The sequence below is a fragment of the Blautia sp. MSK20_18 genome (genome assembly GCF_020553125.1).
Lineage (GTDB): Bacteria > Bacillota > Clostridia > Lachnospirales > Lachnospiraceae > Blautia_A > Blautia_A fusiformis.
The window spans coordinates 1-57671 of record NZ_JAJCGR010000005.1 but is presented as its reverse complement, the minus strand read 5'-3'; the positions used below and the strand labels follow the sequence as shown (position 1 = coordinate 57671).

At 46.0% G+C, this 57671-nt stretch carries 52 protein-coding genes and 1 tRNA gene (1 of these 53 running past the window's edge); 6 read left to right on the top strand and 47 right to left on the bottom strand.

From position 1 onward, the window contains the following. On the top strand, window positions 1-1061 hold the 3' portion of the coding sequence (locus LI091_RS04540; protein ID WP_244094823.1) for a DUF885 domain-containing protein. The gene continues 712 nt to the left of window position 1, outside the view; the window shows 1061 of its 1773 coding nt (coding positions 713-1773); the start codon falls outside the window, past its left edge; its stop codon occupies window positions 1059-1061. 10 nt (window positions 1062-1071) lie between these two features. On the opposite strand, the gene LI091_RS04535 is transcribed toward LI091_RS04540, so the two are convergent. From LI091_RS04535 to LI091_RS04510, 6 genes are all read right to left on the bottom strand, one after another. Continuing rightward, the gene (locus tag LI091_RS04535; RefSeq protein WP_021651190.1) at window positions 1072-1353 is read right to left on the bottom strand and encodes a hypothetical protein; all 282 of its coding nucleotides are present in this window, start codon (window positions 1351-1353) and stop codon (window positions 1072-1074) included. A gap of 5 nt (window positions 1354-1358) precedes the next feature. Continuing rightward, window positions 1359-1772, bottom strand: a complete 414-nt coding sequence (locus LI091_RS04530) for an acyl-CoA thioesterase (protein WP_244094824.1) — start codon at window positions 1770-1772, stop codon at window positions 1359-1361. Between the two features lie 66 nt (window positions 1773-1838). Continuing rightward, window positions 1839-2057 (bottom strand): hypothetical protein, encoded by a 219-nt coding sequence (locus LI091_RS04525; protein WP_110103713.1) that lies wholly within the window; start codon window positions 2055-2057, stop codon window positions 1839-1841. Window positions 2058-2337: 280 nt separating this feature from the next. Then, window positions 2338-3666, bottom strand: coding sequence for a transposase (locus tag LI091_RS04520; RefSeq protein WP_265190879.1), 1329 nt, complete (start codon window positions 3664-3666; stop codon window positions 2338-2340). Window positions 3667-3711: 45 nt separating this feature from the next. Then, window positions 3712-4143: an IS200/IS605 family transposase gene (gene tnpA, locus LI091_RS04515; protein ID WP_265190878.1), complete on the bottom strand. Its 432-nt coding sequence runs from the start codon at window positions 4141-4143 to the stop codon at window positions 3712-3714. 7 nt (window positions 4144-4150) lie between these two features. Continuing rightward, window positions 4151-4819: a hypothetical protein gene (locus LI091_RS04510; protein WP_265190877.1), complete on the bottom strand. Its 669-nt coding sequence runs from the start codon at window positions 4817-4819 to the stop codon at window positions 4151-4153. A 762-nt stretch (window positions 4820-5581) separates the two neighbouring features. Here LI091_RS04510 and LI091_RS04505 point away from each other — a divergent pair. After that, window positions 5582-7276, top strand: coding sequence for a CapA family protein (locus tag LI091_RS04505; RefSeq protein ID WP_265190875.1), 1695 nt, complete (start codon window positions 5582-5584; stop codon window positions 7274-7276). 149 nt (window positions 7277-7425) lie between these two features. On the opposite strand, the gene glgB is transcribed toward LI091_RS04505, so the two are convergent. The 6 genes from glgB to LI091_RS04475 form a co-directional block, all read right to left on the bottom strand. Continuing rightward, complete coding sequence (gene glgB, locus LI091_RS04500) at window positions 7426-9312, bottom strand: 1,4-alpha-glucan branching protein GlgB (RefSeq protein WP_110104071.1); 1887 nt, start codon at window positions 9310-9312, stop codon at window positions 7426-7428. A 211-nt stretch (window positions 9313-9523) separates the two neighbouring features. Continuing rightward, the gene (locus LI091_RS04495) at window positions 9524-10930 is read right to left on the bottom strand and encodes a polysaccharide deacetylase family protein (protein ID WP_059086289.1); all 1407 of its coding nucleotides are present in this window, start codon (window positions 10928-10930) and stop codon (window positions 9524-9526) included. Between the two features lie 227 nt (window positions 10931-11157). Next, window positions 11158-12513, bottom strand: coding sequence for a trigger factor (tig, locus tag LI091_RS04490; RefSeq protein WP_022427308.1), 1356 nt, complete (start codon window positions 12511-12513; stop codon window positions 11158-11160). Window positions 12514-12591: 78 nt separating this feature from the next. Then, on the bottom strand, window positions 12592-14091 hold the full coding sequence (locus LI091_RS04485) for a polysaccharide deacetylase family protein (protein ID WP_265190874.1): 1500 nt from the start codon (window positions 14089-14091) through the stop codon (window positions 12592-12594). A gap of 53 nt (window positions 14092-14144) precedes the next feature. Continuing rightward, entirely contained in the window at window positions 14145-15629 is a 1485-nt protein-coding gene (locus LI091_RS04480; protein WP_330622166.1) for a polysaccharide deacetylase family protein, read from the bottom strand. After that, window positions 15580-15783 carry a hypothetical protein gene (locus tag LI091_RS04475; protein ID WP_021653069.1) on the bottom strand — a complete coding sequence of 68 codons (204 nt, stop codon included), beginning with the start codon at window positions 15781-15783 and terminating at the stop codon, window positions 15580-15582. The genes LI091_RS04480 and LI091_RS04475 overlap by 50 nt, the downstream gene beginning before the upstream one ends. Window positions 15784-15877: 94 nt before the next feature. Between LI091_RS04475 and LI091_RS04470 the strand changes: the two genes are divergently transcribed. Beyond that, window positions 15878-16318, top strand: coding sequence for a type IV pilin (locus tag LI091_RS04470; RefSeq protein WP_021653070.1), 441 nt, complete (start codon window positions 15878-15880; stop codon window positions 16316-16318). A gap of 99 nt (window positions 16319-16417) precedes the next feature. Here the strand turns inward: LI091_RS04470 and LI091_RS04465 are convergent, their stop codons facing one another. From LI091_RS04465 to LI091_RS04425, 9 genes are all read right to left on the bottom strand, one after another. After that, complete coding sequence (locus tag LI091_RS04465; protein ID WP_265190873.1) at window positions 16418-16864, bottom strand: DUF1934 domain-containing protein; 447 nt, start codon at window positions 16862-16864, stop codon at window positions 16418-16420. Window positions 16865-16896: 32 nt separating this feature from the next. Next, on the bottom strand, window positions 16897-17718 hold the full coding sequence (gene murI, locus LI091_RS04460) for a glutamate racemase (RefSeq protein ID WP_021653072.1): 822 nt from the start codon (window positions 17716-17718) through the stop codon (window positions 16897-16899). A 56-nt stretch (window positions 17719-17774) separates the two neighbouring features. Beyond that, the gene (locus LI091_RS04455; RefSeq protein ID WP_021653073.1) at window positions 17775-18014 is read right to left on the bottom strand and encodes a hypothetical protein; all 240 of its coding nucleotides are present in this window, start codon (window positions 18012-18014) and stop codon (window positions 17775-17777) included. 105 nt (window positions 18015-18119) lie between these two features. Beyond that, window positions 18120-19805 carry a GerAB/ArcD/ProY family transporter gene (locus LI091_RS04450; protein ID WP_265190872.1) on the bottom strand — a complete coding sequence of 562 codons (1686 nt, stop codon included), beginning with the start codon at window positions 19803-19805 and terminating at the stop codon, window positions 18120-18122. A 5-nt stretch (window positions 19806-19810) separates the two neighbouring features. Beyond that, window positions 19811-21307, bottom strand: a complete 1497-nt coding sequence (locus tag LI091_RS04445) for a spore germination protein (protein ID WP_022427304.1) — start codon at window positions 21305-21307, stop codon at window positions 19811-19813. 135 nt (window positions 21308-21442) lie between these two features. After that, entirely contained in the window at window positions 21443-22144 is a 702-nt protein-coding gene (locus tag LI091_RS04440; protein ID WP_022427303.1) for a GntR family transcriptional regulator, read from the bottom strand. After that, window positions 22134-23015 carry a 4-(cytidine 5'-diphospho)-2-C-methyl-D-erythritol kinase gene (ispE, locus tag LI091_RS04435; RefSeq protein ID WP_110104074.1) on the bottom strand — a complete coding sequence of 294 codons (882 nt, stop codon included), beginning with the start codon at window positions 23013-23015 and terminating at the stop codon, window positions 22134-22136. Before ispE ends, LI091_RS04440 begins: the two co-directional genes overlap by 11 nt. Before the next feature lie 90 nt (window positions 23016-23105). Further along, window positions 23106-24674, bottom strand: coding sequence for a DUF3794 and LysM peptidoglycan-binding domain-containing protein (locus LI091_RS04430; protein ID WP_265190871.1), 1569 nt, complete (start codon window positions 24672-24674; stop codon window positions 23106-23108). Window positions 24675-24677: 3 nt separating this feature from the next. Further along, window positions 24678-25133: a protease complex subunit PrcB family protein gene (locus LI091_RS04425; RefSeq protein WP_227574310.1), complete on the bottom strand. Its 456-nt coding sequence runs from the start codon at window positions 25131-25133 to the stop codon at window positions 24678-24680. 215 nt (window positions 25134-25348) lie between these two features. Between LI091_RS04425 and LI091_RS04420 the strand changes: the two genes are divergently transcribed. Beyond that, on the top strand, window positions 25349-26089 hold the full coding sequence (locus LI091_RS04420; protein WP_015525341.1) for a lysophospholipid acyltransferase family protein: 741 nt from the start codon (window positions 25349-25351) through the stop codon (window positions 26087-26089). Window positions 26090-26144: 55 nt separating this feature from the next. Here LI091_RS04420 and pflA read toward each other — a convergent pair whose 3' ends face one another. The 6 genes from pflA to LI091_RS04390 all read right to left on the bottom strand — a co-directional run bounded on the left by pflA (window position 26145) and on the right by LI091_RS04390 (window position 34233). Further along, complete coding sequence (gene pflA, locus LI091_RS04415; protein ID WP_015525340.1) at window positions 26145-26894, bottom strand: pyruvate formate-lyase-activating protein; 750 nt, start codon at window positions 26892-26894, stop codon at window positions 26145-26147. An 8-nt stretch (window positions 26895-26902) separates the two neighbouring features. Continuing rightward, window positions 26903-29176, bottom strand: a complete 2274-nt coding sequence (pflB, locus tag LI091_RS04410) for a formate C-acetyltransferase (protein ID WP_021653081.1) — start codon at window positions 29174-29176, stop codon at window positions 26903-26905. A gap of 960 nt (window positions 29177-30136) precedes the next feature. After that, window positions 30137-30859 carry an amino acid ABC transporter ATP-binding protein gene (locus LI091_RS04405; protein ID WP_114001932.1) on the bottom strand — a complete coding sequence of 241 codons (723 nt, stop codon included), beginning with the start codon at window positions 30857-30859 and terminating at the stop codon, window positions 30137-30139. Then, window positions 30852-32354: an ABC transporter permease subunit gene (locus LI091_RS04400; RefSeq protein WP_022427099.1), complete on the bottom strand. Its 1503-nt coding sequence runs from the start codon at window positions 32352-32354 to the stop codon at window positions 30852-30854. Before LI091_RS04400 ends, LI091_RS04405 begins: the two co-directional genes overlap by 8 nt. 15 nt (window positions 32355-32369) lie before the next feature. Then, entirely contained in the window at window positions 32370-33227 is an 858-nt protein-coding gene (locus LI091_RS04395; protein ID WP_265190870.1) for a PfkB family carbohydrate kinase, read from the bottom strand. Window positions 33228-33264: 37 nt separating this feature from the next. Next, the gene (locus LI091_RS04390; RefSeq protein WP_195635253.1) at window positions 33265-34233 is read right to left on the bottom strand and encodes an SIS domain-containing protein; all 969 of its coding nucleotides are present in this window, start codon (window positions 34231-34233) and stop codon (window positions 33265-33267) included. Between the two features lie 292 nt (window positions 34234-34525). Here LI091_RS04390 and LI091_RS04385 point away from each other — a divergent pair, with 292 nt between their 5' ends. Further along, on the top strand, window positions 34526-35248 hold the full coding sequence (locus LI091_RS04385; protein WP_173759345.1) for a GntR family transcriptional regulator: 723 nt from the start codon (window positions 34526-34528) through the stop codon (window positions 35246-35248). Between the two features lie 146 nt (window positions 35249-35394). Here LI091_RS04385 and LI091_RS04380 read toward each other — a convergent pair whose 3' ends face one another. The 18 genes from LI091_RS04380 to LI091_RS04295 form a co-directional block, all read right to left on the bottom strand. After that, complete coding sequence (locus LI091_RS04380) at window positions 35395-36390, bottom strand: D-alanyl-D-alanine carboxypeptidase family protein (protein WP_330606094.1); 996 nt, start codon at window positions 36388-36390, stop codon at window positions 35395-35397. Between the two features lie 252 nt (window positions 36391-36642). After that, on the bottom strand, window positions 36643-37338 hold the full coding sequence (gene rplA, locus LI091_RS04375; RefSeq protein WP_015525334.1) for a 50S ribosomal protein L1: 696 nt from the start codon (window positions 37336-37338) through the stop codon (window positions 36643-36645). 95 nt (window positions 37339-37433) lie between these two features. Beyond that, window positions 37434-37859, bottom strand: coding sequence for a 50S ribosomal protein L11 (gene rplK / locus LI091_RS04370; protein WP_015525333.1), 426 nt, complete (start codon window positions 37857-37859; stop codon window positions 37434-37436). Between the two features lie 68 nt (window positions 37860-37927). Then, on the bottom strand, window positions 37928-38449 hold the full coding sequence (gene nusG, locus LI091_RS04365) for a transcription termination/antitermination protein NusG (protein WP_015525332.1): 522 nt from the start codon (window positions 38447-38449) through the stop codon (window positions 37928-37930). A gap of 15 nt (window positions 38450-38464) precedes the next feature. Beyond that, on the bottom strand, window positions 38465-38671 hold the full coding sequence (secE, locus tag LI091_RS04360; RefSeq protein WP_021651261.1) for a preprotein translocase subunit SecE: 207 nt from the start codon (window positions 38669-38671) through the stop codon (window positions 38465-38467). A gap of 25 nt (window positions 38672-38696) precedes the next feature. Continuing rightward, window positions 38697-38846, bottom strand: a complete 150-nt coding sequence (gene rpmG / locus LI091_RS04355) for a 50S ribosomal protein L33 (protein WP_044961412.1) — start codon at window positions 38844-38846, stop codon at window positions 38697-38699. 326 nt (window positions 38847-39172) lie between these two features. After that, window positions 39173-39910 carry an SDR family NAD(P)-dependent oxidoreductase gene (locus LI091_RS04350; RefSeq protein ID WP_118515827.1) on the bottom strand — a complete coding sequence of 246 codons (738 nt, stop codon included), beginning with the start codon at window positions 39908-39910 and terminating at the stop codon, window positions 39173-39175. Window position 39911: 1 nt separating this feature from the next. Then, complete coding sequence (locus LI091_RS04345; RefSeq protein WP_265190869.1) at window positions 39912-41729, bottom strand: thiamine pyrophosphate-binding protein; 1818 nt, start codon at window positions 41727-41729, stop codon at window positions 39912-39914. Beyond that, window positions 41722-42876: a LicD family protein gene (locus tag LI091_RS04340; protein WP_114001936.1), complete on the bottom strand. Its 1155-nt coding sequence runs from the start codon at window positions 42874-42876 to the stop codon at window positions 41722-41724. Before LI091_RS04340 ends, LI091_RS04345 begins: the two co-directional genes overlap by 8 nt. 31 nt (window positions 42877-42907) lie before the next feature. Then, window positions 42908-45187 carry a LicD family protein gene (locus tag LI091_RS04335; RefSeq protein WP_015525327.1) on the bottom strand — a complete coding sequence of 760 codons (2280 nt, stop codon included), beginning with the start codon at window positions 45185-45187 and terminating at the stop codon, window positions 42908-42910. 3 nt (window positions 45188-45190) lie between these two features. After that, window positions 45191-46492, bottom strand: a complete 1302-nt coding sequence (locus LI091_RS04330; protein WP_015525326.1) for an adenylyltransferase/cytidyltransferase family protein — start codon at window positions 46490-46492, stop codon at window positions 45191-45193. A gap of 7 nt (window positions 46493-46499) precedes the next feature. Continuing rightward, window positions 46500-47864 carry an acyltransferase family protein gene (locus tag LI091_RS04325; RefSeq protein WP_173761219.1) on the bottom strand — a complete coding sequence of 455 codons (1365 nt, stop codon included), beginning with the start codon at window positions 47862-47864 and terminating at the stop codon, window positions 46500-46502. Between the two features lie 114 nt (window positions 47865-47978). Then, window positions 47979-48722, bottom strand: a complete 744-nt coding sequence (locus LI091_RS04320; RefSeq protein WP_173759068.1) for a glycosyltransferase family 2 protein — start codon at window positions 48720-48722, stop codon at window positions 47979-47981. Window positions 48723-48804: 82 nt separating this feature from the next. Next, entirely contained in the window at window positions 48805-50181 is a 1377-nt protein-coding gene (locus LI091_RS04315; protein WP_022427091.1) for a sugar transferase, read from the bottom strand. A 212-nt stretch (window positions 50182-50393) separates the two neighbouring features. After that, window positions 50394-51755 (bottom strand): ABC transporter substrate-binding protein, encoded by a 1362-nt coding sequence (locus LI091_RS04310; protein ID WP_022427090.1) that lies wholly within the window; start codon window positions 51753-51755, stop codon window positions 50394-50396. A gap of 143 nt (window positions 51756-51898) precedes the next feature. Continuing rightward, window positions 51899-52816 (bottom strand): carbohydrate ABC transporter permease, encoded by a 918-nt coding sequence (locus tag LI091_RS04305; protein ID WP_022427089.1) that lies wholly within the window; start codon window positions 52814-52816, stop codon window positions 51899-51901. Then, on the bottom strand, window positions 52816-53679 hold the full coding sequence (locus LI091_RS04300) for a carbohydrate ABC transporter permease (RefSeq protein WP_173740325.1): 864 nt from the start codon (window positions 53677-53679) through the stop codon (window positions 52816-52818). The genes LI091_RS04305 and LI091_RS04300 overlap by 1 nt, the downstream gene beginning before the upstream one ends. A 79-nt stretch (window positions 53680-53758) precedes the next feature. Beyond that, entirely contained in the window at window positions 53759-54895 is a 1137-nt protein-coding gene (locus LI091_RS04295; RefSeq protein ID WP_021651250.1) for an ABC transporter ATP-binding protein, read from the bottom strand. Window positions 54896-55543: 648 nt separating this feature from the next. Here LI091_RS04295 and LI091_RS04290 point away from each other — a divergent pair. After that, window positions 55544-56137, top strand: a complete 594-nt coding sequence (locus tag LI091_RS04290; RefSeq protein ID WP_161209943.1) for a 50S ribosomal protein L25 — start codon at window positions 55544-55546, stop codon at window positions 56135-56137. A gap of 378 nt (window positions 56138-56515) precedes the next feature. Here the strand turns inward: LI091_RS04290 and LI091_RS04285 are convergent, their stop codons facing one another. Together LI091_RS04285 and LI091_RS04280 are read right to left on the bottom strand one after the other, a co-directional pair. Continuing rightward, window positions 56516-57277, bottom strand: coding sequence for a hypothetical protein (locus tag LI091_RS04285; RefSeq protein ID WP_147238621.1), 762 nt, complete (start codon window positions 57275-57277; stop codon window positions 56516-56518). 178 nt (window positions 57278-57455) lie between these two features. Next, window positions 57456-57526, bottom strand: a tRNA-Trp gene (locus tag LI091_RS04280). Between the last annotated feature and the right edge of the window lie 145 nt (window positions 57527-57671).

Here is a 57671-nt window from a genome sequence, read left to right as displayed (position 1 = left end):
AGCAGAACGCTCTGGTCCTGACCCACCAAAATCTTATGAAAACAGAAGTCATCCCAGCCTATCAGGAACTTATGACCGGTCTGGAAGCTTTGCGTGGCACAGGAAAAAACACTCGTGGCCTGACTTATTTCAAAGGAGGAAAAGCCTACTATCTCTATCTTCTTCAGAGTCAGACCGGCTCTTACGTTCCTGTAAAGCAAATGGAAAAACGACTCTCCGGACAGCTTTCCGACGAGATCGGCATCGCAGGAACCATACTTCGACAAAACCCGGAGCTTCTGACTACTCTCAGCCGGGGAATCACTTTCAGAGAAATAAAGCCTGCCCAGATGCTGAATGCCTTGCAGCAAAAGATCCAAACAGACTTCCCACCTCTCACAGATGTCACCTTTGAGCTCCGCACAGTCCACGATTCCATGAAAGAATATCTAAGCCCCGCCTTTTATCTCACCCCACCTATGGATACCGGAACCCCCAATGTGATCTACATAAATCCGGCTGCCGGCTACCAGGGCCTGGAGCTTTTTACCACACTGGCACATGAAGGATTCCCGGGGCATCTTTACCAGACTGTCACCTTCCAACGCCAAAAAACCTCCAACATCCGAAATCTTCTCTGCACCTCCGGCTTTGCAGAAGGATGGGCCACCTACATCGAACCCTATGCCTACCAGTACGCCGCCGATTATATTCAGGATCCTTCTGCCACAGAGCTTGCTAGGATCTCCTGGCTGAACCGAAGCATCAATTTATGCATGTACTCCCTTCTGGACATTGAGATCCATTACAACGGCTGGACTCAGGCCGAAGCCGCCAGCTTTCTGAAAGCCTTTGGTATCGAAGACAGCGCCGTTGTCTCCGAGATCTACCAGTATATCCTGGAAACCCCGGGAAATTATCTGAAATACTACTGGGGCTACTTAAGCCTTCTGGACTTACGCACTTCCGAACAGAACCGCCTTGGCCAGGACTTTGATCTGAAAGCTTTCCACAGCCAGGTACTGAAGATCGGTGGTGTACAGTTCCCGGTGCTGGAGAAGTATATTGATGCGGAATTTTGAAACTGTTTTTTCACTCCAACCCAGCAAAAAACAGTTCATAAAAATCATCCTCACCCTCAAGCATCGGAGAATTCTCTCCGCCGCCATTGGTACTCCTCTTCATCGCTGCATAAAATTCCTCACCAGCTGCAATCAGATCCATCTCATAAACCGGAACCCCAAGCTCCCGGCACTTCTTACAGAAAGCAGCCAGCGGCGCTTTCTCCCTGCGGGTAGCAAGCAACATCTCCCGAAGCGCCGGGTCCCTGCGGGCCTTTTCCTTCAGATTATCAAGCATCTCCACAACTTCCATCAGACTCAATCCCCCTTCACACAGCTTCTGAACAGCACATCCAGTTCCGGAATCTCTTTTTTCAGAGAAACCAGCTCCCCATTCCTGGTAAAACAATGCTTCGAGGAAGCCTCTGTACAAACCTCACTTCTGGTCACATTAAAAAACTCATAAGCCAGCTCCAGAACCACACCACTGTACTTCTTCACCGAAACCGAAATCCCAACTACATCATCAAAAAGCACCGGCTTCTTATAAGAAACCGAAATCCCTGCAACCGGAGAAACAATCCCCCGCTTCTCCACCTCACCATAACCAAAGCCCAACTCCTTCATGAAATCGATCCGGGCTTCTTCCATCCATTTCACATAATTGGAATGATGGATGATCCCCATCTGATCCGTCTCATGATACTGTGCCTTACGCCTGTAAACACCCATGTTTATATCCTCTCTTCTGTAAAAATCTGACATTTGTCACCAGTAACAAAACATCCTCTTTATTTCTCACAAACCATACTCTTTATACAACTCCCTGCAAGCCTCCGCACTGTCTATGATTTTCCCAATCTCATCCATTCGACCATCCGCGATCAAACGATTGATCAACATCCTCATCCTCGTTTCTCCAATAGCCTCGCCCTCTGCTTTTCCCTCTGCTTTTCCCTCTGCTTTTCCTTCTGCTTTTCCAATAATTTTCCCACGTGCTTCTCCCAGCTCAAACAAGCGTTCCGATTCCAGCTGTAAAACCTTTCCACCTATAATTTCATCTACTCCTTTCTACTTGATTTTTTCTTCTTTTCGGAAAATGTAATCTGATATCCTTACAATTAATCTAGTGGATCTCACACGACTAAAGTCACATGCTCCTCAGTCACTTTAAGCGACAAGGCTAAATATCGACGGATACGCCTGTAGCTTAGGATATGCACAGTCATGCGCTTTTTCCATGCCAGATATGGCAGGTTCCCACACTGCAGGTAATCCGCTGTATATCTGCCTGTGTTTATGCTGCTCTTAAGAGTTCCATTTCCGAAAATAGTTCTCTTAAGTCCGCATATACACATGAGATCCTACGCTTTACTGAAGGGACTTTTGCCTCCAGCAAAGACCTTTCCGTTGCCGGAAGGGGTTTTAAGAGTTCCCGGATAAAATATCTTGCTCCAATATTATAGGACGCCGAAAGATCACAGTTATATCTTTTTCCATTCTGGAATGTACATAAACTGTGATTGCCTGGATCACGGACAACTGTTCCCGACCCATCATAGGCAAGCCTGCTGGTATTCCACGCACAGATCCTGGATATCCGCATCCCTCTACGATGCGCCTGATGTTCACATCTTTTCTGGATATCCCTTTTTCTCCACAGATGCAGCTTCTGTTTCTTTCTTCCGGATATCTTTCCTTTTGTTTCCAGATACTCAAACACGATCACATCCGCATGGTTTTCTTCCGCATATCCTGTGACTGCTCCGGCGATCTTTCTTCCGAGTTCTGTGTTAAGACGCTTCGCATAAGCCCATCTGCTTTTCACCTGTGCAGAGCCATGCTCCCGCTGGAACCTGCGTATCCGTCCCAGCACACGGTACATCCGGTCTTTTTCACTGGGAAAATCAATAAATTTTCTTCCCAGGACAGTTCCATCTGACCGCATAATAGTGCAGACTGCATCCGTATTGATTCCTAAATCCACACTGCAGATAATCTGTTCTTTTACAGGTGCCTTTGTAAGCGGCACCTCTTCTGTATAAGAAAAACGCAGGAAGTATTTACGATGCCTTTTTTCCAGCACGGGAGCTGCTGTTCTTTTTCCCGCCCAGTATTTCCTCAGATATTCCATATCTGTATGGCTGAAACCGACACGGAACCATTTCCAGTCATGGCCGTCATAAAGTTTCAGGTACGCTCCATCTTTTTCCTCAGTATCTTCACGGTACATCACATCACGGTAAAATACCGGCATAGCATGATTACCACACACCAGCTTCGGCGTGCCGCCTTTCTTATCCATTTTTTTCCACAGTTCCAGCCTCGTCTTATATGAGGATACGCTTCCCAGGGCATGCTGGATAGCTGCCCTTCTGAGATAAGAAGGCATCTTTGGAAATCGCAGGTCAAAATCAAACCTTGCCTGATTCTTTTTTGTGGTATGCACCAGATGTTCTGCAGTATTGAAACGTTTTTTAGGTTCCGTGATCACTGCCAGTTCATCCCATGCCTGGGCATAGATCTCAATCAGACAGCTGACCGCAGAACGATAAATATCCAGTGTCTGGCGGATCGGGATATTCTGTTTTCGCAGTTCTACGCCATAACTGGATACTGTCCTCATCTTTTTTCCTCTTTCTTACAAATATAAAAAACGAGTTCTTTCAGATTACTGTTTTTCTTTTTGCCCTTCGATATAAGAACATACCTGTTCCCTGCTCCTGTCACTCACAGTTACTGCACAATAAGATGGATTCCACAGATGCCCTCCCCAAAGTTCCTTCTTCAGTTCCGGATGCGCAAGAAACATCTGCCTGGCAATGTTCCCCTTCATGATCTTGATCATATCCGAGATATAAAACTGTGGTCTGCAGTCTACAAGAAGATGGATATGATCCGGCATAACCTCCATTGCCAGGATCTGAAATTTATATTCTTCTGCAAGATCATAGAGCATTCTCTTGCATTCTGCATCAATACCATCTTTTAAAACTTTTTTCCGATATTTTGTACACCATACCAGATGGTACTGCAGTGAATACACATATCCTCTACCATATGAAAGTCCATTATTATTGATATTAAATATATTTTTCTCCATGTTTTTATTATACCATACGCAAGAAGAGTTTACAAACATTTGTTCTGTTCATTTTCAAAAATAGTGCGTCTAACTCATCACTACTGAAGTAACGAGAATGCGACGCACAGTTATTCAATAATCTTCGTAGTTTCTCAGAATCCTCACCTATTATATGCGCCGACTCCTCGTATCTCATTACATAAAACGGAAGTAACATCAGTAAATTCTTCTCAAAAATGCTATCCTTTGTATAACGCTCCACCTTCACCGTCGGAACACGATATACACACACCTGCCCATCCGGAAGCAGCAGCTCCACTTCCTCAACATCCGGCGTATTCTTCGTAGATCTTAAATAAATTACACATGATCTCGGAAACTCCACATAAAACTTCCGTCCTACTCTCCGCCTACTCTCCAAAGCAATCGCAAAATCATACTCAAACATTCGGATCGCCATCGTAGTATCATCCGTACTCTGACACTCAATATGATACACCTTATCCCCGATCAAAAGCTTGGCATCCGTGATCAGTTCCCCGTCCTCCAGCTGATGCTCATTCCGAAGATGCACGATCTTCACATCCTTCGGATATGAGGTATGAAACACCTCGTTGATAAGCGGAACGAGCAGGTAAGTCATCTTCTCCACCATTGTCCGGAAAACATCGTCAAATATAGTATTGTTATTCATTAACACTCTTACTGATATATAAATTATACCATACAAAGAAAACATAAAAACCCCATAAAACGGATTTTCAGAACCTTCACAGTAACAAAAAAATGGAAAACGCTTCAGAACCCGAAGCTCCAAGAATGTCCATACAGACAAAAGATCTTATAAGATATACCAACCATACCATACACCAGAGAAAAAATCACACAAAACCCATCCAAAAATTCCACCACAATTCGACACACTCCCAGTCGACAACGAAGCGCCTCGACACACTCCCAGCCGACAGCGAAGCGCCTCGGCCCACCCCCTTCCCATCAAGCCACAAGGAAACTCAGCCTTTCCTCCACGCCGTCCAGCGCAGCGCTGACGGCTCATCCAACTCCCGCCCAGCCACCCTAGCCCTACCGCCTTGAACCTCACAGCCCGAGCCGGGGAAGCTGTCTGGTCTGCCTCTGCAGGAGGGGAGCTGATTCTTGGCTGGCGGAAATCTGCGTTGTTTTTCAAAAGTCCGCTGTCTGAGCGGCTGCAAGACGCGAGTTCGGACTTTTGGAAAACGCTTTTAGCAGATTCCCGGCAGCCTAGAAGCCAGCCCCCGACGAAGCCGCAGACCAGACAGCATCCCCGGCTCGGGCGTACGTTCACCCCCACCACCCTCTTCCCACCAAAATAAAAATCTGCTATAATACAACCACACAACAAAAATCAAAAATAACAAAGCGAACAATCACCAATCAATCGCATTCAAAATCCAAAGAAAGACAAGGTAAAACATAAATGAAATTTCCACCCAACATCAAAATCCCCGACTCCCTCAAAGGAGTCTTCAAAAAAAGCTCCACCCCGGAGCCCCTCAGAGAACCCCGGCGCAATCCCAAGGACAACATCCCCCTGAACTTCCGCGAACGCAGCAATGCCCGCGTAAGTCTTATGGCATCCGTCATCGTCCTTGCGATCCTGGTCCTCTTCTTCAATCAGCTGGACTACCGCCTCATCCGCAAACCAGCCATAGACGCCCAGAAAAAAGCCGCGGCAGTCAAAGCCAAGGCCGAGCAGGAAGCAGCCGACACCACTGCCGAAACTACCACTGCCTCCGTCATCGCAGTAGGCGACAACCTCTATCACCAGAGTCTCATCGACGCAGGCGCATCCTCTGACAGCAACTGGAACTACGACAAGATCTACACCCACATCCAAGACGCCATCAAGGACGCAGACATCAAAATGATCGATCAGGAAACCGTCTTCACAACCGACCAGGACAGCGTAAGCTCCTACCCATCCTTTGCAACACCCACAGAAGTAGGAGACGCCATTATAAAAGCAGGATTCAACGTAGTAGAATCCGCCAACAACCACATCGATGACTTCGGAGAAGGCTTCCTCACAGACACACTGAACTTCTGGAAAACCAAATATCCGGATGTCACACTTCTGGGGATCCACGACTCCCAGGAAGATGCCGACACCGTCAAGATCCGTGAAGTAAACGGTATCAAGATCGCATTTCTGGATTACACCTACGGCACAAACGTAGGCGGCATTGAAGGAAAAGACTACATGATCGACATGATCCGCAAAGACAAGATCACAGCCATGATCCAGAAAGCAAAACAGCAGGCCGACTGCATCATCTTTGTAGCACACTGGGGTACCGAAGACGAAACCATGCCAAACGAATACGAAAAACAGTGGGCAGCCTACCTTATGGAGCAGGGCGTAAATGTCATCATCGGCGGACATCCACATGTACTCCAGCCATATGGCCGCCTTACTGATGACAAAGGCAATGAAACTGTAGTCTTCTACTCTCTGGGAAATTTCGTATCCACCCAGCAGAAGCTGGAAGAACTTCTCGGCGGAATGGCAAAATTCACCATTCAGAAAACCGTACAGGACGGCAAGACCTCAATTGAGATCCTGACCCCTACAGTGGAACCTCTGGTCATGCATTACAACAGCGATGCCGGTGAATTCGGACCATATATGCTTTCCGATTACACAGAAGAACTTGCATCTCAGAACGGTGTACAGTCATACATTGGCTCCGGTGTATTCACTCTTGACAACCTGAAAAAGAAGTTCAACGAGATCATGTCCATGAATGTCACTCCATCCACAGGAACCAACCTCCTGGATGTGACCATTGACACAGACCTGAACATGATCGATGCATCCGGAAATGTCGTAGAAGATACCGACTCCATCACAGCAGAAAAATATTACGCAGATAAAGGCATTGACATCACTTCCGAAGACTTTAACTCTGCTGATAATAACTCAGGCAGCACAGACGACTCCTCGGATGACGGTTCCTACGACGACAGTTACTCTGACGATGGTTCCTACGACGACGGTTCCTACGATGATGGTTCCTACGACGACGGTTCCTACGACGACGGTTCCTACGATGATGGTTCCTACGATGATGGTTCCTACGATGATGGTTCCTACGATGATAGCGAAGAATAGCGATAACTTTTCGTAACCAGTTTATACCCAGATCCATAAAATACCGGAGATCCGGCACCTCTGAAGCCAACACTTCAAAGGTACACAGATCTCCGGTATTTTTATTTTATCTTTTATATTTTCTTTCAAAGATTTCGCTATACAGAATATCAGTATGTAAATATACCAACTCCATAAGCTTCCAACGGATATGCAAAAGAAAATTCCCGGTTGTCACAATTTTTCTTTTCGGCTTTAAATACCTTGCCCTTCGGAAGAAGCCCCTGCTCATCCATGATCAGCTTGTACTGTTTTTTCTTCGGAACGCCTACACGGTAATCCGGACGTGCTACCGGTGTAAAGTTGCATACTATCAGGATATTATTACGTCTTGTAGGAGATTTTCTCACAAAGCTGAAGATACTTCTGTCGCCATCGTTGGCATTGATCCACTCAAATGCAGATGGATCATTATCTGCACCGTAAAGTGCCGGATATTTGCGGTAGATATGCAGAAGATCACTGACATACTGCTGCAGCTTCTGATGATTTTCCTCGCCAAGAAGATACCAGTCAAGCTCTCTGGCCTCACTCCACTCACGCAGCTGTCCGAAATCCTGTCCCATAAACAGAAGCTTCTTACCCGGATGCCCGAACATAAAAGTATATCCGGCCTTCAGGTTCTTGAATTTATCATCCAGCTCTCCTGGCATCTTCTCCAGCATAGAACACTTCAGATGTACTACCTCATCATGAGACAGAACCAGAACATATTTCTCACTGTATGCATAAGTCATAGAAAATGTCATCTTATTATGATTAAATTTACGGAAATATGGATCTAGCTTCATGTATTCCAGGAAGTCGTTCATCCAGCCCATATTCCACTTCAGAGAGAATCCAAGCCCGTCGTCTTCTGCCTTACCTGTTACCATCGGCCATGCGGTAGATTCCTCTGCGATCATGACAGTTCCATGATTTCTTCCGAGAACAACGGTATTCAGATGCTTAAAAAATTCAATAGCCTCCAGATTCTTGTTTCCGCCGTATTTATTGGCGATCCACTCACCGTCTTTCTTACCGTAATCCAGGTAGAGCATGGATGCAACCGCATCTACACGAAGACCATCAACGTGGCATTCCTCTACCCAGTAAAGAGCGTTTGCGATCAGGAAATTCTTCACCTCCGGACGTCCGTAATTGTAGATCTTGGTTCCCCAATCCGGATGCTCACCCTGTCTCGGATCTGCATGCTCATATACAGCAGTTCCGTCAAAGTTAACCAGTCCGTGTGCATCCTTCGGAAAATGTGCCGGTACCCAGTCAAGAATGATACCGATTTTCTGACGGTGAAGATAATCCACCAGATATTTGAAATCCTGCGGTGTTCCGTAGCGGGAAGTCGGTGCGTAATAGCCGGTTACCTGATAGCCCCAGGAACCGTCAAAAGGATGCTCTGCGATACCCATAAGCTCCACATGGGTGTATCCCATTTTTTTGACATACTGTGCAAGCTTCGGCGCCAGTTCTCTGTAGGAATAGAAACCATCCTCATCCTCTGCTGTCTGCGGATGCTTCATCCAGGAACCCGGATGCACCTCATAGATAGACATGGCACCTGTGTCCGGATCAAAGTTCTCGCGATTTTTCATCCAGGTATCATCTTTCCATTTATAGTTGGTGATATCTGTAATACGAGAAGCTGTTCCGGGACGCATTTCAGCGGCATTGGCATATGGATCTGCCTTGTAAAGCTCCTCACCATGTGCACCTGTAATGTAAAATTTATACAGCTGTCCGATCTTCGCTCCCGGTACAAATGTCTCATAAACGCCAATGGGTCCAACTTTTTTCATGGGATTCTTCTCCGTATCCCATTCGTTGAATTCACCTATAACAGAAACCGCCTGTGCATTAGGTGCCCACACTGCAAAATAAACCCCTTTTTTCCGGTTCTGCGTATCTGGATGTGCTCCCAGCTTCCTGTAAATATCATAATTCGTGCCCTGACCAAACAGATACTGGTCAAGCTCCGTAAATTGTAATTTCTTTCCCATTTTCAGGTACCTCCCTTTATAGTTCTGCCACCGTCCATTCCCCAATTTTAAGTGGAATTTTTTATTCTATAATTATACCAATCCCCATATTTTCAGTCAAGGAAAAACCCTCTCCGGCTAATATGTGTCTATTATCCGACAGTGTCAGATAAAGTCAAAAAAGAGACCTGAATGACACACATTTTGTCATTCAGGTCTCTCCTGTTATTTTTTAATATTCTTCGCTTCCATCGTCATAAGATTCGTCGTAGGAACCATCATCATAGCTTCCATCATCGGAAGATCCATCCGAAGAATCACTTTCGTCAGAACCATCGGAATAGTCCCCTTCATCGGAAGATCCGTCACTGACATCAGATCCGTCAGAAGAATCGCTTCCATCGGAGCCATCCTCTGAGGAATCCTCTGAATCGCTGGAATTTCCTGCATATCCTGCAACACGACCAGCCTGAAGAGAGCTGTCCCAGAAGTCAGAATAGGAAGCACTCTGTAACGTAACATCCTTTGCTTCTGCAAGCTCGCTGACTGTTACAAGCTTATATCCCTGGTCGATCAGTGCCGGGATCAGCTTCTCTGTGGCACACTTCACAGATGGTTCATGAATATCATGCATCAGGATGATAGAACCGTCTCCCAGTGAGGAATCATTCATGATCTGGTTATAATCTGCATCCGCATCCATCAGCTTCCAGTCCAGAGAATCCGTAGACCACATGAAGAAAGGCTTGCCAACTGCACTCATCTGCTCATCTGTGATCGCGCCATACGGTGCACGACATACCGTTGATGCCTGCCCACAGGCTTTTACCAGTGCATCATCCGTCTTCTGGAACTCCTGCATAACAGAATCCAGATCCATATTCGGCAGCGTCTGTTCCGGATGATCCCAGGTATGGTTACCGATCTCGCAGCCAAGCTTTACCATTCGCTGTATGGTAGATTCACGGCCCTCCACATTCTGTCCCAGCATAAAGAACGTAACATGGATATTGTATTTCTCAACAGTATCAAGAAGTGTCTCTGTATACTCTCCAGGACCATCATCAAAGGTCAGAGCGATCATCGGGCGCTTCTTGGAAGGATCATAAGAGCCATCCTCATTAAAATAATAGTCCTTCACACCTTTCTCCACCCATCCGGTCTGCATGTATCCCTTTTTATCAAAGCTGTATGTTGTTCCGTCAATATCCGCAAAACCATTTACATAATATGTACCATCCGGATTCTGATACCACTTTCCTGTAGAATCCTCATGCCATCCCGGAGTCATAACAGAAAGCCTTTCGCCTGCTGCACTGCCCTTTACCGGCATCACCGTTGCATCCGTACCGGAATCCGCGCTGTCTGTATCCGAAGCAGCCGTATCCGTCGATGCCGTACCGTCCTTCGTACTGCTGCCTGTGGAAGCTCCGGCGGTATTTGCCTGGACATTTACTGTCTCCGCATCCTTATTGCTTCCGCCGCCTGCATGGTTGACGATGGGAAGAATTACCCCTCGAACAACAAAAACCAGCAGAAGAATCGCCGCAACTACACAGGTTATCCGCTTCATCATCCGCCGCCGTCTTAACTGCTGCTGTTTTCTGCGCATCCTCTCACGCAAAACTCTTTTGTCCATTTTTTACATCCCCGTTTATATACTCATATCTTTCTTTGATATTTAATGTCTGTCTTTAATCATACCGCATTTAACGCTTAAATACAATGGAAATTCCCGAAAGAATCTCTTAATTTGTTACTGTTCACTCCGTTCTCAGTAACACACTTCGCGATGCACATGTAAAAAAAATGGTACCCGGAACACATTCCGGGCACCACACTTTTTTAGCTGCTGATACTGTCAGATCACTCCTGCCCCGCTGCATCCGATGTGCTGCTGTCTGCATCCTGATCCGCCTCGCCGTCTTCCGGCACCATATCTGTAGCCTCTGCCGCTTCCAGCTCTTCATCCACGGTACCTTCCGCACTGCTTCCGTCCGAGGAAGGATCATCTCCGTTTACTCCCTGGGTATCACCGGCAGAAACCTTCTCCTCAACCGTTGCATTGTCCAGGATAAAATCTTCCACTCTGAGAAGTCCGATGGATTCATCCACGGCTGCCTGTCCGTATTTATCTACCAGCGCAGCCAGATCCTTCACACTGTATGCTTTGATCAGTTCATCCTGGATACTGAGAGATTTTTTATCTTCAAGTGTCATATTCTCCGCATCCATGATCCCCTGTACGATCAGGTTCTGCTTTACTTTAAACTCCGCATACTGACCGCTCTGCTCCTCAAAATCATCCATGGAAATTCCCTGAGCTTTTACAAAATCCTCCAGCGTCATATCACCCTGTTTTGCATAATTCTCATACAGACTGCGAAACTCTGTCTTGGCTGTATCCAAATCCTCCTGTGGATATTCCTTCACTTCAGATGCTGAGAGCACTGTGTTCCATGCAGTTTCACGCAATGTGTTCTGTGCACTTGTCTTCGCTTCATCCTCCAGTGTAGTACGGATTTCCTTCTTGTAATCATCCACACTCTTACAGTCTGTATTCTTGGCTACCCAGGTATCGGTAAGCTCAGGTGCACGCTTAAAGCTCTGCAGAGTGACCTTAAATACCACTTCCTGTCCGGCCAGCTCTTCCGAAGAGTATTCCTTCGGGAAAGTCAGATCGAGATCCTTAGTCTCACCTTTTTTCATTCCGATGATCCCGTCCTCAAATCCGTCGATAAACGTTCCGGAGCCTATGGTCAGCTCATAATTATTTGCAGTACCGCCGTCAAAAGCCACTCCGTCCTTGGTTCCCACATAATTAATGGTAACCACATCTCCGTTCTGAACACTGCCTTCCGTTACTTCCTCAGCCTTGTTCTGAAGTTCTTCCTTGATCCTTCCGTCAACCATATCATCGGTTACGGCTTCTACTGTGTTATCAAGAGTCAGCCCCTTATATTCTCCGATGGTCACATATTTGCTCACATCATCCACGGAAACAAGCCTTGTGTCTCCGGAGGCTGCCTCTTCGCTGTCTTTATTAGAATCCGTTTCTTCTGACTCTTTGGAATCTGCAGATCCGGAATCTTCTTTATCTGTTGTATCCTGCGCTTCTGCTGCAGGTTTTTTGTCATCTTTCTGGTCTGTTGATGTGCCACATGCAGTGATCGCCAGTGCCGCACACAGTGCAAGAACCATGAGATATGCTTTTTTCTTCATAACCTACTCCCTTCATCAAGTACTGTCGGTTCGATTATAATCTTTTTTTATACAGATTTGTAAAGTGTGTTTGCTGTCTTACATTTCCGGTACCGGTGTCGGTCTGGAAGAATCCCACACCTCCGATACATCAAACAGGTCACTGAGCATATCCGGATTGTAATACATTCTGTATCCATCCAGATTCCGTCTTCCCTGACGGAAATATTCACTTGTGATCTGCACAAAATACTGACTGGAATCTACATTGCAGAAATAGCGGTAGCCACGGCTTTTGTAATACTCATACTTCTCATTATCCGAGGTGTATCCTTCCCAGTCGCCGATATCCGCACCAAAGGCAAAAATGATCATATCGGTTTTTCCGAGGATGGGTGCCACATATTTTTCCCATTTTTTATTATCGGTCTTCAACTCCGCTGCTGTGGAGCTTGTAGCGTTTCTGTGACCCCAGGTATGGCTTGCAAATTCCCACCCGTCCTTTTTCATGGCCTTCGCCACTTTTTTGGCTGCTTTTACTTCTTTATCATAGTCAAAATCCGGATTGGCCTTGAGAAAAGCCTTCTGGTCATCCTGAAGATTCTTCTTGGTCTTATATGCCCCATCTGTACGGTAGCCCAGAACACCATTATAACCGGTCATTGCCAGAATACCCTTTCTTCCATGATAGGAAAAATCCGGATGTTCTTTGATAAAGGAATCCAGGATCGGCACCACATCGTAATCTCCGGTCACAACTGTACCGTCTGCCTTCTTATACTCGCATTTGATATCTCCGTTGTCGTCGATCACCAGCTTTGTGGCAAATCCGTCTCCGTCCATATAATGATAGTAGCTGACGTCATCCTCTGAAAGAACAAAAGGAATCTTGCCTTCCGGCAGCATGATCTTTCCCCTGCTCATGGTTCCGTCATCATTGATCACAGCCATATCATGAGGACTCACCAGTACGTAACCCTTATCATACATGATCTGGAGCATTTTTTTGAACTCGCTGACTGTGGTCATCATCTGATTATATCCGGCCTCATCGGAATCTCCGTCAAAGGCCAGTGAGGTATTCACGATCAGGGAATGAAAAAATACATGGGTGATATTCTCAAGTGGATATTCCACACAGGCATCTCTTTTTTTCATGTAGGCTGCTGCTGCTTCCTGCATCTTGTCACTGGTAGCAAATTTCCAGTTGTTTTTCAGCACGGAGATCGCGCCGGTGTAATCATATTGCTGTGCCAGTTTTTTGGCTTTTTTGAGAAGTGTTTTTTCGTCTGAGGAAGTACTGTCGGAGCTGTTCTCGACAGCTTCCCTTTTCTGTGTTTCTTTTTCTGCCTTTTTTTCTTCCTTCGGTGTCTCGGTAGCTGCCGGCTGGTCCTCCGGATCCGCTGCTACTTTGGCTTCTTCGGACTGTTCTTCTTCGGCTTCTGCAGCTTCTGCTTCCGCTTCATCAGACTGTGTATCCTCGTCATCCTGTGTCCCGGAGATCATATTGTCCACCTGAACAGTGACCGGATGGTTTCCGCCCACAAGAAGTGACGCCGCAAGCACTGTTGTCAGTACACCTGCAATTTTTTTCTTCATAATAATATATATGCCCCTTTCTAAAAGTCCCCTCGTATCTCCGGATATGACCGTTACATCGGCGGTACCGGTGTCGGTCTTGCCGGATCAAAAACATCTTTTACGTCAAAAAGATCGGATAACAGTTCCGGGTTATAATACATACGGTATCCATCCAGATTCCGTCTTCCCTGACGGAAGTACCGATCCCGGATCTGTACATAATACTGGCTGGAATCCACGTTGCAGTAATAATTATATCCCTGCCCCTTCAGATATTCGAATTTATCCCCGGAATACTCCTGGTCATTGGTAATGTCGGTTCCAAAAGCAAAAATGATAACATCCGTTCCCCCAATCAGCGGATCTACATTTTTCTTGAAACGTTCGGTGTCTGCCTGAAGCTTCTCCAGTGTGACCTGTCCCACATTCTGATGTCCCCAGGTATGGCTCGCAAATTCCCAGCCTTCTGCCTTCATGGCATCGGCAACCTTTTTTGCGGCTGCCCGTTCTTTTTCCAGGCTGAAATCCGGATGTGCATCCAGCCACTGTACTTTATTTTCATCCAGATCTGCCGGACGGGTCTCATAGCTTTCGTCGGTCCGGTATCCCAGGATCCCGTTGTATCCGGTAAGTGCCAGGATTCCTTTTGCACCGCGGTATGAAAAATCCGGATGCTTTTCCACAAAACGGTCGATCAGCGGAACCATGTCGTAATCTCCCACGGAGACACTTCCGTCATCTTCCACATATTCATTGCGGATCTTTCCTTTATCATCCACGATCAGCTTCGTGGCATAGCCGTCACCGTCCATGTAATGATAATAGCATACATCATCCTGTGAGAGGACAAACGGCGTTTTCCCAGGCGGAAGAAGGATCTCTCCCTCTGTGATGTTCCCGTTGTCGTCTGCCTTTGCCATGTCCTTGATGCTTACCATCACATAGCCCTTGTCATACATGGTCTGCGTGATCTTGTTAAACTCATCAATGGTTGTCATGACCTGATTATAATCTGCTTCTTTGTAGTCTCCGTCAAACGCTTTGGATGGATCCTTGATCAGAATATGATAAAAGACATGTGTCACCTTTTCAAGGGGCCATGCCGTACAGGTTGCTTTTATGTCTTCGTATTTTTTTGCAGCTGCCTGCATCTTCTTATCCGAATCATAGGACGGAGCCTTTTTCAGAAGATCGATAGCTTTGTCATAGTTATACTGACTGGCCAGAAGCTCTGCCTCTGCGAGAGTATCTTTGGAAGCGGTCTCTATATTTTTAGTACCTGCTTCTAAAGCTTTTTCTCCGGAAACAGTCTGTTCTTTCTGTTTGTCAGAAGAAACCATCTTCTCTTTTGAAGCCTTCTCACTTCTGCCCTTCAGTGCACCGACTCCTACTGATGCCCCGACTGCGACGATCATTGCCGCTGTTATGATGGCCAGACGTTTTCTGCGTTCCTTCAGCTGGCGCTTTCTGCGGCGTTTCAATACCTCTTTCCGCCATTCTTCGTACTCAGGAGTCCCCATTTCCGGTCGGGTTCCCCCGGGCTTTTTCTCTTTCATATAATATTTCCTCCATCTCTGGTTTATCCATTACATATGTTAGCTCAAAGATAGTTATGTCCTGTATTCTCTGCAGCATACACAGATGAACTGCATCGTAATCATTATAACTGGTAACTGCTGAAATTTCCACCGTTCCACCTGTCTTTTTCACTTTTTTAATTGCCTTTTTGACGAAACAATGCTAAAATGTTGTTTGCGTAATGTAACCGATTGCGAAACAAATATATATACAGGGGGATTCTCAAATGAGTACAGTTACCATCGTTCTTCTGGTCATCCTCGTTATTCTGATCGCAGCAGTGATCGCACTCTATTTCTTCGGAAAAAAAGCTCAGAAAAAACAGGACGAACAGCAGGCTCAGATCCAGGCTAACAAACAGACAGTTTCCATGCTGGTCATCGATAAAAAACGGATGCCGCTGAAAGATTCCGGACTTCCACAGATGGTCATCGACCAGACACCTAAGCTTATGCGCCGGTCCAAGCTTCCGATCGTAAAAGCCAAAGTCGGTCCGAAGATCAACATCCTTATTGCAGATGAAAAAGTTTTTGATCTGATCCCGGTCAAAAAAGAGATCAAAGCTGAAGTCAGCGGTCTTTACATCGTTGGCGTAAAAGGAATCCGTGGTTCTCTCGAAGCACCACAGAAGAAGAAAAAAGGCTTCCTCGCAAGATTTCGTAAATGATCAGAATCCAAAACAGCCGCCATGCTTTCAGGAATTCCCCTGATACATGGCGGCTGTTCTTATGTAGTGTAATTATATATCTTTTATTTTCTGCAGGATCTATAAAACAAAATCCTTGCAGTCTCTTGGCTGTACCTGGATCGCCAGATAGCAGTCTGCCACATGTTCTTCATTCATATCCAGCGCATAATCTGCTTTGATCTGAAGGTTCTCTTCGCTTTCCGTCAGCTCCAGATTCGTAGCTGAGATTCCCATCTGAAGTGTTCCGTAAGGGGTAGTATAATAGGTCATGTTTTTTTTGCCCCGTTCAAATACCATGTGTACATTGACCAGTCCCTTCTTGCTGACTTCCAGACCCTTTCCGGATACTTTTATGTAATTGATGGTGGGTTCTGCTGTTTCATCCAGCAGTTCCTCATATCTGAGATAATGAGAACCATTGCGGAAATAATACTGTCCCGGAACAATGATCTCTATAGGTTCCTGATCCCCCTGTGCATCCATCATCTGAAGCCCTCTTACATGGATCAAAACTTCTTTCTGCATTCTTTTCTCCTATCATTTATGTACAGATCTGTTTAATATTTTTCGATATCGATCTTCTGTGTTTTTTCTACGTTATACGGCAGGATAGAATTGGCAAAATCCTTAAACTTCTCTGCAAGATCACTTACATAAAAGCGATACGGGAATTCCTCCTGTGCTACCTCATTGCTGGCAAGATCCAGTCTGGAGAGCAGCTTTTTAAGCTCCAGCGCCGTCTCATATGCAGGATTCACAAGGCAGACCTCCTCACCCATGATCTTGCGAATGGTAGATCTTAAAAGAGGATAGTGTGTACATCCGAGGATCAGTGTATCGATCTCCTGCTCCTGCAGCTCCTTCAGATATCTTCTGGCAACCTCCTCGGTGACCGGATCATGATACCAGCCCTCTTCTACCAGTGGAACAAACAGCGGGCACGCTTTTCCGATCACGGTGATCTCCGGATCCAGTTCCTTCAGATAAGAGGCATGGATACCACTTCCTACCGTGCCCACCGTTCCGATAATGCCCACCCGTTTATTTCTGGTTTCCTGGGCAGCAACTTTGGCACCGGCCTCGATCACTCCAAGGATCGGGATATCCAGTTCATCCTTCACCGCATCCAGAGCAAATGCACTGGCTGTATTACAGGCCACCACAATGGCCTTCACCTTCTGTTCCTGCAAAAAATGAATGATCTGGCGGGAATAACGGATCACCGTTTCTCTGGATTTGCTTCCATAGGGAACTCTGGCTGTGTCTCCGAAATATACGATTTTTTCCGATGGGAGATTGCGCATGATCTCCCGGGCTACTGTCAGTCCTCCGATACCGGAATCAAACACACCCACCGGTGCGTTTCTGTCTATATTCATTGATCTTATCTCCTGAAATAATTAATCGAACGTGATTGGTCCGTTGAAATATTGTATCACCAATCCAGGGCTTGCGCAAGCCAGAAGGATATCTTCACCGGCTTATTTTCCCCGTTGTCCTCTGCTTTTTCAAAGCAGAATTCCGGGTAGATCGTTCCCCACCAGGCATAAAACTGTGGCTGCCGATCACCGGCAGTTCTTCTCTCCCAGGTACTCCCTGCAAGGATCACTGCCGTGAGCAAAAGGAACCCTCCTGCTTTTTTTAATACATGCTTCTTCATTTTTATATGCTCCATGAGCAAGCCCTCCTGTCAAAAATCTTCTGATGATCTTATCCAGAGATATACTGTACGATTTATCGTACTGATCATCATCTGTATTATTAACAGTCCGGCTCCCATCTATTCATTACTGCCGTAATCCACTTCCAGAAGCTCACCTTCCACCCATATCTCCGGAAGCCAGGGCAGCGTTCCATCCTGACAGAACTGATGATATACCTCCCGCAGAGTCACACCCTTCTTCTGCTGCCCGGATGTGCGGTTCTCCTGGATTCCCTGAAGGTATTCCCCTATGGAGCTTTCCCGGGCTCCCTTCCAGTGAAAAACATCTCCCAGCATATCCGTCCGGAACACGTAGACATCCTCTCCGATATGCTCTTCCTGCTTCAGATATCCGATCAATGCTTCCCGGGATCCCTCTTCCAGGATCTGTTCATCCAGGATCAGCACTTCAAGATGACCCAGATCCAGAAATTTTTCCTGAGACCGGTTGTAAACTGCCTCGATCTCCTGAAAGTCCCGGCCGGAAAGAGTCAGCACAGAAATCGGATCTTCGTCCGGTTTTTCCTGTCCGGTAGCTGTACTCATATCCGGCATTGCATATTTCAGCACAAAGCCATTCTCTGAAACACCGGCCCCCAGTGCCAGCGGATAAGCTCTTTTTTCCGGTTCTACTGCCGCACAGCCTGATCCCGTCAAAGTGATGACCAGGACAAGTCCTGCCACAGTTACTTTTTTCTTCCGTCTTCCCCGGTTTTCCGTACTGAGAAAAAGCTGTATCACAAGCAGAAACGGCACAAAGATGTACCCCAGATACCAGCCATAATACTCCCGGATCCCCATCCCGTTTCTCTCATACAGGGAAAGCAGCCAGCCTGCTGCCGGGATCCAGTACCGACCGGTCCCGAATCCGGTTTTTTCCGCGATCTGATTTCCGTAATGAAACAAACTTCCCATAGAAAACAAAAGTCCGAATACCAGAAACCCCATCCATATCACATCAAATCTCGCCAGTACGTTTCCTGGAAGATCTGCCCCCTCCAGAAGAGGCAGTACCGGACAGATCTCGTTTTTAAGGCGTGCACCTCCAAAGACTGCCGGAAGAAGGAGCTGCATTCCAAAAATGATCCCGCAAACTGTAAGAAAAGCCAGGATCACAGGTTTTCTGGCACTTCCCTGTTTTTTTGCATACTCCAGCCCGAAGGGAAGAAGTCCTGCTCCTGAAAAAGCACACAAAAGTGTATACAGATCACGGAGCCATCGCTCTCCTGTAAATCCTGTTTCCGGATCTTTCATCACTTCCATAAAGTACTCTGTTTTTCCCTGCCCTGCACATAAAAGCATCAGAAGAAGGATCCCTGCCAGAAAAATCCTTCCGGACACCTCAGCGATCCGCCCTCTTCTCTGCATTCCGCGATGCGTTCCCAGACTACAGGCTGCAACTGCAAGAAGAGACAGCCATTTTCCGGAAATCCCGCTGATCAGACTTTCCGGGATCACCTCCCCCAGAAGGCCCGAAAGAAATGCCGAACTTGCGATCACATATACCAAAAAGAACAGGCCAATAAATCGTACAGTAAAACTTCCTGTCCTTTTGGAAAGCTCTCCATATACAGGTGTCAGACGTATCAGCCAGATCACATAAAAGGAGAGCACTACGGCCGCAGCAGCTGTCCCTGCCATGGCACTGATGCCCAACATCGCTCCATTCTTAAACAGACACAGCAGAAACGGCGCCGGAAACACCAGTATGATCTGCCGAAAAAGCTGTTTGTGGGAAATCCTGTTATTCTCCGCAAATCTCATAACCTTTATCCTTTCCGGCTCCATGGCCTTGTCCGAAGCCTGCGTTTCTGGGCATTTCTGGCATACAGCGGCCGGAATTTCCGCTTCCGGAAGGGCTGTCGCAAAATCCTTCCACCGGTTTCCGCCTCACTGTTCTTCTCTACAAAAGGTACCAGATATGGGACACCGAAGCTTAAAAGTCCTGCCAGATGCGCCATGGTGAGATACAGTCCCAACACGATTCCGAATATACCTAGAAATCCTCCCAGAAACAGAAAAGCGTACTTCAGAAGCCGGAATGCAGAAGCAAATTCCTCATTAGGTATAGCCAGTGATCCCAGTGCTGTCAGTGCCACGATGATCACTACCACCGGGCTGACAAGATTGGCCTCCACCGCAGCCTGTCCGATGATCAGTCCTCCTACGATCCCAATGGCATTTCCAAGAGCTCCCGGGATCCGCACACCAGCCTCCCGTATCAACTCAAAAGACAGTTCCAGGAACACCAGCTCCACTACACTGGAAAATGGAACGCCCTCTCTTGCCTGTGCAAAGGAAAGGATCAGATTCGCCGGAAGGATCTGTGTATGAAACCGGATCACAGCCAGATAAAGTCCGGGGAGCAGCGTTGCCACAGCCATGGCCAGATACCGGAGCACCCGCAGAAAGGATGCCATCTCAAAACGGTTGTACCAGTCTTCACTGCTTTCCATAAAACTGTTGAATGCTCCGGGAACCACCAGTGCCACCGGCGAATTGTCGCAGAGCAGAACTGCTTTTCCATTCAGCAGCTCCTGGGCAGCTCGGTCCGGCCGCTCCGTTGTCTGAAACTGAGGAAAGGGAGAATACCATGCTTCTTCTGTCAGCTGTTCCAGCATCCCGCTGTCCAGGATCCCGTCCACTGCAAAAGATTCCAGGCGCTCTTTCACAGCAGTCAGAAGCTCCTCATGGACCAGATCCTCCACATAAAGAAGCTGTACCACCGTATTGGAGCGTACACCGATGCTACTCTGCTCCACCTTCAGCCTGGTATCCCGGATCCGCTTTCTCACAAGGGCCGCATTGGTTTTTACACTGTCACAGAACCCCTCCTTGGAGCCTCTGAGGACCTTTTCCGTTTTCACCTCTGATACAGCCAACCCCGGATATCCTTTACTGGAAATTTTCATTGCTTTGTCGTATCCATCCAGAAAGAAAACTGCATTTCCCGAAAGAATGGCACCAAATACCTCCTCCATGGAAGACAGCTCCTTCACATCTGCAATTCCAAGACTGTTTCGGCGGATAAATTCCCGGATCTTTTCCTCCGGGATCTCCCAGAAATGATTGATCATTTTTCCGATAGCAGAATCATCCAGCATCATGTTTGAAACCGCAACCTCAATATAGACCATCAGACAGTCCGCCTTATGTCCCTCACCAAGGCGCATGGGCCTGATCAGGATATCATCGCAGTTTTCACACCGTTTCCGGATATACGATTCATTTTCATGAAGAGATATCGATATCTTCCTTGTTTCCATAAAGTCACCATCCTTTACAGCAAGTTCCCCCACTGCTTATTGCTTTTCGCAATTGAAACAGGGGACTTACTTGATTCGGTTAAAAAAAGAGATGCCCCAATGACATCTCTCTTAATATTCCCGCATATCCGGTTCTTATTCTTTTTTCTCGGCCTCTTTGGCCTCATTCTCCGCGCGGATAGTACGGATGATCGCTTTTCGTTGATTCTCCAGATGATGGAAAGAAATATCCTGCGCCTTTTGCACATCTCCTTCACGGATGGCTTTTACCAGCTCTTCATGCTCACTAACCAGAAGATTTCTTGTCTGCTCCTCCTTCAGATACTCTACACGATAACGATACATCTGCTCACGGAGATTGTTCAGGACCTGATTCAGACGCTTATTATCAGAAGCCTGATATATGATCTCGTGGAAAGCCACATCGGTTTCCGCCAGACGGACCAGATTTCCCTCTGCTTTTGTTTTTTCAAATTCCTTGGCTGCCACCCAGAGCCTTCCCAGCTCATCCTCTGTGATCAGCTTGCACGCTTTTTCTATGGCAACATTTTCGAGGGCGATACGCACCTCCAGAACATCGTTCAGATCCTTTTCTGTGATGCTGGCTACCTGTGCACCTCTGCGTGGGATCATCACTACAAGACCTTCCTGCTCCAGCTTGCGCATAGCCTCACGCACCGGTGTTCTGCTCACGCCAAGACGCTCTGCAAGGGCAATCTCCAGAAGTCTTTCGCCCGGCTTCAGCTCTCCCTTTAGGATTGCCTGCCGCAAGGTGTTAAAAACAACATCCCGAAGCGGCAGATATTCATTCATATCCACAGAAAAATCACTTGTCATTTGTAACTCCTCCATCTCTATTGTAAATATCCGTGGCAAATACAGTCTTTGCAAGCCCGCTCTTTCTGAGGCTTCTGGCTGCCGCGGCCATCTTATCCCTGTTATTAAAGATTCCAAACACAGTAGGACCGCTTCCACTCATCACGGCTTTCAGCGCACCTTTTTCTTCCATAAGGTTCTTGATATTGCCGATCACAGGATACTGTCGGATGATCCCCGGTTCAAATACATTCTCCATTCTGGATGCCATGGCATACAGATCATTATTTCTGATAGCTCCGATGAGTCCATCGATGTCCGGATGTTTTCCGATCCCTTCCAGATTCAGATTCTCATAGGCTGTTTTTGTGGAAACATTGATTCCCGGTTTTCCTATCAGAACATAACATTTCGGAACTTCCGGAAGTCTGGTCAGCTTCTCTCCGATTCCCTCCGCAAGAGCTGTTCCCCGCATGATACAATACGGAACATCTGCTCCGACCTTTACTGCACGTTCCATCAGCTGTTCTTCGGTAAGCCCTAAATGGAACATCCGGTTCACACCCACAAATGCGGCCGCTGCATCGGAGCTGCCTCCTGCCATGCCTGCTGCCACCGGGATAAATTTACGAAGCTTGATGGAAAGTCCCTCTTCAACATCGAACTCCTCCATCAGCATCTGTGCTGCCTTATATACAAGATTTCTCTGGTCTGTAGGAATAAACGGAAGATTGGTCGTCAGTACGATCCCCGGCCGTCTGGTCTTTCTGATATCCAGGATATCATACATACGGATGGTCTGCATGATCATGCGTACCTCATGATAACCGTCCTCTCTCTTTCCCAGAACATCAAGTCCGAGATTGATCTTTGCCATTGCTTTTAAACGCATAAGCCCCTCCATTTGTACTTTGTATACAGTATTTATACATGTATTTTATATGATTTTTACATTCTTTTCAACAGCAAAATATTTCACTTTTTATTTGATCTGACCTTCCACTTTTTTCACAACAAGAAGCGGAGTTCCCGGAGAGGGTTCCTGATTTTCCTTGAGAGCATTGATCGTCCGGATCTCCTGGATAGATGTGTGATATTTCCTTGCGATATCCCACAATTCATCTCCCGGTTTTACCATATAAACCAGGATTCCCGGCATAGCCTGGAGTTTTTTCATATCCAGTGGTTTTTCCTCTACTTTCTCAATGATAAATACCGGCTCTCTGGCAACTGCCAGAAGCTCCAGTCCTACAGTTGCCCGGATCTCGATCTCATTTCCATCTGCCATGGCTGCGGAAAGCTGCTCCAGCTTTGCTTTTAACTGATAACAGCTGTCCTGTCGGATCCCTCTTGCTTCCACCATATGGGAAAACGGTATCATTGCCTCCATGGAATAAAACGGCATATCATCATTTCCAATAATGTACAGGATCTTCAGTATGACCACGCCATCTGCCTGCACACCGTTCTCTACGATCCTGGTCTTATCAATCTTCACTTTTCCCTGACTGTGACACAGCTGGAGGACTTTTCCCTGAGTCTCCTTTACCTGGATCCTGTCACTGATCCTGCATCTGGAAAAATTACGTACCAGAAGCCGTTCCAGTACCTCATTCTTTCCTTCCGGAACACATTCACGGATCGGTGTATACACATCGGTAATAAGATCATATTCCTCTTCCCTGAAAAATTTCATATCCAGCTCCAGCACAACATCCGAAACAAGGATCCGTTCTTCCCCATCGACATCCGGTTTGGCCTCCAGACTCTGATGCATCACCGAAGCTTCGATCAGCGGGATCAGTTCCTCCGTGCAGTCCGGACATTCCACTTCTCCGGAAAAAGGCAGCGAATATTCCAGCCACTGCACCGGGGCTTCTGTATCTTCAGCTCCGTACAGCACAAAAACGGACAGCTCTCCTCTTGCCTTTACCACATTTTCCTCCGGTTTCAGATCCAGCCCCCGTATATCCATAGTATACCAAATCAGGCTGGCGATATCCGGACGATTGGAGGCAATGGTATACTCATCCTTGATCCGGAGTGTATCTTTTTTATGTACGGTAAGTCCCAGAAAACGGACTGTTTTTTTTCTGACGGATACCTCTTCTGCATCCAGCGCCACCGGCAGGCGGATCTGTTCTGTTTCATCCACAGTCGCACAAAAAGTTACCAACGCTTTGATATTGAGCTTTCTGGAATGGATCAGGCGGATCGTAAGATCTTCAATTTCCCACTTCAGACACATTTTATCCCCGTTTATGATATTCTTCAGGTTCAAGGTTTCCTCAAATGGAAGTTTTGCAGTAAGACTGCTGACGATCCCTCTTTCTTCCCCCACATAAAGGATATCTACCTGCAGATTTCCCGTAAGAATACCTTTCCCGTCAGTAAGACGGACATCATCCATAATGATCCTGCCCTTATTCTGGATCAGTCTTCCTGCATCCGGTTTTGCATCCGGTACATTAAAATCCTCATCAAAAGTGATCTGACTTTTTGCCCTGCTTTTTTCCTTTAATATCTGCATGCTTTCTTTTTTTAATTCCACAGTCTATTCCCCTTTCTCCGACTCTTTTTTCACCGGACTGCTGCTTTCCCGGAACGTTACCGGCTTTTCCTGTTTCCGGGTTTTTATCACAATGCAGGGATAGGACGGAACTCCTGCCTCCTTAAGATCCTCCGGTCCAAGAAGTTTTGTAACAAAAAATATCCCATTCGAGGATTCTCCAAGCTCCTCTACCTGGATGCTGTATCCGCCACTCATCTGCCGCCCGTACCCTTTGGCCAGGTAAAGATCCTCTCCGGTTTCATAACTCAGCTGAAATTCCTTTTCCTTTTTTTCTTCCATAAGCCTGGAAAGCTCCTCCGGGATATCCCGGCGTTCCACAACGATGTAATCTACCGGTTTTCGTTCTTCTTCCTCCACCCGGACAAATTGACACCCGGAAAGCAGCAGTGCCAGCACGGCAGCTGTCAGCACGATCCGCAGAAATACTGCTTTTTTCATAATATAAGCCACCTGCATGATTCGTTACTGTTCACTCCGTTCTCAGTAACACGCTTTGCGGAAGATCACCAGTAAACAGTAACCATTATTCAGTATTTATTCTATGTGAGCAGGGAAAGATTTATTGCAACTATCGGATTTTCTTCGTATAATATAAAAATACCATCTTACTGCGGAACTCTCCGCAAGTATCTATAACAGAAAGGACAAAAGACATGATTCGATTCATACTTGTCTGTATCGTGGTGATCGCCTATCTGGTGCTGACCATTCCGGTTCTCCTTGTAGAATGGATCATCGGGAAATTTTCTCCCATGACTAAGGATATCAGCTCTCTGCGCATGGTACAGGCCATATTCAAATTCATCCTGTGGATCACAGGCGCCAAAGTCACCGTCATCGGCGAAGAAAACGTTCCAAAGGATCAGGCTGTTCTCTATGTAGCAAACCACCGGAGCTATTTCGACATCCTGCTCACCTACAGCCGCTGTCCGATCCGCACCGGCTATGTTGCCAAGAAGGAAATGGAGCATTATCCGCTGCTCTCCAACTGGATGCGCAATCTCTACTGTCTCTTTCTCGACAGAGAGGATATCAAGCAGGGTCTGAAAACGATCCTTCAGGCCGCAGACTATGTGAAATCCGGCATTTCCGTATGTATCTTCCCGGAAGGAACCAGAAATAAGAATGCTGATGAAACAGAAATGCTACCTTTCCATGACGGCAGCTTCAAGATCGCAGCCAGAGCCAAAAGCCCGATCATTCCTATTGCGATCAGCAACTCTGCCAATATCTGGGAGGCCAATTTCCCGAAGATGACACCTACACACGTAGTGATCGAATATGGCAAGCCTATCATTCCTTCAGAGCTTGACCGGGATACTCAGCGCCGCTTAGGTTCCTATACACAGGATATCATCAAAGAAATGCTGATCAAAAACAAAGAACTGGTGTGAACATCAAAAAAACCATATCTATGTCTGTTTTTCGACATAAGATATGGTTTTTTTATTACTGTGTACCTGCTCCCAGGATTTTTTCCGCATTTTCGATGCGTTCTTTTGTTGGCGGATTGATTCCCTTCAGCGGATAATCAATATGCAGATTTTCCCATTTAAAGGTTCCGAGTGTGTGATATGGAAGAACCTCCACTCTCTCAACTGTCTTCAGTGTTGCAATAAAGTCAGCCAGCCGGTGGAGATAGTCATCCCGGTCATTGCGTTCCGGAACCAGTACGTGACGGATCCACATGGATACGCCCATATCGGAAAGCTTCCGGGCCATGGCAAGGATATTTTTATTGGTACATCCTGTGAGGATCTTATGCTGTTCCTCATCAATGTGCTTGATATCCAGCATGACAAGATCTGTGTACTTCATCAGCTCTTCCCATTTTTCATACCACGGACCCTCTTCTGTGTAAGGGTTGCCGCTGGTATCAAGTGTTGTGTGGATCCCAAGTTTTTTTGCTTTTCTGAACAGCTCAGTGAGGAAATCGATCTGTAACAGTGGCTCGCCTCCACTCACAGTAATACCGCCCTTACTTCCCCAGTAAGAGCGGTATCGACAGGCTTTTTCAAGCAGCTCATCTGCTGTGTACTCCGTCCCTGTTTTCATTTGCCAGGTGTCCGGATTGTGGCAGAACTGACAGCGCATGGCGCAGCCGCTCAAAAAGATCACATACCGGACTCCTGGTCCGTCAACAGAGCCGAAGCTCTCCAGTGAGTGGACGTAGCCAGTGATTTTTTTCTGGTCGTCCATATTTTTTATTACATCCTTTCGTGGCAGGTTCTTGCGATAACGTCAAGCTGCTGCTCTCTTGTAAGGTCGATGAACTTAACAGCGTATCCGGAAACACGGATCGTGAAGTTTGCATACTCCTCTTTTTCCGGATGCTCCATAGCATCGATAAGTTTCTCTTTACCGAATACGTTTACATTGAGGTGATGTGCACCACGGTCAAAGTATCCGTCAAGTACATTTACAAGATTCTCTGTACGCTCTTCCTCAGAATGGCCAAGTGCATCCGGGTTGATCGTCTGAGTATTGGAGATTCCGTCAAGGGCATCCTCATAGTCAAGCTTTGCAACAGAGTTCAGGGAAGCAAGAAGTCCGTTCTGCTCTGCGCCGTAAGACGGGTTTGCTCCCGGTGCCAGAGGCTCGCCGGCTTTTCTTCCGTCCGGAAGAGATCCTGTAGCTTTACCATAAACAACGTTGGATGTGATGGTAAGGATGGATGTGGTTGGCTTGGAATCACGATAGGTATGGATGTGTTTCAGCTTCTCAAGGAATGTGGAAAGCAGAGTTGTTGCGATCTCGTCTGCTCTGTCATCATCGTTACCATAACGTGGGAAGTCACCCTCAACCTGGAAGTCTGTTGTGATTCCGTCCTCGTCACGGATTGCTTTTACTTTTGCATATTTGATAGCGGAAAGGGAATCTACTACGTGTGAGAATCCGGCGATACCTGTTGCGAAGGAACGGTCAACCTTTGTATCGATAAGTGCCATCTCAGCTGCCTCATAGTAGTATTTATCATGCATGTAGTGGATCATGTTCAGTGTTCCAACATACAGATGTGCAAGCCAGTCCATCATCTGATCATATTTTGCGATTACTTCGTCATAATCAAGGTACTCGGAAGTGATCGGCTGATACTGCGGTCCTACCTGCTGTTTTGTCTTCTCATCAACACCACCGTTGATCGCGTAAAGAAGGCATTTTGCAAGGTTTGCACGAGCACCGAAGAACTGCATCTCTTTACCTGTCTCTGTAGCAGATACACAGCAGCAGATGCTATAGTCATCGCCCCATACCGGACGCATAACATCATCGTTCTCATACTGGATGGAACTTGTTGTAACAGAGATGTCTGCTGCATATTTCTTGAAGTTCTCAGGCAGTCTTGAAGAGTAGAGAACTGTAAGGTTCGGCTCCGGAGCCGGTCCCATATCCTCAAGTGTATGAAGGAAACGATAGTCGTTCTTTGTTACCATGGAACGTCCGTCCTGTCCCATACCTGCTACTTCCAGAGTTGCCCATACCGGGTCACCGGAGAAGAGCTGGTTGTAAGACGGGATACGAGCGAATTTAACCATACGGAATTTCATTACGATATGGTCAACAAGCTCCTGTGCCTCTTTCTCTGTAAGAGTTCCGTTCTCAAGGTCTCTCTCAATATAGATATCAAGGAATGTGGAGATACGTCCAACACTCATTGCAGCTCCGTTCTGAGTTTTGATCGCTGCAAGATATCCAAAGTACAGCCACTGGAATGCTTCCTTTGCATTCTTAGCCGGCTGGGAAATATCAAAGCCATAGATCTGAGCCATTTCTTTCATCTTCTTCAGAGCACGGATCTGATCTGCGATCTCCTCACGAAGCTGGAAGTCATAACGTCTCATACCCTGACGGTCGCATGCTGCGAAGTCTTTCTCTTTACCTGCGATCAGATAATCAATTCCGTAAAGAGCAACTCGTCTGTAATCACCTACGATACGTCCACGTCCGTAAGTATCCGGAAGTCCTGTAAGGATCTTGTTGTGACGTGCTCTCTTCATCTCCGGTGTGTAGATATCGAATACACCCTGGTTGTGTGTTTTGAACTCATAGTTGTTGAAAACATCTTTGATCTTGTCGCTTACATGGTATCCGTAAGTCTCACATGCCTGCTCTGCCATTTTAATTCCGCCGTATGGCATGAAAGCACGTTTCAGAGGTTTGTCTGTCTGAAGACCTACAACCTGCTCCAGGTCTTTGAGTTCCTCATCGATATATCCAGGACCGTATGCTGTAATTCCTGTTACTACCTCTGTCTCCATATCAAGAACGCCGCCTTTAGCACGCTCTTCTTTCTGAAGCTCCTGAAGCTTGCCCCAGAGTTTATCTGTTGCCTCTGTTGGTGCTTCCAGGAAGGAAGCATCTCCATCATATGGTGTATAGTTCATACTGATGAAATTACGAACATCGATCTTCTCTTTCCAACGATCACCCTTAAAACCATTCCACTGTTCAAAATCAACTTTTGCCAATTTGTTACACATCCTTTCCTGTTGTCTCAATATTTCGTTCACTGCCCGCGCAGTTAGTAATATATAACATTTCTCATGACGACCATAAGATAACAGATTCCGAATTTAAAGTCAACAGCTTGGAAGTATGTTCTTTATAATATACATGTAATTGTATTATTGATAAAAATAATGAGAAAATTGTACCAGATATTGTACAATGTCGGGCGTCTGACGGACGCTCCTGGCGGAGGGCGTTTCCTTTCCAGGGGGGACACTTTGGCGTGGGCAAGTTTGCGAGGGGGAAAGGCGCTCGGAGTTACGAAGCCCGCTTTTCCCCCTCGCGCTCCCCCTTTCCGGGCACGTCGCTGTTCTACGCTGTGGTATGGGGTAGTGTATTGGTAAATGCCTGTATGCTGCTGTATTGGTAGCGTCAGGCTGAGCCGATTTTTTTTCCGCCGGACGGAAGGCGGTCTGCGCAGCAGACCTGTTCCTGGTGGTTGTTGTATTGCTGGCGCTAATCTGCTACTGCCTGTTGTTCTATTGCTGGCGCTAATCTGCTCCTGCCTGTCGCTGTATTGCTGGTGCTGACCTGCTCCTGCCTGTTGCGTATTGCCGGTGCTCACTTGCTCCCGTCTGTTGTCGCATCACTGGCATAGACCTACTTCTGTCTGTTGTTGTATTGCCGACGCTCACCTGCTTCCGTCTATTGTCGCATCACTGGCATAGACCCGCTCCCATTAACAACAGGGAACAGGCCCGCTGCGCGGGCCGCTTTCCCGTCCGACGAAATAAAAATCGGCTCAGCCTGACACTGCCAATACAGCAGCATACAGGACTAAGCCGATAAATTAACACACTCCAAGGCGTAGCACAGCGGCGTGCCCGGAGGGGTGGGGTGTGGGGAGGGGAAACGGGCTTCGCAACTCCGAGTGCCTCCCCTCCCCACGAATTTCCCCGCTTTTTCAAAGCAGAACTTTTCCACGAAAAACCTTACAATACTTTGGAAAGAAACTCCTTCGTCCTTTCCTCTCGAGGATCCCCAAACAGTTCTTTCGGATTTCTATCCTCAAGAATCACCCCATCATCCATAAAGAGCACTCTGTCGCTGACCTCCCTTGCAAATCCCATCTCATGGGTAACCACCAGCATGGTCATGCCTTCTTTTGCAAGCTCCTTCATAACCTCAAGAACCTCTCCGACCATCTCCGGATCAAGAGCTGATGTCGGCTCGTCGAACAGAAGCACCTGGGGATTCATTGCAAGGGCTCTGGCAATGGCAACCCTCTGCTTCTGTCCGCCGGAAAGCTTTCCGGGATAGACATCGGCTTTTTCTTCAAGGCCGACTCTTTTCAAAAGAGCCCTCGCCTTCTGATCAGCTTCCGCTGCATTCCATTTTCCAAGGCGTACCGGCGCAAGGGTGATATTTTTCAATACTGTCATATTTGGAAACAGATTAAAATGCTGAAAAACCATTCCCACATTTTCCCTGAATTTATCTACATCCAGCTTCGGATCCAGAAGCTGCTGTCCGTTTACGGTGATCTCGCCTTCCTCCGGTTTTTCCAGAAGGTTCAGACAGCGCAGAAATGTAGATTTTCCGGAGCCGGACGGACCGATGATGCAGATACACTCACCCTTGTTTACGTGAGTTGTGATTCCCTTTAATACGTGTACGTCCCCGAAGGACTTTTTCAGATTTTTAACATCAATCACTTTCTCTCAGTCTCCTTTCAAATCTCTTCAGCAGAAGGCTCAGGCACTTCACGATCAGATAGTACATGATACCTGCAACGATCAGCGGTATGAACATCTGATAAGTACGGGAAGAAACATAGCTTGCCGCTTTTGTCAGATCCATGATACCTACATAACCTAAAATAGATGTTTCTTTGATCAGCTGGATAAACTCATTACCCATTGCCGGAAGGATGGTTTTTACAGCCTGCGGAATGATAATGAAACGCATGGTATCTTTATACCCAAGACCCAGAGAACGACCAGCCTCGCTCTGACCCTTGTCTACAGATAAAATACCTCCGCGGATAACCTCGGAAACATATGCACCGCTGTTGATACCGAAGCTGACCACTGCTGCCACATATCCCAGCCTGCTGTGGAACACTGCAAAATAGATGATCATCAGCTGAAGGACTGACGGTGTTCCACGGATCACATCAACATAAATATCCGCGATCGTGGAAAGAATGGTTCTTCTGCCTTTTTTCGCAGCTCCAAGACGTACCAAAGCCACTACAAGACCGATCAGGATACCTACGATCACTGACAAAAGGGAAACGATCAGCGTAATCCCAAGACCATTAATATAAAACTTCCAACGATTATCCTGAAGGAAAATAAAGCTTAAAAGTCCCAGAAAACCATCGGTTGCTGCTACATCTGTCACATCCTCACTGTTTTCAAGTGTATCCACAAAATACTTCTGATAAAGATCATCATATTCCCCGGATTTTTTTACTTTTGCAAGCCCGTCATTGATGATCTGGACAAGCTCTGTGTTTCCTTTTTCAATACAGAAAACCGTATCCTCTGCTGTACTTGGCACGGACTCATACTGCAGGTCTGAGTTCTGTTTGCAGTAAATCTCAGCCATGATATTGTCGATCAGAACTGCATCTGCTCCACCGTTTTTCAGCTCCATGACTGCACTGGAAGCGTTTTTAAATCTTTTTACTTTGGCATCCTTAACTTCACCGTAATCGGTAGTCTCGCCGGATGCGATCATATCACTCTGTGCACCCTCCAGAACTGCAACGGTTTTTCCGGACATCTCCTCAAAATCCTTGATCGGATTATCCTTACGACTGATGATGCACTGTGTACCGGTGTAATAAACATCGGAAAAATCAACGCTTTTTTTACGGTCCTCCGTAGGTCCGATCCCGGCTGCGATCACCTGTACATCACCAGCCTCCATGGAACCCATCAGGGAATCAAAGGGCATATCCTTCCATACCAGCTTTACGTTTTCTTCCTTGGCGATCGCCTCCAGAAGATCGTAATCAAAACCTGTAATATTTCCATTATCATCTAGGTATTCAAATGGTGAATACTCTGCGTTCGTTCCTATGATGATGGTCTGCTGTTCTGCCGCTTTTACTGCAACTGCACTGCTGAAATATACCGGCAGAGCCATGATCATGCACAGTACAAAACAGATAAGAGCTCTGCTTTTTCCATTGCGTCCCATTATTTTCCCCTCCTGCTATTCATATTTTTTTCCGTAGCCAAAAGCACCTTCCATGCCACAAATGCCCGCTGCAAAAGCAGCTGCCTCTTCAAGACTTTCACAGATCGCGGTTTCCTCCGCCATGCCGTTTTTCCTTCTTCCGATATACCCGGTAAGGAAAGATGCGATCAGTGAATCCCCTGCGCCAAGAGTATCTTTTACTTCCGTAAGCGGCGCTGCCGGCTGTCGGTAAAAATTCCTTCCGTCATAAAGAATGCAGCCCCTGGCTCCTCTGGAGGCCATGGCAAGCTTCGGCCCCATGGAGATGATCTTTTTCAGATGCTCTTCTGCCTCCTGGTCGGTTCCGTCAAAGGAGCAAAATGCGTAAGTAACCTCCGGTGCTGTTTTTTCATAATATTCCTCTGTGGAATCATCAGAAAAGTCAAAAGAAACCGGAATTCCCGCCTCTTTGATCTTATGCAGCTCTTCCTCCGTAAAAGAGTAATTTCCGCTATGTACCACATCAAAGCCTTTCATATATTCCAGATCAAAACGATCAAGGATATACGGTGTTTTTCCACGGATACCACCATCATTAAAATCCAGGAACTCACGGTCTCCGTCTTTTAATGTGATCCTGGAATAACCGTTCTCGCCGTGCAGCTGTCTGCACTTTACGGTTTCCACGCCGATTTTTTCCAGTGTATCCATGATCAGCTCTGCTCTGTCGTCATCTCCGAAATATCCCATATACGCTGTTTTTTCACATCCGGCCATCTTTCCGTAAACACTGACGTTTACGCAGTTTCCGCCTGGATACATGGTTTTCAGATGATCATAGATATCCACTACATTGTCTCCGAAGCCAAGAAGCCTTGTACTGTATTTACTCATATTTTCCCTTTCTCTGTGCACAGGCACAGTAGCACCTTTAGTACTCTACAACGCCCATATATCTTCTCATATCCAGCGGATGACGGCGTTTATCCTGAAGAGCGGTACGGTAAACGGTCGTCATGGTGTAGAACAGCATCGGAGTAAAATATTCCACACAGCTGTCATCAATTGCTTCCATACCAAGCTTATCTGCATCGATCACTTCGTATTTCTTTCCGTATTTTTCAAGGAAAGTCAGCACACGCTCATCCATCATACGGTTTCTGCCCCGGCTCATCATAAGGATATAAAGATGATCCTCATCCGTTACCTCAAACGGTCCGTGGAAATATTCCGCACTGTTCAGATAACCGCAGTCCATCCACTGCATTTCCTGAAGTGAGCAGATCGCAAAGCCATATGCCTGAGAATAGGAAGCTCCCGATGCCATGATATAAAGGTTCGGTTCCTCTGAATATTTTTCTGCAAAAAGCCATGCTGCATTCTGCTGATCCTTCACTGCAGTTGCAATAACATCATCGATCTTTTCAAAGCCTTCCACGATCTTATCGTAAAGCTTATATCCCGGCTCCTGTACCTTCATCAGCTCATTAAGAATACGAAGTACGATTCCCTGAGGCTTCTCTGCTTCCTTTACCCCCGGTGCCCAGTCATATACAACGGAGATCCATTTATCGGTATCACATGGGGAACCTGGCGCATGTGTCATTGTAACAACAGCCGCACCTGCATCCATTCCTGTTTTTGCTGCCTCCAGACACTCCTTTGTCTTGCCACTGTGGGAGCAGATGATCAGAAGACTGTCTTTTCCCAGCTTCTTCGGCGGTGTCAGTGCAAACTCTCTTGCAGGGATCCACTGTGCATCCATCACTGCGGATTCCGCACGGACAAAATAATATCCCGGATACAGATCCACAAGAGATCCTCCGCATGCAAGAAAATACACATTTTTGATTGTTCCATGCTCTTTGTTGATCTTATTTACGATTTTTACTGCGTCCATTTTCATCCTCCGGTTTTCGTGGAAATTCGTCTGGTAATCCTCTGAATCCATTGAAAATACAGGTTTTTTTCGGATTTTCAGATGAATTTCTCCTTCTTGTACTTTTGCATTTTACCTTTTTGAAGAATATAACATATTATAACGTTATAGTAAAGAGTATATTCATGATTTATGATTAATTATTCATCCAATGTCCCTTCTGACGCACTGCAGAGGTTTGTCCCTTACTGGACAAATACATCCGCACTATAGTAAAATATCTTTTATGAACAACCTCAGAAAGGATATTTTCATGTTAAATAAAAATTCGATCCAGCCGCTTTACAAGCAGCTTATGGATATCATCACCCAGCAGATCAAAAACGGTACTTATAAGCCCGGAGAAAAAATCCCTCCTGAGCCGGAGCTTGCCGATCTTTACCATGTCAGCCGGATCACTGTCCGACGTACCGTGGAGGAGCTTTGCACACAGGGCTATCTTATCAAGCATCAGGGAAAAGGAACCTTTGTAAAATCCCCCATGATCTTCCGGAAATTTGAATCCCAGAAAAATATGAGTTTTTCCGAATCCTGCCGTCAGAATGACCGGATTCCGGAATCTCACGTACTGTCCTTCTGCAAAAAACCTGCGACCAGCGTAACCTCTGATTTTCTGCAGCTTACTTCGGATGAGGAAGTTTTTTTCCTGGAACGTCTTCTTCTGGCTGACAGTATTCCGGTTATTGATGTTCACACCTGGCTCCCCACACGGCTTTTCCCGGATTTTGATCCGAACGCTGTAGAAAACGGTTCTTTTTTTGAATATATCAAAAACACCTACCGCTGTACGATCGCAGAATCCAGCCGCAGCACTATTTCTGTTACTGCAGCCTCCCCGGATATGGCAAAAACTTTGCGTCTGTCTTCCGGCGATCCCGTGCTGATCCTGGATTCCTATATGGAAGCTCCTGATGGAAAACCGCTTTACATCAGCCGTGAATACATTGCAGGTTCCCGCTATACGATTTCATTTTGAAGAATCAAAAAAACGGCACAGAAGTGTTATGCTGCCAATACAGCAGCATACACCTCTGTGCCAGTGTTTATTTATCCAAAAATATTACTGTTCACTCCGTTCTCTGCAACACGCTTCGCGATACACAAAATTTATCCTTTATCTTTTCAAGACTCCGATCCATCACTGCCTGTCATCTGTGCCTCAATGGCCTTTCCAAGGCGGTTATAGATCGTCACCGCATCCTCCACATGGAGTGGGCTTCCGGTATTTCCCGATGCGCCTGCCGTTACCAGTATGTATTCCCTGTCGTAGACCTCTGCAAAGCTTGCAAGACACAGACCCGCCTCACTGGTATATCCTGTCTTGCCGCCCAGGATCTTGCCGCCGGTAACGGAAGGGTCAGAAAGATTTTTGAACATGGTACTGTAATATGTGATCCCGCTGGGATGGATATTCGTCACTCCTGTGGAATGCCGCGGGCTCTCAATGATCTCTCTGAACGTATCGTTCCGAAGCGCATACCTGAGCAGCACCGCAATATCTCTCACTGTACTGTAATGATCCGGATCATGAAGCCCTGTCGTATCACAGAAATGTGTACCATTCATTCCAATCCTCTGTGCCTTCTTATTCATCAGCTCCACAAATCCATCCCTGGAACCGCCTACGGTATCCGCCAGTGCGATACAACACTCCGCACCGGATGGCAGCATGGCACCATAAAGAAGGTCGATGGCCCGCACGGTCTCACCGGGCTGAAAGCCTGCCTGGGTGGCATCCTGCTCATAAAGCCCCTGGAACATTTCCTGGGTCAGAGTGATCTCCTGATCCAGATCATCCAGGTTCTCAATAGCCACGATCACCGTCATGATCTTCGTCATGGAAGCTGGATAGATCTTCTCATCGCCCTTCATATTTCCGATGATCTTTCCGCCTTTTACCTGCATCAGCACTGCGTAGGGACTGTTGATACCGCTCATCTCAAGCTTACGGACAACCGGTCTCTGCAGAGACTCCATCCAGTCACCTACCCCTTTATTCCAGCCGATGATCACTACAAGTGTCAGGATCACGATAGCCTCTACCACCAGGCAGAGTATCATTTTTATTTTGTTTACCTGTTTTTTTATTTTCTTCGCTTTACGCTTTTTTGATTTCAATTTATACTCCCTGTTCCGACAAATTCATCTGTAAGTTTTACTTACAGAAACGTTTTCCCCATCTTTTTTATATTAACATGATTATTATTTTCTTCTGTAAAATCTATATGAAAAAGCTCTGATGAGCTTTCGGTCTGTTACAACTCTGTTTGTGCCTTATTGTAGGATTTTTGCCCCCAAAAATCAAGGTGTATAAATGTATAAAAAAATACCCCATACAAAGTTTCCTCTGTACAGGGTATTTAAAATTTATTACTGAGCTAATTTAATCGGGTTAAGCTTAACACCAGGTCCCATTGTCGGAGCGATTGTAACGCTCTTCAGATACTGACCTTTCAGTGTGCTAGGTCTAGCCTTTGTGATAGCTCCCATAAGCGTCTGGAAGTTGTCGCTTAACTGCTCCTCGGTAAAGGAAGCCTTTCCGATCGGAACATGGATGATGTTGGATTTGTCAAGACGATACTCGATCTTACCTGCTTTAATGTCGTTAACAGCTTTTGTTACGTCCATTGTTACAGTACCAGCTTTCGGGTTTGGCATTAAACCTTTCGGTCCAAGTACACGACCAAGACGACCTACAACGCCCATCATATCCGGTGTTGCAACTACAACGTCAAAGTCAAGCCATCCCTCGTTCTGGATCTTCGGAATGAGGTCCTCAGCTCCTACGAAGTCTGCTCCTGCTGCCTTTGCCTCTTCTGCCTTAGCATCTTTAGCAAATACAAGTACACGAACTTTTTTACCTGTTCCGTGTGGCAGAACAACTGCTCCACGGATCTGCTGATCTGCGTGACGTCCATCGCAGCCTGTACGGATGTGAACTTCGATGGTCTCGTCGAACTTAGCTACAGCTGCTTTTTTAACAAGGCTGATAGCCTCTGGTGCATCATATAATGTTGCGCGGTCTACTGCTTTCGCAGCTTCCACATATTTCTTTCCTCGTTTCATTTCTATAACCTCCTGTGGTATTTGCGGGGAAAAGCCCTCCCACTTGAAAATTTCACTTTTTCTACGGGAACCCCGAACTTAAGCTTCGGTATTTATTAGTCTACGACTTCGATTCCCATACTTCTTGCTGTACCGGCGATCATGCTCATAGCAGCCTCGATGGATGCTGCATTGAGGTCTTTCATCTTCAGCTCAGCGATCTCCTGAACCTGTGCCTTAGTAACTTTAGCTACTTTGGTCTTGTTCGGTGTACCGGAACCAGATTTGATGTTTGCAGCTTTCTTAAGAAGAACTGCTGCCGGCGGAGTCTTGGTTATGAAGCTGAAACTTCTGTCAGCGTAAACAGTGATGACAACCGGGATGATAAGATCTCCCTGATCAGCTGTTCTTGCGTTGAACTCCTTAGTAAACTGTACGATGTTTACACCATGCTGTCCAAGAGCCGGACCTACAGGTGGTGCTGGAGTTGCTTTACCAGCCGGAATCTGTAATTTGATATATCCTGTTACTTTCTTTGCCATTTTCGGCACCTCCTATGTGGTATTGGCGGGGGTGTGTCCCTCCCACTTGCTGTTACCTTGTTTTTGAATTACTCAGCTTTTTTGATTTCTGTGAAACTTATTTCTACCGGTGTTTCACGACCGAAAAGCTCAACATTGATCGTTACCGTCTGTTTCTGCATGTTGATACCTGTGATCACACCTGCGGTATCTTTCCATGCACCACCGGTAACGACTACCATGTCGCCCTCTGCGAAGTCCACTTCGATATCCGGTTTCTGGATACCAAGCGGCATCATTTCCTCTTCTGTAAGAGGCACAGGCTTTGATCCTGGTCCTACGAATCCTGTAACACCGCGGGTATTACGGACAACGTACCAGGTATCGTCATTCATCACCATATTGAGAAGCACATAGCCTGGAAACATCTTTTTCTGAACCTGTCTTGAGGTTCCGTTCTTCATCTCCACTACATCCTGCAGCGGAACACGTACCTCCAGGATCTGGTCTTCCAGGTGTCTGTTCTCGATCGTCTTTTCAATGTTGGCTTTTACCTTGTTCTCATACCCGGAATAGGTATGGACAACGTACCATTTTGCTGCTTCTGACATATAATCACCTTGTCCTTACTTCATTAAGAAATTAATGCATTCCAGAATTCCGGAATCCATTACACTGATAACCACTGCCAGGATGATCGTGATGATCACGACCACAACAGTCTGCTTTGCCAGTGTGGGACGGTCTGTCCAGACAATCTTCTCAAATTCTGACTGAAGTCCCTGAAACCAACTTTTCTTCTGCGGCTTATCCTCAGATTTCTGTTTTTCCATAGCATAACCTCACAAATCTCTGTGATTACTTTGTTTCCTTGTGCAGAGTGTGTGTATGACAGAACTTACAATATTTCTTGGTCTCCATTCTCTCAGGATGGTTCTTTTTCTCCTTCGTCATATTGTAGTTACGCTGCTTGCACTCGGTGCATGCTAATGTAATCTTAACGCGCACAACTTCCACCTCCAGTGTTTTCATTTGCATGGTCTTCTATGCCGCCCGGAACGTATATCCGTCGTCATTTTCGGGCATAAAAAAAAGACCTAACTTCCATGTCGCTCGTCAATTTTATCACAGAGCAGGTGTGCAAGTCAAGCCTTTTTCGCTTAAATATAAAGAATTTCACAGATTCCGTACGGACGTCTCAAGTGCGCAAACCCGATTCTGCTTCGCTGCATTTCGTTTTCGGGACGTCGCCCCTGTACAGAAAGTAATAAGAAGACCCTTATGTGCAGGCACAACATGTCTTCTTCTGTCTTCCTGCACACTTTCAACTTCTATTAAAAGTAGTCATAACCACCGTGGATATCCACCACACTGCCGTTCATATATCCGTTAGACAGCACTGCATAAGCCATATCCGCCACTTCCTCCACAGTTCCAAACCTGTGGAGTGCGATCTTCCGGTTGATACGGTCGTAGCTCTCCTGGGTGCGGGCGCTGTGCCACGGAGTTTCGATGAAGCCAGGTGCAATAGCGTTGACTGTGATGCCCTTTGGCTCAAATTCCTTTACCAGGGATCTTGTCAGGAAATGGATGGCTGCCTTGGTGACTCCATATACAAGGGAGGAAGAATACGCCTGCTGTCCTGCATAGGAACCGGTAAAGAGCACACTGCCGCCCTCTACCATCATGGATCTCAGCTCTTTGACCATAAATACAGGTACGGAAAGATTGGTGTTTACGATCCGTGTCCACTCCTCAAAGCTGTAGTCTTCATATTTTGCGTAGGTGCTGATGCCGGCATTGCTTACAAGCCAGTCAATATGGTCTGTCTGCTTTTTCAGCTCCTCCACAAAAACCATCATCTCTTCATAGGAAGACATATCTGCCTTTATCAAAGTCACCTGAGATCTTTTTTCCTCAGGAAGGCTCTCCTGAAACGACAGTGCCTTCTTCTCATCATGTCCATATGTTACGAAGATCCTGTCAGCTTTTGCTGACTCTGCCAGGATCTTTTCGGCGATCCCTCTTCCGATTCCGGAGGTACCGCCTGTGATCACAGTTATTTTTCCCATTTTACAGCTCCATCAGTTCATCAAATATCGGTTTCGGTATATAAGGCTGCTGATTGTGGATCGGCTCACCCAGACAGGTCTTCGGGTATGCGTAGGTTCCATGCTCCAGCATGATCTCCAAAAGCTCCGGCCCGTTCTGCTCCAGGAATCCACCGGCATATTTTTCCACGTCTTCTCCCTGGATGCGCTTTGCAGGAATTCCGTAGGCCTGCGCCACATCTGTAAAATCGCAGGACGAGAATCCGCTGCCATCGGAGGTATCCGCATATACACAGTCAAAATAATCTCTCTGAAGATGACGGATCATTCCCAGCGCCTCATTATTCATTACGATCATCTTCACCGGGATATTCTCGCGCTTCACCCACTGCAGCTCCTGGATATTCATCTGGAAGGCTCCGTCTCCGCAGATACATGCCACCGGCTTGCCGGTAGCATAATAAGCTCCGATAGCCGCCGGAAGTGCATATCCCATAGCACCATGTCCGCCGGAAAAAAGTGTCTTCTGCCCCTGCTGATTGTGGAAGGACTGATAGCTCCAGACCATATGCTGTCCCACATCCACAGCAACCGCTCCGGTATCGGAAAGCTGATCACTCAAGTATGCGATCATGCGGTTCGGATAACGCTGCGGTGTCTCATCGTCCACTTTCCAGAGTTCCTTACGGATCTTCTGGCAGACAGCAAGCCATTCCTCATAGGAACCGATCTGTGCCTGCTGCTCTGTCAGCTTACGCACCACAGTCTCTGCGCTGACGCAAAAGCATTTCTCACCTTCTCTTCCCTCATGGATCTCTCTTTGAAGATTATAAGGATCAATATCCACACGGATGATTTCGGCATTCTTCGCAAACTCATGAACCTTAGTACCAATCTGACGGGTACACAGGGAAATTCCAAAGCAGAGCAGAAGGTCGCTTTTTGCATTGGCGATCATATTTGCATACCGGTGTCCGTAGGCACCTCCGATGCACCCGAAGTTCAAAGGATCATCAAAGCTCAGTGCGGACCGGGCAAGTACGCTTGTGATCACTGGAATGTGATGGGCACGCGCCAGATCTGTGAGCATTTTTTCTGCTTCTCCGGAAGCTCCGTGACCGATCATAAATACCGGCCGTTTTGCAGTCCTGATCTTATTCAGAATATATTCTGCCGCCTCTGCTCCATCAGAAGAATCCGCCTTTGCAACTGCATCCTTGTAAAAGGCTGCCCCGTTTTCCGGATCATTTTTTCCATATACAGCTGTCTCGATCTCTTCCTCGGAAAATTCCATATCATAAGCCGGATCTTCCACCTCGCCTCTCTGCACGTTCATGGGAAGATCGATAAGAACCGGTCCCTTTCGACCTGTATTGGCGATCTGCCATGCAAGATTCAGTTCACGAACGATATTTTTCGGATCACGGACCTGCACCGCGTATTTGGTTACCGGCTTTGCCATGGAAACCATATCGATCTCCTGAAAGCCCTGCTGACGAAGGCCTGTAATACCGGAATATTCATAGGTATTCAGCTGTCCGGTGATAAAGATCACCGGAAGAGAATCGAAATACGCATCTGCCACACCGGAAAGCAGATTGGCAGCTCCCGGACCACTGGTGGCATAGGCACAGCCGCAGGCATTCTTTGCCTGAGCATAACCACAGGCGGCAAAAGCAGCTCCCTGCTCATGATAGCTGGAATGACTTCTTACATGGGGATTCTTCTCAATGGAATCTACCAGATGTGCGATCATGGTTCCCTGGTATCCAAAGAAATCATGGATCCCTTTTTTCTGCAAAAATTCCACAACATAATCTGTAAGCTTGACCTTAGACATATTTTTTTACCTTCTCCATATACGAGATCCTTCCTGTTTTTTCCAGATACTTAAGATACAGGTCAAAAACCTCCGGATCTGTTTCAAATGCTTCTTCATATTTCAGGCAGCGATCATTCATCCTGGTATATCCTGCAAATGCTTTTTCCAGTTCCACATAATCTTCATTTTTGAAGAGATTCCGGATATAGCTGAGCTTTTTGCGATAAGCCAGTGCACAGGTATATTTTTCCCCGCAGAATTTTGCATAATCCCAGCACTGTGCAAGATATTCCCGGTAATTCATTCCAAACTGCCTGCGCTTTTCCCTTTTCTTCCTGACAGAAGCAAATTTCTTCAGTTCCTTTGACTGCTGCAGAAATTCCTCACATGGGATCAGTGTGCTGCACACCACCAGCGAGCCGGGAACATAGTTTTCCATTGACTTATTTCGATAATTTTTGCCGTAGGCCCGGGTGAGATAGCTGTCTGTGTTTCCCGGGACCATAAAGGATTCTCCTCCAAGCATTGCCTCCCCGGGATTTTCAAAAATATGCGCAGGAAAATAAAGATTCTGGTCAAAATATCGGAGTACATATGTTTTTGCGCCATCCTGCGGCTGCCGGAGCAGATCCCGGAATATGCTCTTTGCCAGCCAGCCTCGTCCGCAAAGGGAAAGGACTCGCACCATCCAGATACATCCCAGCTCACGCCGGTTCCGCCACTCGCCTTTTTTTCCGTAGATCCTCTTCCATCCCTCTTCGCGCATACGGTTCCAGAGATATTTTCCCTTTGGGCCATATTCACACTGCAGCGGAAGGATATTGATCCCCAGTCCCGGATGTTTGTATTTTCCGTACTCGTCCAGCTTATAAAACAACGTATCTTTATCTGTATAACGCAGAAAAAATCCGGGGAAACGGCTGTTATTCTCCATAGATTCCAGAGTTCTGCGCAGCTCTGGTTCTTCATCAAAGATATTTTTAAACCGGGCCATATCACCGGTCTTCATATAAATATCATTGCTTGCCGGATTCATGGGAAAAGGGCGCTCCGTTACCGCACAGAGGGTAAGATACGGAGAAAGATAATATGTGATCTTATTTTTTCTGCATATGGTATCTATTTCTTTTAGAAGTTCCAGTACTTTCTGCTGTTCTCTGTTCAATACACTCTGCCTCGTTTCTGTTGATCTGTCATTACAGGATCCGCTTCAGAAGCTCCTGAAGCTCCTCCTGACTTTTATACTTATCCAGCCAGCTGTTCAGAAATTCTGTCACGTCTGCCTTCTTTGCGAAAAATCCGGTACGCCGGCTTCCATCGTAAAGATCCTCCAGGAAGATCCTGGAAAGCTCATTTTTTATATAGGGATGCGGCTCATGATCCAATGCCAGGAAATAATTTTCGAAGGCTTCCCGGGTACGCCCCTGTTTCTTCCGGATATCTCCCAGAAGCTTGTATACCTCTCCCTGCCATTCCTTATGGACCAGAAAGCTGCGGATCTCCTCTGCCAGATATTCCATCTCGCCCTCTTCCTCACTGCACAGGATCCTGGTACGGCCCTCTGCCAGTGCTTTGGGATAGCCGAATCTCTGCCATGCACAGGTAAGTGCCTCTTTGTACACCGGCTCCTCAAGAGTTCCCTCCCTTGGAGAATTACCGATGATCCCCAGTTCTTTGCAAAGCTCTCTCACCAGCTCTTCCAGCTCCCCTTTTGTACGGACGGAAGATACCTTCGCAAGATAAAGAGCGCCTCTGATCTCCTCATCCTCCGGCATCAGTCTGCTCCAGAACTCCATCAGAGAGAGTGCTTCTGATCTTCTCTGGCTTCCAAGCAGATCCCGACAGTCCCGGATCGCCTGGGACTTCTGTTTTTTCAGGAATTTATCCAGTTCCAGCTGCACAATGCCGTTATTGGTGCATTCTCTGGCTTTCAGATACTCTGCCATTGCTTCGTTCCGGAGGCCCTTTTTCCAGAGAAGATCCCCCTTATATTTCATAAAATATCCATCCTGGGGAAATACTCTCAGGCAGTAAGACAGAAATTTCTCCGCTTCTGAAGCATTCTGCGGTCCTTCCAGGCGCTCCATCACAAACCGGCATTTAAATTTCAGGAATCCCGGAGCATCCGGATATTTTCTGAGAAGATCATCCACAATCGCCTCTGCTTCCTGCATTTCTTTAAATTCATAGTGGCTGGCTGCTTTTCGGAAACGTCGGATATCCTCCACTGTCTGCTCCATTTCCGGAGTAAGATGATCCATTTTCTTGCGTACCTCGTACATACGGTATGCCTTGGAAACACGCTCCTGATAGATCAGTGTCAGCATGGCCGCCTGAAAAGCCTCATCCTCCAGCGGGATCAGGACCGGATGATAGAACGGACGGATCCCCTTAAAATCCTCACGTCCGATAAACTCCATGCTGAGCTGTACACGGTAATACTCCTCAAAGATCTCACCAAGCACATCATATCTTCTCTCTTTCAGCAGGGTCTCCGCTGTTTTTTCGGATCTCATCAGTCGGGCAGACACATCCCGGGCTACAACACCGGCTTTGATCCTTCTTCGTCTGTCATCCTGTTTATGGTCTCCCTTTGCCATAAGAAGGCAGTAGAATTTGCGGAAAAGCATCTGTCTGCGGATACGTTTTTTGTCGATCCTTGGCATATATTCATCCCGCACCTCCTGATAGCTGGCGCCCGGAACATCAACAGACTCATGAGATTCTCTTTCCCCATGAGGCGGTATATAGGACCATTCGTCCCCGTAATGCCAGATCAGATAATCGCTGGTCCTGTGAGGAATCATAACCTTTTCGCCCTCGAAGTCCATATATTTTACAGGGAACATCATATCCTTGTCAAAAAGAAACGGGCAGCCTCCCCATCGCATGGCATAGCGGCTGCACTCCTCTTCTTTATAAGAAAACATGATCTTCTCCAATTTCTTTAAGGTTCTGTCCTTTCCGCAGAAGGTATAGCGGAAAAGCCAGTACAGATACCGCCAGGGAGAAATTTCCCATCTGACTCCCACGACCATGCTGATATTCAGAAGTTCCGTATAGATCATCATATGGTCCCGGTATTTCTCATACTCACGGTCATCATCCGGAATGGGATCCAGAGTCAGTACGTCAATGATCTCACCAGCCTTGTCGTCTCCTATGATCTGATGCTTGTGGATCGCACAGGTATCCGTACTTCCGTAGCGCGGAAAACCGTTGGTATAATTACGATCCACTTCTGCACAATAAACCGCCCGGTTCGGCGGCATCTCGTTCTGACATATTTCTACAAATTTATCCCAGTCACTTTTGGGCATGTAAATGTCCACATCATCGTCCCATGGGATAAAGCCTTCATTTCGAAGAACACCGATCAGAGTACCTCCGGCCATTACATATCTAAGATCATGCTTTTTGCAGATCGCGTCAACCTCCCGGAAGAGCTGCAAAAGAAGCTTCTGTTTTTCTGTCATCTGTCAACCTCTTTGATTAATTATTTTCAAAAGCTCAGCCAGAGTTTCTGATTCTTCATAAAAAAATCTCGTACATTCTGTCCGTCTGTCACGAATCATGATGACCAGCTCCTGAAGCAGATAGCGAAGACCATTTCCCTCAAAATTAAAGCTGTAGCGTTTCAGGAATTCCTGACCTTCTATTTTGGCTTCAAAATATCCGGTATTCCACCAGTCACCGGGTACGGTGATACGCCCCCTGGTTCCGATGATCGCAAGCTCGTTTTCCACATCCACCGTTGTTCCAATCTCAATGGTCGCCAGTGCCCGGAGATACTTCATCGTGATCATATCATAAATAAAGCAGCCGTCACTGCTTTTCACCGCATTGCTCTTCACCTCCAGGTAATCCTTACCGAGAAGCTTGATGCATGCACACAGCGCCTGGCTGACTGTTTCGCTGAAATTTTTTCCGCCCTCAAAATCATCCTGTGAAATCGCGCATTTTACAGCTACCACATCTCCCACAAGCGCTCCATGTGTCAGCCAGACGAGCTGCGTAAAAGCGCGCAGATAGACCATGGTAAGCTTCTCTACCAGAACAACCTGATGTGCCTTTGCCAGTGCAAACAGCTCTCTTATCTCTTCCGGTTCCAGAGCCATAGGCGTGTCACTGATCACATATTTATCACATTCCAGTGCCTTTCGGATATAATCTGCCCTGTTTTTCAGACCGGATCGGATATAAATGATATCCAATCCTTCCAGAAACTGCCCGTAATCTGTACCATAAGAGTCAAGTTCGTATCTGTCACAGAATTCTCTCGCAACAAAAACGTCCTCGGAATACACACTTTCTACATGCAGTCCGCTGACATACTTGGACTCCATCACCATTTCGTTGTCCTCTGTATCATCCGTAACAATGCCCATGCTGTAGATCATACCCTCACTTCTGAGCTTGGTACTGGAAATATTTTTGGTACGTTCCAGATAAACGACCTCACAGTAATTCTTCAGATAATCAAATTTGCCACGCCAGTCCGAACCGACTACCAGAAGGTCGATATTGTATTTTGTAATGTCATTTAGCTTCTGCCCCTGATATTCCTCTACAATGATCTCATCCGCAAAACCAGTCTTGCGGACATTTTCGATACGCTTCAGAAGGCTGTCCTGTACATTCAGCTTGCCGCGTTCGATATCATAGCTTTCACTGGTGACACCCACAACAAGATAATCCCCCAGCTCCCTGGCTCTTTTCAGAATATTGTAATGTCCCTGGTGGAACAGATCAAAGGTACCGTAAGTAATGACTTTTTTCATTATTAATTTAATCCTGCGCTTTCTCTTCTTTATTTTTCAAAAGCACTTCCATTTCCCCCTGCGGTTCTGTGATCTTTAATATATCATCCAGGTCCTGGAGCTGCTCAAATTCCTGTGGAGCTCCGGCATCATCCATGCCTTCCTCCATCTCAAGATCCTCATCTACAAAGAAATCCTCGCCACGGATTTCTTCCGTCTCTTCTGTCTCATGTTCCAGTACAGCCGCCACATCGTCCTTCACCTTACGTGCATCCTCCTCGTCCAGAGTTGCCGCAAGCTCCTCAATGGCTTTCTTTCTTTTCAGTATGATCTCATAACGGTCATCTTCATCATATTCATCCTCAAGTCCTTCATCCTGCACCTGCCTCTCACGTTTGAACAGAATAAATGTAAGCAGGTTTAGTACCCCTCCGTAGAGGAAAGATACCGGCTTGCTTCCAAGGATCAGCACAAGCACCCAGGATACTCCGAAAAGCACCCAGACATTCAGCATCTGCGGGATGCTGAGAAGAAGCAGGCCGTTGAGTACGATCATGATCGGATAATGGAAAAAATAAATCCCCATGGTATTTCTTCCAACAAAGGTAACCGGCAGCTTCACATCCGGGATCAATGCCAGAAGCGTCAGCACCAGCACAAAAGATACCAGATACATCAGAAGGCGGATCAGCATTCCTGTGATATCATCCATTCCCGATAACTGATACGTATGATTCCCACGGAAAATATCTACCGGGATCTCATTGGCGATCATAAAATTCGGAACTGCATACAAAAGCAGGGCTGAAACCAGGAGCAGGATCCATTTACCCTTGAATTTACGGACCACGTCTGTGTAATCACTCTTCCACAGATAGCCTGCCACAAAAAACGGAAAAAATACAACAATCCTGGAGCTTGAAAGATAAGTCGTAAATTCCGGTCTTGTTCCTGCCCACAATGCAAAAATAATGCTCAGAGGCACGATAAAACGTATCTTGCCAAGTGCTTCGATAGTCAGCCTGTAGATAAACAGTGCCAACACATACCACATAACTGTTCCGGACGGACGGAGCAGCTCATAATCCATGCTTCTGCCGGTCCAGATATAAGCATACCAGGTCAGACTGTATCCAAGAATATAAGGGATCAGCAGATTCTTCACATTCTTCAGTACATCCTGTGGCTTCTTGGAAAGATATCCAGATATAAAAATAAAAGCAGGCATGTGAAAAATGGTGATCCCATACCATACATAACGCACCACCATGTCCACCTTGACCAGCTGAAATGCGATCAGATGATTAAATACGACAAGAAAGATCAGTACTACTTTAATGTTATCGACCAGGTAAGAATACGGAACTCCCTGGCTATCCGTTCTCTGTTTCATTTGTTTCCACCTTGTAATATTTGATAAAAGTATGAATAAATAATAACATATATTTATGAATTTGGAAATAAAGAATTAATATATGTCAGAATTATTCACCTCTTCCAGAATTTTTCAACGGTATTTCCATATCCCGTGGAGCGCATAGGAAACAAAGAAAAACAGACTCTTCAGCGGACCATATCCCACATACCGATACACCTGATAAGTCATTGCCGCAGACTTCAGCTTATTTCTGGATTTCCCCCCTTCACTGAGCCGGTATTTCAGGTAAGGTCTGTTGATCCCTGCTGCAAATCCTCCCTTTCTCAGGATCCGGAGCCAGGTAATGTAATCTTCATGGCTGTCATCATGCTCCATTGGAAACGCAAGTGCATCTTCTCTGCGCAGCAATACGGAAGAACAGTTGATGCTGTTATGCTTCAGAAGCTCCCTGTATGTGATCCGTTCCTTTACCGGAATATATTTGCCGGTAGTGCGCCCATCCGGCGTCATCAGCTCTCTTCCGGTGGAGCAGATCGCACAGCCGGTCTGTTCCATAACCTCTGTCTGGGATTTCAGCTTGCCCTTTTCCCACCAGTCATCCGCATCCAGAAATGCGATATATTTTCCCCGGGCTTCCTTTACGCCCCGGTTTCTGGAACGGGCAGCCCCCATATTCTGTTCATTTTGGATATAACGGATCTTTCCGCTGTCCATATATTTCATTACAGCAAGTTCTGTGCCGTCTGCAGAACAGTCATCAATGACCAGCACTTCTACCGGAACCTCCTGTCCCAGTGCTGATTCGATCGCTTTTCCAATATATCTTTCCCCGTTATATACGGGCATCACTACGGAAACCAACGGCTTTTCCATAAAAACAACCTCCGTCCTCTCTATCCACAAAATGCGCGTCAGGATGATCTGCCGCAGCCTGACACGCATTTCGTTTCGTTACTTATTTTTTGTCTTCGGAATCCTTAAGAGCGTTCTTCTGATTATCATCCACGCCCTCGGAAACTTCTTTCTGGAAAAAGATCTTTACAGTCATAAACAGAAGCTTGATATCCAGAAGGAATGAATAATTTTCAATATAAAACAGATCCAGCTTCAGCTTATCATACGGTGTGGTGTTATATTTGCCATATACCTGAGCATAACCGGTCAGTCCGGCTTTTACCTTAAGACGATAGTGGAATTCCGGGATTTCCTGCTCATATTCCTGCATGATCACATCTCGTTCCGGACGTGGACCTACAAGAGACATATCACCCATAAACACGTTAAACAGCTGGGGAAGCTCATCCAGATGCAGGTTACGCAGAACATGTCCTACCGGTGTGATACGGGAATCGTGCTTAGACGCAAGACGCGCTCCGTTCTTCTCGGAATCCACACACATGCTTCGGAATTTCCGGATGCGGAATTCCTTTCCCTGATAGGTAAGACGATCCTGGAGATAAAATACCGGACCGCCGTCATAAGCCTTCACCGCAATGGCAATGATCAGCATGATGGGTGAGGATACGATGATCCCAAGTCCGGAAACAATGATATCCAGAACTCTCTTGGCTGCACGCTGCTCCATGGAAAGTCCCTGATTCCTGCACATCAGAAGCGGCGTATCAAACAGATGGATCCTGTCTGTTCCAAGCAGGATGATATCGGAAATCTTCGGGCTCATATAGCAGCGGATGGAATGAGAAAAACAGTATTTCAGATACCTGTTTCGGATCTGGGACGGAAGATCCCAGATGATCACGCCTTCATAATCTTCCATCATGGCATGGATCTTCTCTTCGCCCTCACGGATATGAACCTTACCGCTGATATCGTATTTATCCTTTCGGGTGTTCATCTTGTGGATCACATCACCGGGATCACGGTCTCCGTAGATTACCAGCAGCCTTCTGGCTCCGTACAGTCTGGAGTAAATATACCTGGAGCCCCAGATCCACAGTACCGTCACAACAAGCTGGACTCCGGTCATTTCGATCACCGGTCTGGCCGACATAAACCATCTGTTGATCAGTGTGATCTGAAAATACGTCACAACATTGGTACAGATCGTTGCCAGCGTCAATGAATAAAATACATCGATACGCTTCAGATAGCCTACCTTCAGACCTCCGTAAAGCTTGGCAAACATCAGATAGATCAGCGCATAGATCAGGATCATTACCCAGTTACCTTTTCTCCAGAATGGCTTCAGGATCAGGTCACTGTAAAAATCATACCATACATAAGCAAAGATCGCTGCCTGTGCGATTACGATCAGACTTGCCAGACAAAATACCACAAATCTCTTATAATCTTCTCTTTTACTTCTATTCACAGATTTTTCTTCCTTCCTGAGGAGTAGATATTAACTTCATCATTATAGCCAATATATACTCTTACGTCCAGAGATTCCTCTGATTTTTCTCCTGATATTTTCCTGTCAGGATGTTTTTTTCCGTGACTATAGCAAAAATCCCCAGGAGCTTACCCGGGGATTTTTGGCTGTATATATTTATTTTTCTTTTTCAGTTTCCACGCCTTTTCGAATTATTCATTCACCAGGTTATACTCTTCGATGGATTTGTTGATGGAATCTGCCATGTTTTTCACAGCTGTATCCACATCCTCTTTTCCGTTGAGCATGCTCTCAATCTCGGATTCCACGGTAGCTCTTGCCTCCGGGAATACACTTAACAGAGCGCCTACATAGTCGGCGGAAGAATCATGGAGCTGGTCGATCGCTGTCTGGAACTGCGGATATTTTGCAACATTATCCTTAAATACCTGCTCTTCCTGAGACTTTACAGTTACAGGGAAATATCCGGTCTGTGCGTTCCAGTAAGCCTGAGACTCCGGAGAGATCAGGAATTTCACGAACTCCCATGTTGCACGAAGCTTTTTCGGATCATTGTTGTTCAGTGCCCAAAGAGATGCACCACCGATGGAAACACCGCCCTCGTCACTGGATTTGATCTTCGGGAAGTATGCAGTACCAACCTCAAATTTTCCGTTTACATCCTGAAGGATCTGTTTCAGGGAAGCTGTGGAGCCAAGAGTGATCGCAGATTTTCCTGCTGAGAAATCTGCCAGACCAGCATCGCCGCCTTTTCCTACGACCGGTGCGAAGCCCTTGTCGTTAAGATCCTTCCATGCTGTAAGGATATTCTTTGCAGCATCATTCTCGTCAAAAGCAACAGCTGTAGCAGCCTCTTTACGTCCGTTTCCGTTGTTTGCATACTCAAGGCCCTGCTTTCCGATAAACTGCTCGAAGAACCATCCGTAGATTCCAAGAGACATTACCTCGCCTGCGCCGCCTTTGTCCAGAAGATCCTGTCCGATCTCACCGATGCCCTCCAGGCTGTCCGGAATTTCTGTGATGCCTGCTTTATCAAACATGTCCTTGTTGTAATACATGATCGGTGTGGAAGAGTTGAACGGCATGGAGTACAGCTCATTGTCGATGGTGTAGTATGCAGCCAGGTTCGGCTCGATCTCAGATACATCGTAGCTGTCTGCGTCGATCATCTGCTGCATAGGCACGATCCATCCGGAATCGATCATGAATCTTGTTCCGATCTCATATACCTGTACAAGATCCGCACCCATGTTTCCGATCTGTGCACTTTTCAGCTTGTTCAGGGAATCATCATATTCACCCTGATACTGAGCATCTACAGTAATTCCGTATTCATTCTCATCGTTGAATTTTTTTACCAGTGTATCGATTGCCTCACCATTGACACCACCCATGGAATGCCAGAAGGTAATGGTAGTTCCGTCTACATCGGAAGCATCTGCCATTTCCACTTTTTCATCTGTGCCGGCATCTGCGGCGAATACAGTTACTCCGGAAAGAGAACCGATAGTCATTGCTGTGGTAAGGAAAGCTGCGATGATTTTTTTCTTCATAACTTTTTTCTCCTCTTGAAAAATTTTCTCTTTTTTCATTTTTTTATATAAGATGAACTGCCCGTCTTACGACTTTGCAGTATCTTTTTGCATTATTTTTCCCCTTACAGCAGGATGCTGCAGGGTTGCTGCCTGCTCCGATATCAGCCCTTAACTGCACCCGAGAACATTCCTCTGATCAGCTGTTTCTGTCCAACGATAAAAATGGAAATGGACGGAATGATGATCATAACAACACCTGCGATCATCAGGGTGATGGACTGTGAATCCACACTATCCAGCATACTGATACCGATCTGAACGGTCCGCATATTGTTGGAGCCTGTTACAAGCAGCGGCCACATGTACATATTCCATGCGTTGATAAAGGTATACACTGCCATAGCGCCAATAGCGGATTTTGTCAGCGGAAGCAGGATCCTTACGATAAATTTCAGATTGCTGCAGCCATCAAGCTTTGCCGATTCATACAGTGAGATCGGGAAAGTCATGTAAAACTGGCGGAACAGGAAAATTCCCATTGCGGATGTAAGGTAAGGCACGATCAGTACCTGATAAGTATCCAGCATTCCCCAGCTTGATACAGTCAGGTAGTTGGAAATGATCGTTGCCTCTCCCGGAACCATCATGGTTGCCATCACAACCATGAAGAGAATACCTTTTCCTTTGAATTCCAGGAAAGAAAACGCAAAAGCAGCAAGAGAACAGGTAATGATCTGTCCGATGGTAATGCATCCCGCCATGATAAAGGAATTCAATATGAATCGGAGAAGTGGAACGGTGCGGAATGCATTGATAAAGTTGGAAAAGGTCGGATTCTTGGGAAAGAGATTCAACTCTGTAGTAAACAGTTCACTGGAAGGCATCAGTGCAATACTGATGGCATAAAGCAATGGAAGCAGGATCAGAACTGCAAACACCACATTTGCCGTAACACGGAGTGCTGTTCTTGTCCTTCTCTTTGCAAGAGCTTTTGCATTCATAGCTTTTTTCAGCTCCAGAAGCTCCTCTTTTGACATATTTCCCACTGCCGGGACTGCCATATTTTCCATCTGGCTCATCAGTAATTCACTCCCTTCTTCTCAATACGGAACATGATCAGTGTGATGATCATGATGATCACAAACAGGATAACCGACTGGGCTGCCGCACTTCCGAAGCGGTAGTTAAAAAACGCATCCCTGTAAATGGAATAAACAATAACATTGGTAGACTCATTAGGACCACCCTCTGTCAGGATCTTGATCTGTCCAAAGGACTGAAAGGCCTGTATGATATTTACCACCAGTGTGTAAAACATGATCGGGGAAAGTCCCGGAAGCGTCAGGCTGAAAAACTGCTGCACACTGCTGGCTCCATCTACAGAAGCTCTCTCATAAATGGTCTCATCAATATTCCCGAGTCCTGCGGAAAAATACAGAAAATTGATCCCGCTGTTCAGCCACGCAGTAAGAATGGCTACGCAGATCAAAGCCGTGTTCGGATCGTTCAGCCAGTTGATATTCAGGCCGGTAAGCTTGTTCACAATGCCTACTGCCGGGTGGAGCATGATCTGGAAGATCATTGCCGCAGAACTGGATGCAATAGCCATTGGCAGAGCATAAGATGTACTGAACACCCGGATTCCCGGAAACGCCTTGTTACAAAGCACTGCTGCGATCAGACCAAGAAGCATGCCGCCGACCACAACGATCAGCACAAAGATCAGCGTCACCTTCAGACTGTTGATAAAGGATGCTGACTGAAGCAGTTCTTTATAGTTTCCCAGACCAACGTACAGCTTTGCCTGTCCCATCTTGTTAGTCTTGTAAAGACTTAAATAAATTGTTTTCACAAACGGATAAAACAGAAAAATTCCAAAAATAAGCATACAAGGCACCAGATATAAGTACGGTGTGATCTTGCTTTTGCTGTTATTTTCCATAACTATTTCTCCTCCTTGCATAATCAGATTCTATCTACAGGCTGATCTGCCTGTACTCAAGCTCTTCCGTGACATAAATTCATGACACAAAAATATTTTCTTCTGTCTCCGGATCAAACACATGGGCCTTCTCCATATCAAAATACAGAGAAACCTTCTCCCCTACCTGTGTCTGATTTTCCGGACTTAAGCGGACTGCCAGGGTTTTGCCCTGCTCATCAAAATAGAGGATCACTTCCGCTCCCAGCATCTCGCGGTTTACTACAGGCTCATCTACATCTACGCTTTCATTTTCAATACCAAGCTTTTTCGCCTCATCAAACTCGTAGATATCCTCCGGACGGATTCCAAGGATCACGTGTCTGCCGTTATATCTGTCTGCAATCTGTTTTCCTCTGGTTCCGTCCAGATAAACCTTTTTCACAGTTTTGGCATCATCCAGAAGAAGGGCCGTGCGATTATTTTCTTCTGCTTTTACCGTACACCGGAAAAAGTTCATGGACGGAGAACCAAGGAAGCCTGCCACGAAAAGATTTACCGGATTGTCATAAATACTCTGCGGCGCTCCCACCTGCTGGATCAGACCATCCTTCATGACCACGATCTTAGTCCCAAGAGTCATGGCCTCTGTCTGGTCGTGCGTTACATAAATAATGGTGGTGTCCAGCTGTTTATGTAATTTCACAAGCTCCACACGCATCTGAGCACGGAGCTTTGCATCCAGGTTGGAAAGGGGCTCATCCATGAGAAAGGCTTTCGGCTTCCGAATAATTGCACTTCCAATGGCAACTCGCTGTTTCTGACCGCCGGAAAGAGCCGCCGGCCTCCGGTCAAGAAGCTGGTCGATCTCCAGGATCTTTGCCACCTCATGGACCTTTCTGTCGATCTCATCCTTCGGAAGCTTACGGATCTTCAGGGCGTATGCCATATTTCCATAAACTGTCATGTTCGGATATAAGGCATAGTTCTGGAACACCATGGACATTCCCCTCTCCTTCGGTTCCAGATAATTGGAAAGCTCACCGTCGATCCACAGCTCACCGTCTGTGATCTCCTCCAAGCCTGCGATGATACGCAAAGTGGTGGATTTTCCACATCCGGACGGACCTACAAAGATCACAAACTCTTTATCATGTATATCAAGATTAAAATCCTTCACACCGTAATGCTCCGAATCAAATTGCTTACATACATTTCTAAGTGCAATTTCTGACATTATTTATCTCCTTTCTCTTCTCTCGCTCACATAGTTTGTAGTATAGGATTTTTCCGGCTGTTCAGATATCGTGATTGAGATAAAGCTTTGTGAATTGTATGTTAAATTGTTTCAGAAATTATATGCAATTCCGTTAAATTCTTTCTCCAGAGTAAAATACCCATCGTGTTATGTTGCCACCTTCTTTCGCCGTCATCTCTGTCCTGCATCATATCTTCCAATTTTTATTACATTGATCACAACAGCTCTCTCCAATATGTCAGCAATATGGATATTTCCCGTCTCCTCGCATATCTGAATCAAATAAAAATAGAATATTCATATTTAATACTTGCCTCTCTTCCAGATAAATGCCAACTTTCAGGCTTTTATGATCACTTAATTTGTGCAATTTTTTATGTTATTTTAATTTTTTCTGTAAAATCTCAAATATATGCTTTGTTTTTGTCTAATTTTACCCTTGAAGTTTTGTACATAAGTTAAACAATACAAAATATTGTTCTTAAATTTTCTAACTTTTTGTTAGCCACCTCGTCCGAGAAGTGCTATAATAATCCCAGTCAGAAAAGAAATGCAGAATTCGTGTTACTGCGAACAGCGCGAACAGCAACATTACCGGAATCCATGCATCAGGAGGAGGAATTTGACATGATCACATTGAAAGCAGAGAAAAGAAACCCGAATGTAAAAGCTAAAAAATTAAGACGTGAGGGTTACGTCACAGGAATTCTTAGTGGAAAAGAAATGAAAGAGCCTGTAGCACTTCAGTTTAACGGTGCCGAGGCAGCCAAATTCATTAAAGCAAATAAAGAAGGTACACAGGTTTACTTGGACATCGAAGGCGAAAAAGTTGATGCCCTGGTAAAAAATATTGACTATAATCCAATTGAAAAACAGCTGATGGCTCTGGATTTCCAGGCACTGGTAGCCGGTGAGAAGGTTTCCACAACAGTCGCTGTTAAACTGGAGCACACCGACATGGTTCAGGGTATCGTTGAGCAGGAGATGGAAGAGATTCACTACAAAGCAGATCCGTCCAACCTTCTTGACACCATCGTCATCGACTTCAACGGCTATCCTGCAGACGTCCGTGATATCCATGTAAAAGACCTCCCGATCCCGGAAGGCAAACACGTCCACTTCATCACTCCTGAGGATGCAGTTGTTGTTCATATCGGTGAGTATGAGGCAGCTCCGGAAGAGGATGAGGACGCTGAAGGCGCTGAAGCTGAAGCGAAATAATTTTATAATTTCATATGAAATATTTCAGGGGATTGCTTGGTGGCAATCCCCTGGTTTTGTTTACATAATTCTAAGAATGTTATTTCATTTGTAATTTCTTTATCTCATCCAGCGGCAACCCGAAAAAATTAGAGATATCTTCCAGTGTAAATCTGCTTTCTTTGAGCATTTTCTGTGCGGTAAGCAGCGCCTGTTTCTGAAGCCCAATACTTTCGCCCTCTGTACCCCCTGTGTTCTGCCATCTGCTCTTGCATCATCACACATTTCCTGTACAGCCTGACACATATCAACACTCCTTAATAAATTTTTGTTAGCGATCTATAAACGCTCCGTCAAAAACTTCCCTACGGCGTATCGGCTTCGCCTTGTTTCTTAACCTCACTCTACTACTAAACGATTATATACAGATTTTATTATCACATTACTATATGTATCGGAAGCAAGGTTCTCTTTAATGTTCCTTATTTCCTTATGATAATCTCCTTTATCAATCTGATTTCTATAAATGACTTTCTTACAATTTGCAAATTGAATAGTCACTTCCGAAAATATTTCTTCACCATCTATATCAGTAATGATGCCTTCTCCCAGTTCTTTGTGGATAAGATGTTGTCCCACCATAATTTCTTTTTGATTTATATTTCCGGAATAATTGTCCACTATATATTGAATAAATGAATTTAATATGTAAATATAATCTTCAAAATTGTTTTCTATTTCTTTAAAACACCTATTTCTCCATTCTACAGAACTTCCATTTTGGTCATACAATAAATTTATTTCTGAACAAATATAAGAAACACCTGGAACAATGAAATAAGAAAATTGCTTAGGTACAATTAACTTTTGATGTTTAGACCAAAAAGCGTTTTTTCCAATCAATATATGAAGTAATAAATGTTCAATATAATTACAATAAACTAGACGTTCTGCTTTTTGGTACTCAAACGGTTGTTCTAATGCACATCCTGTATGCGAAAGCATATAGCCTTTATCTTCATCTATATGATGACAAAATAACCCTTCTTTAGTTCTTGAAATTCGCTTACTTTTAGTTTTACAAGTAGCATTTGTAAAATAATCATATTTAGCTGGTCCATATTTCTTTAATAAATATGACACAAATTCATCGTAATTCATTTCCATCTCTTGCTCAAAATGTTCTAATTTGCAATCATACCGGGGAAGAAATCTTTGACGTGCAACCTCCTTTTTGTCTGGATTTTGGCAGGGCCCCAAAGTTGGTACCCTGCCCTTTTTGGACAAAACAAAAGAACCTGAATGCCTTGATTTTAAAGGCTTTCAGGCTCCTAAGGAGCAGGGGATGAGAGAATCGAACTCCCACCAAAGGTTTTGGAGACCCCTATCATACCATTTGACCAATCCCCTATATACAAGAAAAAGTGGCTGTTGGCCACAAATTCTTTTACATTGTACTCTCAAAACTACATACATGCTTGTTGATCGTTAATCAAACTCTTTGAATCAATTCTTAACCTGCGTTTCTTGGTCAAGCCCTCACCCGATTAGTAAC

What these genes read in the sequence shown, in the direction of transcription:
- LI091_RS04320 (WP_173759068.1), bottom strand. Translation starts at nt 48,722, where the DNA reads ATGGAAAAGCCGTTGGTTTCCGTAGTGATGCCCGTATATAACGGGGAA.
- LI091_RS04300 (WP_173740325.1), bottom strand. Translation starts at nt 53,679, where the DNA reads ATGGAAAATAACAGCAAAAGCAAGATCACACCGTACTTATATCTGGTG.
- LI091_RS04350 (WP_118515827.1), bottom strand. Translation starts at nt 39,910, where the DNA reads ATGGGAAAAATAACTGTGATCACAGGCGGTACCTCCGGAATCGGAAGA.
- LI091_RS04445 (WP_022427304.1), bottom strand. Translation starts at nt 21,307, where the DNA reads ATGGAAACAAGGAAGATATCGATATCTCTTCATGAAAATGAATCGTAT.
- LI091_RS04400 (WP_022427099.1), bottom strand. Translation starts at nt 32,354, where the DNA reads ATGGGACGCAATGGAAAAAGCAGAGCTCTTATCTGTTTTGTACTGTGC.
- LI091_RS04485 (WP_265190874.1), bottom strand. Translation starts at nt 14,091, where the DNA reads ATGAAGAAAAAAATTGCAGGTGTACTGACAACAGTGCTTGCGGCGTCA.
- LI091_RS04395 (WP_265190870.1), bottom strand. Translation starts at nt 33,227, where the DNA reads ATGAGTAAATACAGTACAAGGCTTCTTGGCTTCGGAGACAATGTAGTG.
- LI091_RS04345 (WP_265190869.1), bottom strand. Translation starts at nt 41,729, where the DNA reads ATGTCTAAGGTCAAGCTTACAGATTATGTTGTGGAATTTTTGCAGAAA.
- LI091_RS04530 (WP_244094824.1), bottom strand. Translation starts at nt 1,772, where the DNA reads ATGGGTGTTTACAGGCGTAAGGCACAGTATCATGAGACGGATCAGATG.
- LI091_RS04335 (WP_015525327.1), bottom strand. Translation starts at nt 45,187, where the DNA reads ATGACAGAAAAACAGAAGCTTCTTTTGCAGCTCTTCCGGGAGGTTGAC.
- LI091_RS04420 (WP_015525341.1), top strand. Translation starts at nt 25,349, where the DNA reads ATGATTCGATTCATACTTGTCTGTATCGTGGTGATCGCCTATCTGGTG.
- LI091_RS04290 (WP_161209943.1), top strand. Translation starts at nt 55,544, where the DNA reads ATGATCACATTGAAAGCAGAGAAAAGAAACCCGAATGTAAAAGCTAAA.
- LI091_RS04495 (WP_059086289.1), bottom strand. Translation starts at nt 10,930, where the DNA reads ATGGACAAAAGAGTTTTGCGTGAGAGGATGCGCAGAAAACAGCAGCAG.
- LI091_RS04505 (WP_265190875.1), top strand. Translation starts at nt 5,582, where the DNA reads ATGAAATTTCCACCCAACATCAAAATCCCCGACTCCCTCAAAGGAGTC.
- LI091_RS04310 (WP_022427090.1), bottom strand. Translation starts at nt 51,755, where the DNA reads ATGAAGAAAAAAATCATCGCAGCTTTCCTTACCACAGCAATGACTATC.
- pflA (WP_015525340.1), bottom strand. Translation starts at nt 26,894, where the DNA reads ATGGACGACCAGAAAAAAATCACTGGCTACGTCCACTCACTGGAGAGC.
- glgB (WP_110104071.1), bottom strand. Translation starts at nt 9,312, where the DNA reads ATGGGAAAGAAATTACAATTTACGGAGCTTGACCAGTATCTGTTTGGT.
- pflB (WP_021653081.1), bottom strand. Translation starts at nt 29,176, where the DNA reads ATGTGTAACAAATTGGCAAAAGTTGATTTTGAACAGTGGAATGGTTTT.
- LI091_RS04465 (WP_265190873.1), bottom strand. Translation starts at nt 16,864, where the DNA reads ATGCAGAAAGAAGTTTTGATCCATGTAAGAGGGCTTCAGATGATGGAT.
- LI091_RS04470 (WP_021653070.1), top strand. Translation starts at nt 15,878, where the DNA reads ATGAGTACAGTTACCATCGTTCTTCTGGTCATCCTCGTTATTCTGATC.
- murI (WP_021653072.1), bottom strand. Translation starts at nt 17,718, where the DNA reads ATGAATATAGACAGAAACGCACCGGTGGGTGTGTTTGATTCCGGTATC.
- LI091_RS04480 (WP_330622166.1), bottom strand. Translation starts at nt 15,629, where the DNA reads ATGAAAGAGAAAAAGCCCGGGGGAACCCGACCGGAAATGGGGACTCCT.
- LI091_RS04520 (WP_265190879.1), bottom strand. Translation starts at nt 3,666, where the DNA reads ATGAGGACAGTATCCAGTTATGGCGTAGAACTGCGAAAACAGAATATC.
- LI091_RS04295 (WP_021651250.1), bottom strand. Translation starts at nt 54,895, where the DNA reads ATGTCAGAAATTGCACTTAGAAATGTATGTAAGCAATTTGATTCGGAG.
- rplA (WP_015525334.1), bottom strand. Translation starts at nt 37,338, where the DNA reads ATGAAACGAGGAAAGAAATATGTGGAAGCTGCGAAAGCAGTAGACCGC.
- LI091_RS04535 (WP_021651190.1), bottom strand. Translation starts at nt 1,353, where the DNA reads ATGGAAGTTGTGGAGATGCTTGATAATCTGAAGGAAAAGGCCCGCAGG.
- LI091_RS04390 (WP_195635253.1), bottom strand. Translation starts at nt 34,233, where the DNA reads ATGGACGCAGTAAAAATCGTAAATAAGATCAACAAAGAGCATGGAACA.
- ispE (WP_110104074.1), bottom strand. Translation starts at nt 23,015, where the DNA reads ATGCGTTTAAAAGCAATGGCAAAGATCAATCTCGGACTTGATGTTCTG.
- LI091_RS04425 (WP_227574310.1), bottom strand. Translation starts at nt 25,133, where the DNA reads ATGAAAAAAGCAGTATTTCTGCGGATCGTGCTGACAGCTGCCGTGCTG.
- rplK (WP_015525333.1), bottom strand. Translation starts at nt 37,859, where the DNA reads ATGGCAAAGAAAGTAACAGGATATATCAAATTACAGATTCCGGCTGGT.
- LI091_RS04305 (WP_022427089.1), bottom strand. Translation starts at nt 52,816, where the DNA reads ATGAGCCAGATGGAAAATATGGCAGTCCCGGCAGTGGGAAATATGTCA.
- LI091_RS04325 (WP_173761219.1), bottom strand. Translation starts at nt 47,864, where the DNA reads ATGAAACAGAGAACGGATAGCCAGGGAGTTCCGTATTCTTACCTGGTC.
- nusG (WP_015525332.1), bottom strand. Translation starts at nt 38,449, where the DNA reads ATGTCAGAAGCAGCAAAATGGTACGTTGTCCATACCTATTCCGGGTAT.
- LI091_RS04385 (WP_173759345.1), top strand. Translation starts at nt 34,526, where the DNA reads ATGTTAAATAAAAATTCGATCCAGCCGCTTTACAAGCAGCTTATGGAT.
- LI091_RS04455 (WP_021653073.1), bottom strand. Translation starts at nt 18,014, where the DNA reads ATGGAGCATATAAAAATGAAGAAGCATGTATTAAAAAAAGCAGGAGGG.
- LI091_RS04510 (WP_265190877.1), bottom strand. Translation starts at nt 4,819, where the DNA reads ATGAATAACAATACTATATTTGACGATGTTTTCCGGACAATGGTGGAG.
- LI091_RS04450 (WP_265190872.1), bottom strand. Translation starts at nt 19,805, where the DNA reads ATGAGATTTGCGGAGAATAACAGGATTTCCCACAAACAGCTTTTTCGG.
- LI091_RS04330 (WP_015525326.1), bottom strand. Translation starts at nt 46,492, where the DNA reads ATGAAAAAAGTCATTACTTACGGTACCTTTGATCTGTTCCACCAGGGA.
- secE (WP_021651261.1), bottom strand. Translation starts at nt 38,671, where the DNA reads ATGGAAAAACAGAAATCTGAGGATAAGCCGCAGAAGAAAAGTTGGTTT.
- tnpA (WP_265190878.1), bottom strand. Translation starts at nt 4,143, where the DNA reads ATGGAGAAAAATATATTTAATATCAATAATAATGGACTTTCATATGGT.
- tig (WP_022427308.1), bottom strand. Translation starts at nt 12,513, where the DNA reads ATGAAGAAAAAAGCATATCTCATGGTTCTTGCACTGTGTGCGGCACTG.
- LI091_RS04440 (WP_022427303.1), bottom strand. Translation starts at nt 22,144, where the DNA reads ATGACAAGTGATTTTTCTGTGGATATGAATGAATATCTGCCGCTTCGG.
- LI091_RS04285 (WP_147238621.1), bottom strand. Translation starts at nt 57,277, where the DNA reads ATGAATTACGATGAATTTGTGTCATATTTATTAAAGAAATATGGACCA.